The 56,782-nt window shown below is 63.1% G+C and carries 49 protein-coding genes, 2 tRNA genes and 1 other RNA gene (2 of these 52 only partly in view); 34 read left to right on the top strand and 18 right to left on the bottom strand.

The features are described 5' to 3' along the window. Positions 1–601 carry the 5' portion of a lytic transglycosylase domain-containing protein gene (locus ACJ7C5_RS05545; protein ID WP_094001973.1) on the bottom strand. The gene continues 599 nt to the left of window position 1, outside the view, so only the first 601 of its 1,200 coding nucleotides appear in the window; it begins with the start codon at positions 599–601; its stop codon lies beyond the left edge, outside the window. Beyond that, complete coding sequence (gene gloB, locus ACJ7C5_RS05540) at positions 598–1,362, bottom strand: hydroxyacylglutathione hydrolase (protein WP_049434290.1); 765 nt, start codon at positions 1,360–1,362, stop codon at positions 598–600. The genes ACJ7C5_RS05545 and gloB overlap by 4 nt, the downstream gene beginning before the upstream one ends. Positions 1,363–1,373: 11 nt before the next feature. Between gloB and ACJ7C5_RS05535 the strand changes: the two genes are divergently transcribed. Genes ACJ7C5_RS05535 through dnaQ form a run of 3 tightly spaced genes read left to right on the top strand, consistent with a single transcriptional unit; the run spans position 1,374 to position 3,220 of the window. Continuing rightward, complete coding sequence (locus ACJ7C5_RS05535; protein ID WP_295554488.1) at positions 1,374–2,018, top strand: methyltransferase domain-containing protein; 645 nt, start codon at positions 1,374–1,376, stop codon at positions 2,016–2,018. Positions 2,019–2,031: 13 nt separating this feature from the next. Then, positions 2,032–2,484 (top strand): ribonuclease HI, encoded by a 453-nt coding sequence (gene rnhA / locus ACJ7C5_RS05530; RefSeq protein WP_032129326.1) that lies wholly within the window; start codon positions 2,032–2,034, stop codon positions 2,482–2,484. 4 nt (positions 2,485–2,488) lie between these two features. Then, positions 2,489–3,220, top strand: coding sequence for a DNA polymerase III subunit epsilon (gene dnaQ, locus ACJ7C5_RS05525; protein ID WP_010483873.1), 732 nt, complete (start codon positions 2,489–2,491; stop codon positions 3,218–3,220). A 69-nt stretch (positions 3,221–3,289) separates the two neighbouring features. On the opposite strand, the gene ACJ7C5_RS05520 is transcribed toward dnaQ, so the two are convergent. Further along, on the bottom strand, positions 3,290–3,994 hold the full coding sequence (locus ACJ7C5_RS05520) for a PP2C family protein-serine/threonine phosphatase (protein ID WP_005408277.1): 705 nt from the start codon (positions 3,992–3,994) through the stop codon (positions 3,290–3,292). A gap of 163 nt (positions 3,995–4,157) precedes the next feature. Between ACJ7C5_RS05520 and ACJ7C5_RS05515 the strand changes: the two genes are divergently transcribed. Beyond that, positions 4,158–4,248, top strand: a tRNA-Ser gene (locus ACJ7C5_RS05515). 276 nt (positions 4,249–4,524) lie between these two features. Further along, complete coding sequence (locus ACJ7C5_RS05510; RefSeq protein ID WP_088024683.1) at positions 4,525–4,929, top strand: DUF6165 family protein; 405 nt, start codon at positions 4,525–4,527, stop codon at positions 4,927–4,929. An 18-nt stretch (positions 4,930–4,947) separates the two neighbouring features. Here ACJ7C5_RS05510 and ACJ7C5_RS05505 read toward each other — a convergent pair whose 3' ends face one another. Then, positions 4,948–5,994 carry a glycosyltransferase family 9 protein gene (locus ACJ7C5_RS05505; protein WP_049434295.1) on the bottom strand — a complete coding sequence of 349 codons (1,047 nt, stop codon included), beginning with the start codon at positions 5,992–5,994 and terminating at the stop codon, positions 4,948–4,950. Between the two features lie 20 nt (positions 5,995–6,014). On the opposite strand from ACJ7C5_RS05505, the gene ACJ7C5_RS05500 reads away from it, so the two are divergent. From ACJ7C5_RS05500 to ACJ7C5_RS05490, 3 genes are read left to right on the top strand one after another with little or no spacing between them, the layout of a single operon-like run. Then, positions 6,015–6,764, top strand: coding sequence for a 3-deoxy-D-manno-octulosonic acid kinase (locus tag ACJ7C5_RS05500; RefSeq protein WP_088024686.1), 750 nt, complete (start codon positions 6,015–6,017; stop codon positions 6,762–6,764). Further along, a complete protein-coding gene (locus tag ACJ7C5_RS05495) occupies positions 6,764–7,531 on the top strand; it encodes an MBL fold metallo-hydrolase (protein ID WP_097048655.1) in 768 nt (255 codons plus the stop codon). Before ACJ7C5_RS05500 ends, ACJ7C5_RS05495 begins: the two co-directional genes overlap by 1 nt. Continuing rightward, positions 7,528–7,917, top strand: coding sequence for a nuclear transport factor 2 family protein (locus ACJ7C5_RS05490; protein ID WP_412703289.1), 390 nt, complete (start codon positions 7,528–7,530; stop codon positions 7,915–7,917). The genes ACJ7C5_RS05495 and ACJ7C5_RS05490 overlap by 4 nt, the downstream gene beginning before the upstream one ends. A gap of 77 nt (positions 7,918–7,994) precedes the next feature. Here the strand turns inward: ACJ7C5_RS05490 and ffs are convergent. Then, positions 7,995–8,091: signal recognition particle sRNA small type (ffs, locus tag ACJ7C5_RS05485), an RNA gene on the bottom strand. A gap of 300 nt (positions 8,092–8,391) precedes the next feature. Between ffs and ACJ7C5_RS05480 the strand changes: the two genes are divergently transcribed. Together ACJ7C5_RS05480 and ACJ7C5_RS05475 are read left to right on the top strand one after the other, a co-directional pair. Then, positions 8,392–8,709 (top strand): DMT family transporter, encoded by a 318-nt coding sequence (locus tag ACJ7C5_RS05480; RefSeq protein ID WP_005415486.1) that lies wholly within the window; start codon positions 8,392–8,394, stop codon positions 8,707–8,709. Positions 8,710–9,068: 359 nt separating this feature from the next. Further along, positions 9,069–19,964, top strand: coding sequence for an autotransporter-associated beta strand repeat-containing protein (locus ACJ7C5_RS05475; protein WP_412703288.1), 10,896 nt, complete (start codon positions 9,069–9,071; stop codon positions 19,962–19,964). A 56-nt stretch (positions 19,965–20,020) separates the two neighbouring features. Here the strand turns inward: ACJ7C5_RS05475 and ACJ7C5_RS05470 are convergent, their stop codons facing one another. Together ACJ7C5_RS05470 and ACJ7C5_RS05465 are read right to left on the bottom strand one after the other, a co-directional pair. Further along, the gene (locus ACJ7C5_RS05470) at positions 20,021–20,464 is read right to left on the bottom strand and encodes a GNAT family N-acetyltransferase (protein ID WP_412703287.1); all 444 of its coding nucleotides are present in this window, start codon (positions 20,462–20,464) and stop codon (positions 20,021–20,023) included. Between the two features lie 75 nt (positions 20,465–20,539). Continuing rightward, the gene (locus ACJ7C5_RS05465) at positions 20,540–21,646 is read right to left on the bottom strand and encodes a DUF3667 domain-containing protein (RefSeq protein WP_412703286.1); all 1,107 of its coding nucleotides are present in this window, start codon (positions 21,644–21,646) and stop codon (positions 20,540–20,542) included. A gap of 650 nt (positions 21,647–22,296) precedes the next feature. Here ACJ7C5_RS05465 and ACJ7C5_RS05460 point away from each other — a divergent pair. From ACJ7C5_RS05460 to ACJ7C5_RS05450, 3 genes are all read left to right on the top strand, one after another. After that, on the top strand, positions 22,297–22,833 hold the full coding sequence (locus ACJ7C5_RS05460) for a hypothetical protein (RefSeq protein ID WP_412703285.1): 537 nt from the start codon (positions 22,297–22,299) through the stop codon (positions 22,831–22,833). A gap of 529 nt (positions 22,834–23,362) precedes the next feature. Continuing rightward, complete coding sequence (locus tag ACJ7C5_RS05455) at positions 23,363–23,662, top strand: hypothetical protein (protein WP_412703284.1); 300 nt, start codon at positions 23,363–23,365, stop codon at positions 23,660–23,662. Between the two features lie 242 nt (positions 23,663–23,904). Next, complete coding sequence (locus ACJ7C5_RS05450; RefSeq protein ID WP_412703283.1) at positions 23,905–25,242, top strand: hypothetical protein; 1,338 nt, start codon at positions 23,905–23,907, stop codon at positions 25,240–25,242. Between the two features lie 82 nt (positions 25,243–25,324). Here ACJ7C5_RS05450 and ACJ7C5_RS05445 read toward each other — a convergent pair whose 3' ends face one another. Then, a complete protein-coding gene (locus ACJ7C5_RS05445; RefSeq protein WP_412703282.1) occupies positions 25,325–26,722 on the bottom strand; it encodes a site-specific integrase in 1,398 nt (465 codons plus the stop codon). A 525-nt stretch (positions 26,723–27,247) separates the two neighbouring features. Here ACJ7C5_RS05445 and ACJ7C5_RS05440 point away from each other — a divergent pair. Further along, positions 27,248–27,637 carry an H-NS histone family protein gene (locus ACJ7C5_RS05440; protein WP_262205934.1) on the top strand — a complete coding sequence of 130 codons (390 nt, stop codon included), beginning with the start codon at positions 27,248–27,250 and terminating at the stop codon, positions 27,635–27,637. 46 nt (positions 27,638–27,683) lie between these two features. Here the strand turns inward: ACJ7C5_RS05440 and ACJ7C5_RS05435 are convergent, their stop codons facing one another. From ACJ7C5_RS05435 to ACJ7C5_RS05425, 3 genes are all read right to left on the bottom strand, one after another. Then, positions 27,684–27,893, bottom strand: a complete 210-nt coding sequence (locus ACJ7C5_RS05435; protein WP_134708996.1) for a hypothetical protein — start codon at positions 27,891–27,893, stop codon at positions 27,684–27,686. A gap of 263 nt (positions 27,894–28,156) precedes the next feature. Continuing rightward, complete coding sequence (locus ACJ7C5_RS05430) at positions 28,157–28,816, bottom strand: hypothetical protein (RefSeq protein ID WP_197622527.1); 660 nt, start codon at positions 28,814–28,816, stop codon at positions 28,157–28,159. 1,752 nt (positions 28,817–30,568) lie between these two features. Then, a complete protein-coding gene (locus tag ACJ7C5_RS05425) occupies positions 30,569–30,901 on the bottom strand; it encodes a helix-turn-helix domain-containing protein (protein ID WP_169448908.1) in 333 nt (110 codons plus the stop codon). A 117-nt stretch (positions 30,902–31,018) separates the two neighbouring features. On the opposite strand from ACJ7C5_RS05425, the gene ACJ7C5_RS05420 reads away from it, so the two are divergent. From ACJ7C5_RS05420 to ACJ7C5_RS05390, 7 genes are all read left to right on the top strand, one after another. Further along, complete coding sequence (locus ACJ7C5_RS05420) at positions 31,019–31,477, top strand: hypothetical protein (RefSeq protein WP_412703281.1); 459 nt, start codon at positions 31,019–31,021, stop codon at positions 31,475–31,477. A gap of 13 nt (positions 31,478–31,490) precedes the next feature. Then, complete coding sequence (locus tag ACJ7C5_RS05415) at positions 31,491–31,790, top strand: hypothetical protein (protein WP_169448906.1); 300 nt, start codon at positions 31,491–31,493, stop codon at positions 31,788–31,790. A 35-nt stretch (positions 31,791–31,825) separates the two neighbouring features. Beyond that, on the top strand, positions 31,826–32,362 hold the full coding sequence (locus ACJ7C5_RS05410; protein WP_412703280.1) for a hypothetical protein: 537 nt from the start codon (positions 31,826–31,828) through the stop codon (positions 32,360–32,362). Between the two features lie 126 nt (positions 32,363–32,488). Beyond that, the gene (locus ACJ7C5_RS05405; protein WP_412703279.1) at positions 32,489–33,628 is read left to right on the top strand and encodes an ABC-three component system protein; all 1,140 of its coding nucleotides are present in this window, start codon (positions 32,489–32,491) and stop codon (positions 33,626–33,628) included. A gap of 3 nt (positions 33,629–33,631) precedes the next feature. Next, positions 33,632–34,141, top strand: a complete 510-nt coding sequence (locus tag ACJ7C5_RS05400; RefSeq protein WP_412703278.1) for a three component ABC system middle component — start codon at positions 33,632–33,634, stop codon at positions 34,139–34,141. 77 nt (positions 34,142–34,218) lie between these two features. Continuing rightward, on the top strand, positions 34,219–36,090 hold the full coding sequence (locus tag ACJ7C5_RS05395) for a DUF3732 domain-containing protein (protein WP_412703277.1): 1,872 nt from the start codon (positions 34,219–34,221) through the stop codon (positions 36,088–36,090). Positions 36,091–36,300: 210 nt separating this feature from the next. Further along, positions 36,301–37,872: a MobA/MobL family protein gene (locus ACJ7C5_RS05390; protein WP_412703276.1), complete on the top strand. Its 1,572-nt coding sequence runs from the start codon at positions 36,301–36,303 to the stop codon at positions 37,870–37,872. Between the two features lie 495 nt (positions 37,873–38,367). On the opposite strand, the gene ACJ7C5_RS05385 is transcribed toward ACJ7C5_RS05390, so the two are convergent. Both ACJ7C5_RS05385 and ACJ7C5_RS05380 read right to left on the bottom strand, forming a co-directional pair. Next, a complete protein-coding gene (locus ACJ7C5_RS05385; protein ID WP_099533872.1) occupies positions 38,368–39,789 on the bottom strand; it encodes a DUF6538 domain-containing protein in 1,422 nt (473 codons plus the stop codon). Between the two features lie 82 nt (positions 39,790–39,871). Continuing rightward, positions 39,872–39,964: transfer RNA gene (locus tag ACJ7C5_RS05380), tRNA-Ser, on the bottom strand. 162 nt (positions 39,965–40,126) lie between these two features. On the opposite strand from ACJ7C5_RS05380, the gene dnaX reads away from it, so the two are divergent. The 4 genes from dnaX (at position 40,127) to ACJ7C5_RS05360 (ending at position 43,628) form a co-directional block, all read left to right on the top strand. Further along, positions 40,127–42,163 carry a DNA polymerase III subunit gamma/tau gene (gene dnaX / locus ACJ7C5_RS05375; protein ID WP_412703275.1) on the top strand — a complete coding sequence of 679 codons (2,037 nt, stop codon included), beginning with the start codon at positions 40,127–40,129 and terminating at the stop codon, positions 42,161–42,163. Between the two features lie 6 nt (positions 42,164–42,169). Beyond that, positions 42,170–42,490 (top strand): YbaB/EbfC family nucleoid-associated protein, encoded by a 321-nt coding sequence (locus tag ACJ7C5_RS05370; RefSeq protein ID WP_004154630.1) that lies wholly within the window; start codon positions 42,170–42,172, stop codon positions 42,488–42,490. Between the two features lie 111 nt (positions 42,491–42,601). Then, complete coding sequence (recR, locus tag ACJ7C5_RS05365; protein WP_154262515.1) at positions 42,602–43,201, top strand: recombination mediator RecR; 600 nt, start codon at positions 42,602–42,604, stop codon at positions 43,199–43,201. A 67-nt stretch (positions 43,202–43,268) separates the two neighbouring features. After that, positions 43,269–43,628, top strand: a complete 360-nt coding sequence (locus tag ACJ7C5_RS05360; protein ID WP_014036181.1) for a histidine triad nucleotide-binding protein — start codon at positions 43,269–43,271, stop codon at positions 43,626–43,628. A gap of 89 nt (positions 43,629–43,717) precedes the next feature. On the opposite strand, the gene ACJ7C5_RS05355 is transcribed toward ACJ7C5_RS05360, so the two are convergent. From ACJ7C5_RS05355 to ACJ7C5_RS05340, 4 genes are read right to left on the bottom strand one after another with little or no spacing between them, the layout of a single operon-like run. After that, positions 43,718–44,245, bottom strand: coding sequence for a Slp family lipoprotein (locus ACJ7C5_RS05355; RefSeq protein ID WP_412703274.1), 528 nt, complete (start codon positions 44,243–44,245; stop codon positions 43,718–43,720). Then, positions 44,242–46,191, bottom strand: a complete 1,950-nt coding sequence (locus tag ACJ7C5_RS05350; protein ID WP_412703273.1) for a transglutaminase TgpA family protein — start codon at positions 46,189–46,191, stop codon at positions 44,242–44,244. Before ACJ7C5_RS05350 ends, ACJ7C5_RS05355 begins: the two co-directional genes overlap by 4 nt. Further along, a complete protein-coding gene (locus tag ACJ7C5_RS05345; RefSeq protein WP_057501959.1) occupies positions 46,184–47,098 on the bottom strand; it encodes a DUF58 domain-containing protein in 915 nt (304 codons plus the stop codon). The genes ACJ7C5_RS05350 and ACJ7C5_RS05345 overlap by 8 nt, the downstream gene beginning before the upstream one ends. Positions 47,099–47,130: 32 nt before the next feature. Further along, positions 47,131–48,057, bottom strand: coding sequence for an AAA family ATPase (locus ACJ7C5_RS05340; protein ID WP_412703272.1), 927 nt, complete (start codon positions 48,055–48,057; stop codon positions 47,131–47,133). Positions 48,058–48,126: 69 nt separating this feature from the next. Here ACJ7C5_RS05340 and ACJ7C5_RS05335 point away from each other — a divergent pair, with 69 nt between their 5' ends. After that, positions 48,127–49,962 carry a glycosyltransferase family 39 protein gene (locus ACJ7C5_RS05335; protein ID WP_094001988.1) on the top strand — a complete coding sequence of 612 codons (1,836 nt, stop codon included), beginning with the start codon at positions 48,127–48,129 and terminating at the stop codon, positions 49,960–49,962. A 96-nt stretch (positions 49,963–50,058) separates the two neighbouring features. Here the strand turns inward: ACJ7C5_RS05335 and ACJ7C5_RS05330 are convergent, their stop codons facing one another. Next, positions 50,059–50,628, bottom strand: coding sequence for a Maf family protein (locus ACJ7C5_RS05330; RefSeq protein WP_412703271.1), 570 nt, complete (start codon positions 50,626–50,628; stop codon positions 50,059–50,061). Positions 50,629–50,741: 113 nt separating this feature from the next. Here ACJ7C5_RS05330 and ACJ7C5_RS05325 point away from each other — a divergent pair, with 113 nt between their 5' ends. The 8 genes from ACJ7C5_RS05325 to fabF form a co-directional block, all read left to right on the top strand. After that, a complete protein-coding gene (locus tag ACJ7C5_RS05325) occupies positions 50,742–51,251 on the top strand; it encodes a YceD family protein (RefSeq protein ID WP_088024741.1) in 510 nt (169 codons plus the stop codon). Between the two features lie 107 nt (positions 51,252–51,358). Then, positions 51,359–51,553, top strand: coding sequence for a 50S ribosomal protein L32 (gene rpmF / locus ACJ7C5_RS05320; protein ID WP_004154640.1), 195 nt, complete (start codon positions 51,359–51,361; stop codon positions 51,551–51,553). Positions 51,554–51,644: 91 nt separating this feature from the next. After that, complete coding sequence (locus tag ACJ7C5_RS05315; protein ID WP_014646186.1) at positions 51,645–52,622, top strand: beta-ketoacyl-ACP synthase III; 978 nt, start codon at positions 51,645–51,647, stop codon at positions 52,620–52,622. 77 nt (positions 52,623–52,699) lie between these two features. Beyond that, positions 52,700–53,482 carry a BUD32 family EKC/KEOPS complex subunit gene (locus ACJ7C5_RS05310; protein ID WP_088024743.1) on the top strand — a complete coding sequence of 261 codons (783 nt, stop codon included), beginning with the start codon at positions 52,700–52,702 and terminating at the stop codon, positions 53,480–53,482. A 160-nt stretch (positions 53,483–53,642) separates the two neighbouring features. Beyond that, positions 53,643–54,587 (top strand): ACP S-malonyltransferase, encoded by a 945-nt coding sequence (gene fabD / locus ACJ7C5_RS05305; protein WP_412703270.1) that lies wholly within the window; start codon positions 53,643–53,645, stop codon positions 54,585–54,587. Positions 54,588–54,669: 82 nt separating this feature from the next. Further along, positions 54,670–55,413 (top strand): 3-oxoacyl-ACP reductase FabG, encoded by a 744-nt coding sequence (gene fabG, locus ACJ7C5_RS05300; RefSeq protein WP_412703269.1) that lies wholly within the window; start codon positions 54,670–54,672, stop codon positions 55,411–55,413. Between the two features lie 152 nt (positions 55,414–55,565). Beyond that, positions 55,566–55,805, top strand: coding sequence for an acyl carrier protein (acpP, locus tag ACJ7C5_RS05295; RefSeq protein ID WP_005408313.1), 240 nt, complete (start codon positions 55,566–55,568; stop codon positions 55,803–55,805). Positions 55,806–55,948: 143 nt separating this feature from the next. Beyond that, positions 55,949–56,782, top strand: partial view of a beta-ketoacyl-ACP synthase II gene (gene fabF / locus ACJ7C5_RS05290; protein WP_412703268.1) — the 5' portion only. The gene runs 429 nt beyond the window's last position; the window shows 834 of its 1,263 coding nt (coding positions 1–834); its start codon is at positions 55,949–55,951; its stop codon lies off the right edge, out of view.

The raw sequence follows: 56,782 nt of genomic DNA, 5'->3' as shown, positions 1-56,782 counted from the left end.
CCCGGTACTCGCCGGCGTTGTAGGCCATGGTGGCCAGGCGCCAGTCGCCGCCGAACATGCCGTGCAGGGTCTTCAGGTAGCGCACCGCCGCCTGGGTGGAATCAACCGCTGACAGGCGGCCGTCGTAGCCGTTGGCCATCGGCACGCGGTGGTTGCGTGCGGTGGTGGCGATGAACTGCCACAGACCGGTCGGGCCACTGCCGTTGCGGGCATTGGGTCGATAGCCACTTTCCACGAACGGAATGAGCGCGAATTCGGTGGGCAGGTTGGCTTTGCGCAGCTCTTCGACCACGTAGCCGAACAGCACCAGCGCGTCGTCATCCTGGTTGGCCAGGCGTGAGGGGGCGTGGGCGAACTGCTTCTGCCAGCGTGGGCTGGTGGCCTCAGCATCGCAGCTGGGCTCGGCCAGGCCGTCGCGGAAGCTGGTGAAGATCTCCTGGCCGTTGCGTACCGAAGCGGCGGGCAGCGCTGAAGCGTCCAGCGGCAGGGCCGCAGCAGCGGTCAGGTTCTGGCTGATGCCGGCGCCCAGCGACTGCGCGCCTGCGGTTCCGGCCAACCCCAGGGCAAGGCCCAGGGCCAGCGGCAGACTTCGGCGCATCATGCGCGGAAGCCGTCTTTCCAGTGCCGGAGACCGGCCATCACGTCGACGTCGTCCACGACGTCACGGCCCAGGTGTGCCGACACCGACGCACGGATCGGTGCAGCGTGCACACGCAGGAAGGGATTGCAGTCGAATTCGTTGGCCAGGGTTACCGGCAGGGTGGAACGGTCATCGCGGCGCATGGCCAAAGCCTCCTCTTGGCGCTGCCACAAGGCAGCGTTGGCGGGGTCGACATGCCGCGCGAAGACGGCATTTGACACGGTGTACTCATGAGCGCAACAAAGCAGCAGTTGCGCGGGCAGGGCACCCAGCTTGCGCATCGATGCCAGCAGCTGGGACGGCGTACCTTCGAACAGGCGTCCACAGCCCAGGCTGAACAACGAATCTCCGCTGAAAAGATGTTCAGCAGTGTGAAACGCGATGTGGCTGCGGGTATGCCCGGGCACGGATAGTACGTGGAACGTCCGGCCCAGTGCCTGAACGCGTTCACCTTCGCCGACCCGCTCGGTTGCCGTGGGAATGCGTTCTTCGACCGGCGCGACAACCCGCACGCCGGGGAAACGTGCCTGCAATGCCGGCACGCCACCGATGTGATCGTCGTGGTGATGGGTAAGCAGGATCGTGTCCACGCGCAGGCCCTGATCGGCCAGTGCGAGCACCGGCGCGGCATCGCCGGGGTCGACGACCACGGCAGCACCCTCGTCGTCGATCAGCGTCCAGATGTAGTTATCCGCAAATGCGGGCAGGGCAGTCAGTCGCATAGAATTGGACCATGCCCGCGCTGCAGAGCACCCGTCAAGCGAGCCAGACCCCGTGGTTCGACAGTGAACCGGCGGAGGCCTTGCGCGTGCTGGAACGGCAATTGCTGCTGCCGCAGCTGTCGGTGCTGCCCGCACAGCCTTGGCTGTGGATCGCACCAAGTGCGGCCTGGCTGGACGATGCACAGCTGGGCGGACGCGGTCTGCGCCTGTTCCGGCAGGGGCAGGGCTATGCCGGCGACACCCGCTGTGCGCTGCCGTTGCCGCTGGCCAATGAAAGCGTCAATGCGATCGTGCTGCAGCATGTCACCGCGGCCGATGCCGACCGGCTGCTCGACGAGTGCGAGCGCGTACTGATGCCGGGCGGCCACCTGTGGCTGAGCAGCCTCAATCCGTTCAGCCCTTATCGCACGCGCTGGCGCCAGCATGGGCTGGTGGTGCGCACGCCGCAGCGGATCCGCCTGCTGCTCGGCCGTCATGGGCTGGAGTGCGACGATATGCGTTACCTGGGCCCGCTCTGGCGCGGGGAGGGCAGTCGCCGCCCTGCAGGCTGGGCGCCGCTGCGCGCGGCCTGCCTGTTCCATGCGGAAAAACGCACGCTGGCCCTGCCTGGGCCGAAACCGCTGCCGGTGCGCTGGCACGGCACCGTAGCTACCTGATTCTGGAGTTGTATTGAAAACCATCGAAATCCACACCGACGGTTCCTGCCTTGGCAATCCCGGCCCCGGCGGCTGGGCTGCGCTGCTGCGCTACAAGGGCCACGAGCGCGAACTGAGCGGTGGCGAGGCGCACACCACCAACAACCGGATGGAGCTGATGGCGGCCATTTCCGGGCTGGAGTCGCTGACCGAGCCGTGCAACATCGTGCTCTATACCGATTCGCAGTATGTGCGGCAGGGCCTGACCCAGTGGATGCCGGGCTGGATCCGCAAGAACTGGAAGACGGCTGGCGGCGATCCGGTGAAGAACCGCGAGCTGTGGGAGCGCCTGCAGGCGGCCACGCTGCGGCATCAGATCGACTGGCGGTGGGTGAAAGGCCACTCCGGCGATCCGGACAATGAGCGGGTGGATACCCTGGCCCGCAACGCGGCGATCCAGATCCGCGACGCCAGCCCGGTAAACTGAGCCCATGCGTCAGATCATCCTCGATACCGAAACCACCGGCCTGGAGTGGAAGAAGGGCAACCGCATCGTCGAAATCGGCTGCGTGGAGCTGTTCAAGCGCCGCCCGACCGGCAACAACTATCACCAGTACATCAAGCCGGACTGCGAGTTCGAACAGGGCGCGCAGGAAGTCACCGGCCTGACCCTGGAGTTCCTCGATGACAAGCCGGACTTCGCGCAGATCGCCGACGAGTTCCTGGCCTTCATCGATGGCGCCGAGCTGATCATCCACAACGCGGCGTTCGACCTCGGCTTCCTTGACAACGAGTTGTCGCTGCTGGGGCCGCAGTACGGGAAGATCACCGACCGCTGTACCGTGATCGATACCCTGGTGATGGCGCGCGAGCGCTTCCCGGGCCAGCGCAATTCGCTGGATGCGCTGTGCAAGCGGCTGGGTGTGGACAACTCGCACCGTGCACTGCATGGCGGCCTGCTCGATGCGCAGATCCTGGGCGATGTCTATATCGCGCTGACCTCGGGCCAGGAAGAAATCGGCTTCGGTCTGGGCGATGACGATGGCGGTGGTGCCGGTGCGGCGCTGCAGGCCTTCGACACCAGCAAGCTGCTGCCGCGCCCGCGCGTAGTGGCCACGCCGTCGGAGCTGGAAGCGCATGCCGCGCGACTGGAGCGGCTGCGCAAGAAGGCTGGCCACGCGCTGTGGGATGGCCCGAAGGTGGAAGAGCCCGCCAGCGCGTAATGCCTGGGATGGGGTAGTGCCGGCCGCTGGCCGGCAGCGCCGCATCCACGCATGGCGTGGATCTACCGGTTAGTGGCAGCGCACCAGGATCACGCTGATGTTGTCGCGGCCGCCGCCATCGAGCGCGGCCGCGACCAGCGTATCCACGCATTCCTGTGCGCTGGCATCCTCGAAGGCGAGGGTGCGGGCGATGCCACGGTCGTCCACTTCCTCGGTGAGGCCGTCACTGCACAGCAGCAGCTGCATGCCCGGGCGCAGCTCACCACTGGTGGTGGCCACGTTCAGATGCGCCGGATCGGTCACGCCCAGCGCCTGGGTGACCACGTTGCGATGCGGATGCGCACGCGCCTGTTCGGCGGTCAGGTTGCCCTGCGCGACCAGTTCCTGCACCACGCTGTGGTCCTGGCTGAGCTGGGCCAGTTGCCCGTCGCGCCACAGGTAGGCGCGGCTGTCGCCGACCCAGGCCACTTCATAGCGGTTGCCCTGTACGCGCGCAGCGACCACGGTGGTGCCCATCGGCAGTGTGTCGTTGCGACGGCGCGAGGCACGGATGATCTCTTCGTCGGCGGTGCGGATGGCCTGCGCCAGTGGTGCGCCGCGGCGGATCTCGCGCACGATGGTCTCGCGCGCCAGTGCGCTGGCCACTTCACCGCAGGCGTGCCCGCCCATGCCATCGGCCACCAGCCACAGGGCCAGCTCGCTGTCACCGTAGTAGGTGTCCTCGTTGAGCTCGCGGCGCATGCCGGGATGGGTGAGGTGTCCGAATTCGATCATGGGGCTGGGGCGGGGTGTTGCTGGGGAGACAGGCATCATCGGGTGGCTGCACGCATCCGGCAAGGCATGCGCTCAGGAAATTTTCACTTCGTTGGCCGGAATGACTTGTCGTCGGCCTCACTTCCTCGTATGATGCGCGTCCCCGGTCCGCCGGGGACCACCCGGAGAGGTGGCAGAGTGGTTGAATGTACCTGACTCGAAATCAGGCAGGCGTTTATAGCGCCTCGGGGGTTCGAATCCCCCCCTCTCCGCCAGATAAAGAAAAAGGGCTGCCGAAAGGCGGCCCTTTTTCTTTATCTGGCGCGGGACGCGCCACGCTCTGCGCGTCGCCCCACACGTTGCCGCGCAACCTGTGGGCCCCTCCCTTTGCCGGCCTCTCCCCGTCCCTGTCGGGGCAGGTGCATCAGTAGATCCACGCCATGCGTGGATGCTGTCCTGCCGAGCTGAACCATCCACGCATGGCGTGGATCTACCCATTCCACCGCGAGCTGCGGGTTAAACTGCCTGCATCACCTGCTGGAGCTTTCCCGATGACCGCTGAAATCCTCGTCCCCGTTTCTTTCGGCGAGCTGCTGGACAAGATCTCGATCCTGCAGATCAAGTCCGAGCGCATCAGCGACGAGGGCAAGCTGGCGAACGTTCGCAAGGAGCTGTCGGCGCTGGAGCAGACCTGGATGGCACACCCGGCGGCGGTGAAGGACGTCGCCAAGCTGCGTGCCGAGCTGAAGGCGGTCAACGAGCAGCTGTGGGACATCGAGGACGACATCCGCCTGAAAGAGAAGGCGCAGACGTTCGACCAGGGGTTCATCGACCTGGCGCGCAGCGTCTACCTGCGCAACGACGAACGCGCGCGCATCAAGAAGGCGATCAACCTGGCGCTGGGTTCGGCATACGTGGAAGAGAAGTCGTACCAGGATTACGCGCAGCGCGCGTAATCCCGGGCAGCCTGCCGCTCACCCCAGGTGGTCGGCGACGTAGCGTTCGAACGCAGCGATACCGTCTTCGACGGTGATCAGTTCCATCACATCATCGAACTCGATCTTGGTGCCCCACTTCAGATCGGCGGCCTGCTTGGCCAGGTACTTGCGCGCAGCGTCGTCGTAGCGGTCCACGCAGTAGCGGCGGTCCGAGTACGGGCCGCTGCGGTTCGGGTTGCTGGCCGCATGCAGGCCCAATACCTTGGCGCCCATCGCGTTGGCGATGTGCATCGGGCCCGAGTCCGGGGTCATCACCAGGTTGGCGCGGGCGAGCAGGGCGGGCAACTGCTTGAGCGTGTCCTTGCCGACCAGGTCCAGCGCCGGTGTGTGCAGCTGTGCCTGGATGGCATCGGCCATGCTGCGCTCCAGTTCGCTGCGGCCTCCGCACAGCACCACCTGCCAACCGCGCTGTGCGGCGTGGTTGGCCACGGCGGCGTAGCGGTCTGCATACCAGTTGCGGCGCACGTGGCTGGAACAGGGCGAGATCATCAGCACCGGGCGGCCATCGTCCTGCCACTGAGCGGCGGCCCACTCATATGCGGATTGCGGCACCGCCAGGTCCCAGCTGACCTCGGTCTGGCGCAGGCCAAGGGGTTCACAGAAACTGCCGATGGCATCCAGCACATGGATGCCGGGGCGGTCGGGGATGCGTTCGTTGATGAAGAGGCCATGCAGGTCCTTGGAGCGGCTGCGGTCGTAGCCGATGCGACGCTCTGCGGGAATGAAGGCCGACAGCAGGTTGGCGCGGAACGCCACCTGCATCTGCAGCAGCGCTTCGAAGCGCCCCGGCGGCAGCTGCCTGCGCAGTTCCTTGACCCCGGCCATGCCGCTCTTCTTGTCGTAGGCATGGAAGGTGACGCCGGGCAGGCCGTCGAGCAGCTTGTGGCCGGCCTTGTCGATGATCCAGTGGATCGGCGTGTCCGGACGCGCAGCCTGCAGGGTGCGCACCAGGGGCACCACGTGGGTGACATCGCCGAGTGCGGACAGGCGCAGGAGGCACAAGGAGGAGGACGCTGATGCCATGTGTTGTTAGACTCAATGAAATGGTCGCATTCGACGCCAATGAAGCGCTGACGCCATGCCGCGAGGGTCGCGGCATCGGGGCCATTCTGTTCGACCGCGAGCGCCTGCGGCAAGCCGAGATCGGCCTGTTCTCGCCCCAGCACTGGGGCAGCAGGGCCCGGCCGGTAGGGGACGGTGGTCGTGGCAGCGCCTGGTTCATCGATGCGCCGTTCGGCGCCAGCGTACTGCGCCACTACCTGCGCGGCGGCATGGCGGCCAGGATCAGCCACGACCAGTACCTCTGGCGCGGCGCGGACCGGACCCGCAGTTTCGCCGAATTCCGGCTGATGCGCGCCCTGCGCGAGAAGAAGTTGCCGGTGCCCCGGCCACTGGCGGCGTTCTACATGCGCGAGGGCCTGCGCTACCGGGCCGCGATCCTGATGGAGCGGATCGAGGGTGTCCGTTCGCTGGCCGACCGCGCGCTGGTCGCCGGCCGGGGTGCACCGTGGGAGGAGACCGGGCGGCTGATCGCCCGCTTTCACCGTGCCGGCCTGGACCATGCTGACCTCAACGCGCACAACATCCTGTTCGACGGCAACGGTCATGGCTGGCTGATCGACTTCGACCGCGGGGTTATCCGCATTCCGGCGACCGCCTGGCGCGAACGCAACCTCAAGCGGCTGCTGCGCTCGTTGATCAAGCTGCGCGGCGAGCGCAGCGTGGAAGACGTGCAGAAGGACTACGCGCGGCTGCGCCGCGCCTATGACATGGCCTGGAACCGGGGCACCTGATGGACTGGTCGTTGCGTTTCCTCGGCGTCGGCAATGCGTCGGCGGTCGAGCTGGGGTCGCCGATGTCGGTGATCGAACGGGACGGGCGACCGTGGCTGACCATCGACTGCGGCGGTGAAGGCCTGACCGCGTTCAAGGCGCACTACGGGCACATGCCGCAGGCGTTGTTCGTCACCCATGTGCACCTGGACCACGTGGCGGGCTTCGAGCGGCTGTTCGTCGATACCTTCTTCAATGCGCACCGACGCGGCAAGGTACGCCTGTACGTGCCCGCCACGGTGGTGCCGCTGCTGCACAAGCGCATCGGTGATTATCCGAATGTGCTGGCCGAGGGCGGTGCCAACTTCTGGGATGCGTTCCAGCTGGTCGTGGTGGGCGAGGCGTTCTGGCACGAGGGCGTGCGCCTGGAAGTGTTCCCGGTGCGCCACCACTGGCCGGAGACGGCCTATGGCCTGCGCCTGCAGGGCGCGCTGACCTGGAGCGGCGATACCCGGCCGGTTCCGGAGATGCTGGCCCGCTTCGCCAATGACAACGAACTGATCGCGCACGACTGCGGCCTGCACGGCAACCCGTCGCATACCGGCGTGGACGACCTGGAGCGCGAGTACAGCGCGGAGCTGCAGGCGCGGATGATGCTCTACCACTATGCAAGCGTGGCCGATGGCCACGCGCTGGCTGCGCGGGGGCACCGCGTGGCGCAGCCGGGGCAGTGCGTGCCGCTGGCCAATCCCACTGCGCCGCACGTGCTGGCCCAGGACCCGCCGTGAGCGGTGCCGGCCAGCCCGCCGACGCGGCGCTTGCTGCCGAACTGGAGGCGCTGGAACGCGCGCTGCATGCGCCGCAGGTGCGGGGTGATCGCGAGTCCCTTGCGGCTCTGCTGGACGAGGATTTCAGCGAGATCGGCAGTTCCGGGCAATGCTACGGCCGTGATGCGGCGTTGCAGGAGATCCCGTTGGAGCGCGCGCAGGTGCTGATCGAATCGGAACAGTACGCGGTGTGGCTGTTGGACAAGGATCTGGCCCAGGTGCGCTACCGCAGCCGCTATCACCTCGATGGCCAGGCGCAACGCTGGGTGCTGCGCAGCTCGCTGTGGCGCCGGCATGGGCAACGGTGGCGCGTGGTGTTCCATCAGGGCACGCCGGAAGCGCGGTAGTGCCGGGCCATGCCTGGTGAAGGGCGCCAACCAAGGTTGGCAGCTACCAGAGCGGGGGCGTGGCCAAAAAGGCGATGGCCCCGCCGGCTGACCTCGGCGCCCGCGTCGATCGATACCGTTGCTGCCTTCCGGCCCTGGCGGGATTTTCGACCTAGCGTCGCGAGGGGCCGACGGGGCCACCATAGAGACGTTGGCCGCCCAGTAGGCGGCCGGTTCACGGATCAGGGGAAGCAGCGCGCGATGCGCCGGAGACCACAGCCGGACTGCACATCGGCTGGCCGATGGCAGACGGCAACTATAGCGCAGGCAGGTACATCGACGCCAGCTTCGTGCACTGAATCGGCTGTAACCCGTTCCCGGCCACGGCGGCCGGGGCGCACCCCCGTTGCTAGAATGCCGGCCTGGAGGAACGGCCTCCCCCGCATCGGGAACCAATGACCAGGACGGCCTGGCCCTACCAAGAGGAGGGCCGTCATGGCCTGGATCTATCTGTTGTTCGCCGGCCTGCTGGAAATCGTCTGGGCCGTGTCCATGAAGCAGTCCGAAGGCTTCACAAGGCTCACCCCCACCGTGGTCACCATCATCGGCATGATCGCCAGCTTCTGGTTGCTGGCGGTGGCCATGCGCAGCCTGCCGCTGGGCACCGCCTACACGATCTGGACCGGCATCGGCGCGGTCGGCGCGTTCGTGGTCGGCATCGTGTTCCTTGGTGAGCAGGTCAGCCCGATGCGGATCGGTGCGGCGGTGCTGATCGTTTCCGGCCTGGTGCTGATGAAACTCTCGAGCAGCTGAATGCATTTAGTTGGGCGGAGAAAGGAATCTCCGTCTGTTGCAGGTATATGCATTTTCGGCAAAACCATTTTGTCCGCCCGTTTTATTTGACGTGCGTCATGAAAATAACGAGCGTGATTCACATGCCGCTGGCGCCATCGGCCGCACAGTGCCGCCATTCGTCAGGCGAAACCGGGGAGTTTTCGCCTTGACGGACACGTTGGCCTGCCTGTTCCAGGTGCGGTCGCGTGAAGATGTGAAGATTTTCAGAAGTTAATGAAGCCAGGCCTTGTTCTCGTTTCGGGAGCCGGGGTGGGCCGCATTGTCTTCAAAAAAAACCTGCCCGCAGTGCCATCCGGTCTTTTCATGGAGATTTACCGATGAACCGCATTTACCGTCTGGTTTTCAATCGCGCCCTCGGCGTAATGCAGGTTGCATCGGAGGTCGCCCAGAATCCCGGCGGAAGCGCGGTTGCCGCGAAGCGGCCACCGCGATTGCGGGCGCATCAACTGGCAGTCGCACTGGCGGCCACCCTGGCCAGCGGTTCGGCCTTCGCAGCGTGCACTGGCACCACGACCGTCAACTGCGACAGCACCACCAACATCACCAACTACGTCAACCCAACCAGCGGCCTGACGTTGAATATCGCCAATGGCGCGGTGATCAGCGTGCCTCTGCTGTTGGGCGGCAATGCGGTGACGTTGAGTGGCAGCAACACCACGGTCAACAACGCCGGCACGATCGATCCGTTCCTGACCGGTGGTCTCAGCCTGGCCGCGGCCGGCCTGGTGGTCGGCAACAACACCGTCGGTGGCAGTGCGATCACGGTCAACAACCAGACCGGCGGCCAGATCAAGGGCATCTTCAACATCGGCACTTTGCTGGGCTTCGGCGGCCAGGCAATAGCCGCGCAGAATGCCGCAGGTGGGACCACCACGCTGGTCAATGATGGTTCGATTGGAATGTCGCTGCTGGGAATAGGGCAGCTTGCGGATGCGACGTCGGTGGTGACCTATGGCGGGGCACAGGCCACCGTGACCAACCGTGGCAGCATCACCGGCCGTGTCGGCCTCGGCGCTTCAGCGGGCAATGCATTCACCAATGCGGGCACGATCACGGGCAGTGTGCATCTGGGCGATTCCACCGGCGGCAATACCTTCGCTGCCGTGGCAGGGTCCAGTGTCGTTACCGGCGGCGGCGGTGCAGCCGCAGGCCTGCTCGCCGGCGTAACCGGGGTCAGGGTCGCGGCCGCAGGCACGGTCGACGCAGGCACCGGCACTGGAGCCGCCAACAACACACTGGTGCTGCAGAACAGTGCTACGGGCCCGGGCTCGGGCACCGGCGGTGCAGTGACCACGCTGGGCTGGAACCAGTACCTCAACTTCCAGAAGCTCACCGTCAACAGTGGCACCTGGAACCTGCAGGGCGCATGGGGCGGAACCGGGTCGACGACGCTCAATGATGGCCTGGTCAATTTCAACAATGCCGGCTCCTTCGGCGCAGGGTTGTTCACCGCCAACGGCGGTGCCATTGCGTCCTCCACCGCAGGTCTGAACCTGGTCAACCCCTTCAGCCTCGGTGGCAATCTGTCCCTGTCCGGCTCCAATGCGTTCGGACTGGGCGGCGTGCTTTCCGGGACCGGCGGGCTCACGGTCAACAACACCGGCATCGTCACCCTTGGCGGAGCAAATCTGTTTTCCGGCGGCGTCAACCTCAATGCAGGCGGTCTGGTGCTTGGCAATGCCAGCGCGCTCGGCAGCGGCAATCTGACCGTCGGCGGCACGGCATCGCTGGATACCTCGGCCAACTTCAATCTTGGCAACAACCTCGTCATCAACGGTGGCGGCACGCTCAACCTGCTGGGCAGCAATGGGCTGGGCCTGAATGGTTCGATCTCCGGCGCAGGCAATCTGATCAAGGCAGGTGCCGGCACATTGACCTTGAATGGTGCCAACACGCTTGCAGGCACGTTCTCCATTACCGGTGGTGCGCTGGCACTGGGCGCTGGTGGCAGCCTGTCGCCGACAAGTGCGATCTCGCTGAGCGCAGGTACCAACCTCGACCTCTCGGTTGCGGCCAGCCAGACCATCGGCTCTCTCGCCGGATCCGGTGCGCTCAACCTCGGCCAGCGCAGCCTCACATTGGGTGGCCTGAACACCAGCACCAGCTTCTCCGGCGTCATCGGTGGTGTCGGCGGCGCGCTGGTCAAGGTCGGTACGGGTACCCAGACCTTGTCTGGTTCCAATACCTTCACCGGTGGCGTCGCGCTCAACGGCGGCGGCCTGCTGCTGGGCAATGCAGGCGCGCTGGGTACTGGAGCACTCAGTGTTGGCGGCAACGTGTCTCTCGATGGCACCGGGGCACTCGCTCTCGCCAACGCGGTCAATCTGGGCGCGGGCAGCATCCTCAATCTGTCCGGGAACCAGGCGTTGACCTTCAATGGCGTGATCGGTGGCACCGGCAGCCTGGTCAAGAACGGCGCGGCCACCCTGACCCTCAACAACGCCAACACGTTTGGTGGAGGGCTGTCGCTCGCGGCTGGAGGCCTGGTGCTCGGCAATGGCGGTGCGCTGGGAACCGGCGCATTGAATGTAGGTGGTGCGGTGACGCTTGATGCCAGCTCGGCACTGACCGTGGGCAACGGCATCAACCTGGGGTTGGGTGGTTCGCTCAACGTGCTGGGCTCCAACGCGCTGACGCTGGGCGGCGTGATCGGTGGCAGCGGCAGCCTGGTCAAGAACGGCGCCTCCACGCTGACGCTGGGTGGGGCCAACGCGTTCACCGGCGGTCTGAACGTGAACGCAGGAAAGGTGGCACTGGCCAGTGGCGGCAGTCTGGCGGCCACCGGGGCGGTGAGCCTGGCGGGGGCTGGCGCCGAACTGGATATCTCGCTCGGTGGCAACCAGACCATCGGTGCGCTGTCCGGTGTGGCGGGCAGCACTCTTTCGTTGGGCAGCAGCATGCTCACCTTCGGTGATGCCACCAACCAGACCTTCGCCGGCGTGATCGGTGGCACCGGTGGCCTGATCAAGCAGGGCGCCGGCGTGCAGACGCTGACTGGCGCCAACACCTTCAGCGGTGGGGTGAATCTTGCGGCAGGTGGCCTGCTGCTGGGCAACGCCGGCGCGCTGGGAAGCGGTGCGCTGACGGTCAGTGGTAATGGTCTGCTGGACACCACCGCAGCCATGAGCCTGGGCAATGCGATCAACCTCGGGGCAGCGCTGACCCTGCCGGGCAGCCAGAACCTCACCCTGGGCGGCAACATCACTGGCACCGGCAGCCTGACCAAGAACGGTGCCTCGCAGCTGACCTTGAACGGCACCAATGCCTTCAGCGGTGGCCTGAGCCTCAACGCCGGCAGCCTGCTGCTGGGCAACAGCGGTGCACTTGGCACCGGCGTATTGAGCGTGGGCGGCAATGCAACACTCGATGGCAGCACGGCATTGAACCTGATCAACAATGTCACTCTGGGCAGTGGGGCTGTGCTGTCGCTGCCGGGTTCGCAGGCGATCACCCTCGGTGGGGTGGTCTCCGGAGCCGGTGGCCTGGTCAAGAACGGTGCCAGCACGCTCACGCTCAACGGCGCCAACAACTTCGCCGGTGGGCTGACGCTCAACGGCGGTGGCCTGATGCTGGGCAACGCCGGAGCGCTGGGCACTGGCCAGTTGGGTGTGGGCGCAAACGCCACCCTCGATAGTTCGGTGGCATTGAATCTGTCTAACGCCATCGACCTGGATGCTGGTGCGCAGCTGAGCCTGACCAGCAACCAGAACGTCGCGCTGGGCGGACTGGTCTCGGGCACGGGCGGCTTGATCAAGACCGGTACCGGCGTGCTGTCGTTGAACAACAGCAACACCTTCAGCGGTGGTCTTGCATTGAATGCCGGCGGCCTGTCGGTGGGCGCCAACGGTGCGCTCGGTACCGGGGCACTGAACATTGGCGGTAGTGTTTCTCTGGATGCGAGTGCGCCGGTTTCGCTGGTCAATGCAGTGAACCTGGGCGCCAATACGCTGACCCTGCCGGGCAGCAACAACCTCACCCTGACCGGTGTGGTGGGAGGAACCGGTGGCCTGGTCAAGAACGGCGCCTCGACGCTGACCCTGTCCGGTGCCAATACCTTCCTGGGCGGTGCCACGGTCAATGCCGGCACGCTGGCGCTCGGCGCGGGTGGCAGTCTTGCCGCCACCGGTGCGGTGGATCTCGCCGGTGCCGGCGCGACGCTGGACATCTCCGCGGCCGGTGCCGGGCAGACCATCGGTGCATTGAACGGCATCGCCGGCAGCCATGTGGCGCTGGGCACGCAGACGCTGACTTTCGGCGGCGCCGGCAACGGCAGCTTTGCCGGTCTCATCGATGGCAGTGGTGGATTGATCAAGGCTGGCGCAGGCGTGCAGACGCTATCCGGTGCCAATACCTTCAGTGGCGGCGTCGCGCTCAATGCCGGCGGCCTGATCCTCGGCAATGCAGGGGCGTTGGGTACGGGGGCGCTGGGTATTGGCGGCAACGTCAGCCTGGACACGACGGCTGCGCTGGATCTGGCCAATGCGGTGAACTTCGGCGCGGGTTCGCAGCTGACGCTGGGCGGCAGCAATGACCTCACCCTGGCTGGCGTGCTGGCCGGCAACGGCAGCCTGGTCAAGAACGGTACGGGCCTGCTGACCCTCAACAACACCAATACCTTCGGTGGTGGCCTGACCTTGAACGGTGGTGGCCTGGTGGTCGGCGCCAATGATGCGCTCGGTACCGGCTCGCTGGCGGTGAATGCCAGTACCACGCTGGATGCGGGGGCTGGAGTGGCACTGGGCAATGCGGTCACGCTGGGCTCGGGTGTCGCACTGACATTGCCGGGCAGCAATGCGCTGACGCTGTCGGGTGTGATCGGTGGCAACGGCAGCCTGATCAAGAACGGTGCCACCACGCTGACGCTGTCCGGTGCCAACACCTATACCGGCGGTACCACCATCAACGCCGGTACGCTGGCACTGGGAACAGGTGGCAGCCTTGCCGCGGCGGGTGATGTCACGCTGGGCGCAGGCGCTGGCTTCGATATCTCCGGTGCCAGTGGCAGCCAGACCATCGGCGCACTCAGTGGCGTGGGCGGAAGCACGCTGACGCTGGGCGGAAATTCACTGACGTTCGGAACCGCCAGCAACGCCGCGTTCGATGGCGTGATCAGTGGTGGCGGCGGCCTGGTGAAAGTGGGCGCGGGCGTGCAGACGTTGTCCGGTGCCAACACGTTTGGTGGCGGCGTGACGCTCAACGCAGGCGGGCTGGTGCTCGGCAATGACGCGGCGCTGGGTACGGGTGCGTTGACCGTCGGCGGTGCCGCCACGCTGGACACCACCGGCCTGGCAACGCTGGCCAACAACATCGCCCTCAATGCCGGGCTGACCGTGCTCGGCAGCAATGCGCTGACACTCAACGGCGTCCTTTCCGGGGCTGGCAGCCTGACCAAGAATGGCGTCGCGACGCTGACCTTGAACGGGATCAACACCTACACCGGTGGCACCAACATCAACGCCGGCACGCTGGCGCTGGGTGCCGGGGCCAGCCTGGCGGCAAGCGGTACCGTGAACCTCGCCACCGGTGCCACGCTGGATCTGTCTGCCGGCAGCGGCACGCAGGTGTTCGGCACCCTGGTCGGCAACGGTACGGTGAACCTTGGTGCCAACTCGATCGAAGTCGGCGGTGCCACCAATGGCACGTTCAGTGGCTCGATCGCAGGCACGGGTGGCCTGACCAAGGTCGGTTCGGGCATCGAAACGCTGACCGGCACCAATACCTATACCGGCGGCACCTTCATCAACGCCGGCACGCTGGCGATTGGTCCGGGTGGCAGCCTGGCTGCGGACGGGGCGGTAACGCTCACTGCGGCGGGAACCGGCTTCGACATCTCGGCGTCCGGCGCCAGCCAGACGATTGGTTCGCTGGCCGGCGTGAGCGGCTCCACGGTCAGCCTGGGCGCGCAGTCGCTGATCCTCGGCGGCATCGGCAACAGCGTGTTCGACGGTGCGATTTCCGGCACCGGCGGCCTGGTCAAGAATGGCGCCGGCATCCTCACGCTGGGTGGCGCCAATCTGTTCAGTGGTGGCGTTGCACTCAACGGCGGTGGCCTGATTGTCGGCAACAACGCTGCGCTCGGCACCGGCGCGCTGACGGTGGGCGGCAACGCAACGCTGGATGCAACGACAGGCGTCAGCCTGGCCAACAACATCGGGCTTGCAGCGGGCGTCAACCTCGACCTGCTCGGCAGCCAGGCGCTGACACTGGGCGGTGTGATTTCGGGTACCGGTGGCCTGATCAAGAACGGTGCGGCTACCGTGACCCTGAACGGTGCGAATACCTACACCGAAGGCACCACCATCAACAGCGGCACGCTGGCCATCGGTGCTGGTGGCAGCCTGGCGTCGACCGGTGCGGTGAACTTGGCAGGTGCCGGTACCCTCGATATCTCTGCGGGCAACCAGACCATCGGTTCGCTGGCCGGCGTGGCCGGCAGCACGGTGGCACTCGGTGGCAGCACGCTGAGCCTGGGCGGCACGGTGGACAGCACCTTCAACGGCGCGATCAGCGGCAACGGTGGCCTGATCAAGAACGGCGCCGGCGTGCAGACGCTCAATGGCGCGAGCACCTTCAGTGGTGGCGTAACGCTCAATGCCGGTGGCCTGGTGGTCGGCAACAATGCTGCGCTGGGCACCGGTGCGGTCACGGTGGGTGGCAATGCCACGCTCGATTCGAACACCGCGGTGACGCTGGCCAACAACTTCATCCTCAACAACGGGTTGACTGTACTCGGCAGCAACAACCTCACCCTCAACGGCAGCCTGAGTGGCACCGGCAGCTTGACCAAGGAGGGCGCCGCAACGCTGACCTTGAACGGCATCAACACCTACACCGGTGGCACCAACATCAACGCCGGTACGTTGGCATTGGGGGCGGGCGCGAGCCTGCACGCCAGCGGCGTCGTCAACCTGGCTTCGGGGGCGACCTTCGACCTGTCGGCGGGCAGCGGCACGCAGCAGTTCGGCACCCTGATCGGCAACGGCACGGTGAACCTGGGGGCCAACACGCTGACGATCGGAGACGCCAGCAATGGCACGTTCAGTGGCTCGGTGGCCGGCTCCGGCGGCCTGATCAAGGAAGGTTCCGGGACCCAGACGCTGACCGGCACCAACACCTTCACCGGGGGTACCACCATCAACGCCGGCACGCTGGCCATCGGTGCAGGCGGCAGCCTGGCGGCAACCGGCGCAGTGAACCTGGCCAATGCCGGTACCGCCTTCGACATCAGCGCGGGCGGCGCGCAGACGATCGGCTCACTGGCGGGCGTGGCCGGCTCGGCCGTGGCGCTGGGCACCGGCACGCTCACCCTCGGTGGCGTCGGCAATACGACGTTCGCCGGGACCATCGGTGGCACCGGTGGTCTGGTGAAGAACGGCGCGGGGATCCAGGGCCTGACCGGCAGCAATACCTTCAGCGGTGGCGTGACACTCAATGCCGGTGGCCTTGCCCTGGGCGACAACGCTGCACTGGGAACCGGCACGCTGACCGTGGGTGGCGACGCCAGTCTGGACGGCACCAGCGCGCTGACGCTGGCCAACACCGTGCAGTTGAGCAGCGGCACGCTGACCCTGGCGGGCAGCAACGCGCTGACCTTGAACGGCCCGATCAGCGGCGCTGGCGGCCTGCTGAAGGATGGCGCAGCAACGGTCACCTTGGGCGGTGCCAGCACCTATACCGGCACCACCACCATCAACAGCGGCACATTGGCGGTGGCGGCCGGTGGCAGCCTGTCCGCTGCCAGCACGGTCAACCTGACCGGTGCCAGTACGCTGGATATCAGCGCAGGCGGCAGCCAGAGCATCGGCGGCCTGGCCGGTGTGACCGGATCCAGCGTGGTGCTGGGCGGTGCGACCCTGACCACCGGCGGCAGCAATGGCAACACCGTCTTCGGCGGCGTGCTCAGTGGCACCGGCGGCCTGGTGCAGAGCGGTACCGGCACGCTGACACTGAGCGGCGACAACGTCTACACCGGCGGCACCACCATCAACGGTGGCAGCACGCTGCAGATCGGCAACGGCGGCAGCACCGGTTCGGTGCTGGGCGACATCACCAACAATGGCAGCCTGGTCTACAACCTGGGCACGACGGCAACCGTGGGAGGCGTGGTCAGCGGCAGCGGTGGTCTGACCCAGGCCGGCAGCGGCACGCTGGTGCTGACCGGCAACAACACCTATACCGGCGGCACCACCATCAATGCCGGCGGTACGCTGCAGATCGGCAATGGCGGTGCGACCGGTGCGATCGTTGGCGACATCACCAACAATGGCGCGCTGGTATCCAACGTGGCCGGCAACACCACGCTGGGTGGCGCCATCAGCGGCGCTGGTGGCCTGACCCAGGCCGGTGCCGGCACGCTGACCCTGACCGGCAACAACACCTATACCGGCGGCACCACCATCAATACCGGTGGCACGCTGCAGGTCGGCAATGGCGGCGCGACTGGCGCCATCACCGGCAACGTCGCCAACAACGGCAGCCTGGTGTTCAACGTAGGCGGCAACACCACGGTTGGTGGTGCGATCAGCGGCAGCGGTGGTCTGACCCAGGCCGGTGGCGGCGTGCTGACCCTGGTCGGCAACAACACCTACACCGGCGGCACCACCATCAATACCGGCGGCACGCTGCAGGTGGGCAACGGCGGTGCGACCGGCGCCATCGCTGGCGACATCACCAACAATGGTGCGTTGATTTCCAACGTGGCCGGCAACACCGCGCTGGGCGGCACCATCAGCGGCAGTGGCGGGCTGACCCAAGCCGGCAGCGGTACGCTGCTGCTGACTGGCACCAACACCTACACCGGCGGTACCACCATCAATGCCGGTGGCACGTTGCAGCTGGGCAATGGCGGTGCGACCGGTTCGATCGTCGGTGACATCACCAACAACGGTTCGCTGGTGTCCAACGTGGCCGGTAATACTACGCTGGGCGGCACCATCAGCGGCAGCGGCGGCCTGACCCAGGCTGGCAGCGGCACACTGACCGTGACCGGCAACAATACCTATACCGGCCCGACCACCATCAACGCCGGTGGCACCCTGCAGGTCGGCAATGGCGGCGCGACCGGTGCGATTGGCGGCAGCGTCACCAACAACGGCAGCCTGGTCTTCAACGTGGGTGGCAACACCACTGTCGGCGGCGCCATCGGCGGCAGCGGTGGCCTGACCCAGGCCGGCAGCGGCACGCTGATCCTGGGCGGCAACAACACCTATACCGGCGGCACCACCATCAACACCGGCGGCACGCTGCAGGTTGGCAACGGCGGCGCGAGCGGATCGATTGCCGGCAATGTCAGCAACAACGGCAGCCTGGTGTTCAACGTAGGAGGCAACACTACCGTCGCCGGCACAATCAGTGGCAGCGGTGGCCTGACCCAGGCCGGCAACGGCACCATCACGCTGACCGGCAACAACACCTACACCGGCGGCACCACCATCAATGCCGGTGGCACCGTGCAGGTCGGCAACGGCGGGGCCAGCGGCTCGATCACCGGCAACATCACCAACAACGGTGGCCTGGTGATCAACACCGGTGGCACCACCACGCTGGGCGGCACCATCAGCGGTGGCGGCAGCATCGTGCAGGCCGGTCCGGGTGGTCTGAACCTCGGTGGCAACAGCGGTGGTTTCAGCGGTACCGGCCAGGTCACCGGCGGCGGCCTGAATGTCACCGGCAACATCGGCGGCCAGTGGACCATCGGCAGCGGTACCACGCTGTCCGGCACCGGCACCATTGGGGGTACCGGCGGTGGCGTGACGGTATCCAGTGGCGGCGTGCTGTCGCCGGGTAATGGCCCAGGCAATGGCAGCGGTGCGGGCAATGGCACCGGCACGATCACGGTGGGAGGCAACCTGACCTTGTCGCCGGGCAGCACGCTGGGCATCGATCTGGGTGCCACTGGCAGCGACACGGTGCAGGTGGGCGGCAGTGCCAGCGTGGGTGGCAGCACCGTGCAGGTGAACACCATTTCGCCGAGCACCAGCTACCAGCAGGGCCAGCAGTACACCGTGGTCAATGCTGGCGGTGGCGTAAGCGGGCAGTTCGCCTCGGCGACCACGCCGTCGGCCTTCCTGACCATCACCCCGGTCTATACCGCGAACACGGCCAACCTGCAGATTGACGTGGCGCAGACCGCGGCGTTCACCACGGTGGCCAACACGCGCAACCAGTACAACACTGCCGCAGCGCTGGACAGCCTGCCGCAGAGTGGTCCGGCGCTGGGCCTGTACAACACGGTGCTGATGTATGACGCCGGCACCGCGCGCGGCGCCTTCGACCAGCTTTCCGGTGAAGTGCATGCGGCCAGCCGTGCGGTGCTGCTGTATGACAACTACCTGGAAGAAGGCATCCGCCAGCGTCTGGGCAGCGAGCTTCCGACCGTGCGTGGCGAGCATGCCTCGGCCTGGCTGGCCGGCAGTGGCAAGGTCTTCCGCCAGGACGGTGACGGCAATGGCGATGACATCCGCTCCAACCGCAATGCGCTGATGGCGGGCGTGGACTGGCAGCTGGGTGAACACGTGGTGCTGGGTGCAGCGGCCGGCAACGAACGGCTGGATACGCGCCTGTACGATCGCAGTTCGCGCGCCCGCCTGCGCGGCAACACGTTCGGCCTGTATGCACAGGGACAGTGGAACAACGGTTTTGCGGTGGGTGGCAGCGTATCGCGCGGTGACTACCGTACGCGTACCACGCGTGAGGTGCCGCTGCTGGGCCAGACCCTCTACAGCCGCCAGGACTCGGATGTGACCATCGCGCAGGTGGAGGGCAGCTGGACCTGGACCCATGGCAGGACCCAGCTGCAGCCGTACGTGCAGTTCACCAAGCACTGGGTAGACACTGATCGCGCGGTGGAGCAGGGCGGCACTGCTGCGCTGGAGCTGGAAGGCGGCAAGGACACGCTCAATGTCAGCACCGTGGGCGTGCGTGGGCGCTGGGACGTGGGCAGCGGCGAGCGCTTCCCGGCACAGCTGACGGTCGGCCTCGGCTGGCAGCACGCCTCGGGCGACACCGATGTGGCCAGCCGCAACCGCTTCGCGGTGGGCGGCAATGCCTTCGACGTCTACAGCGCGGTGATGGCACGCAATGCGCTGGTCAGTCAGGTGGGTGTGGCGGTCGGCCTGGGTCGCAGCAGCCAGCTGTCGATGTTCGTGCAGGGCCAGCATGGTGATGGCCGCCGCGATGTGGGTGGGCAGATCAACCTGCGGGTAGGCTTCTAAGGGGAGCGGGCCAACGGTAGATCCACGCGCTGCGTGGATCTACCCACTGCGGGAGGCTATAGCACCCGTTCCATGTCCACAGCGTCGATCCCGGCGCCGTGGCCATCGGGCACGATCCGCGTCACCTGGAAGCCCAGACCGGCATAGAAGCCCTGGGTGTGCTGGCTGGTACTGAGCGCGATGCGCTTGATCGAAGGATCCGCTTCGGCCTGGCGCAGGCGTGCCAGCGCCAGTTCGCGCCCCAGCCCCTGCCGGTGCAGCGCGCGCTGCACCATGCCCCAACAGAAACCGGCACTGCAGTCGCCGCGTCGCGACAGGCCGCCACAGGCCACGATGCTGCCATCGCGCTCGATGACCTGGAATGCACAGTCCATGGCCTGCTCACGCAGGAAGCGTTCAAAGTCGCTGCGTTCTTCGGGCGCGAAGTAGGTGGGTACGTTGCTGTCGAAAATCGACAGGCAGGCGCTGGCATCGGTGGGGCGATAGAGGCGGAGGTTCATGGGCCCACGATAGACGATCGTCAGTAGATCCACGCCATGCGTGGATTCATGGGCCGGACGCCGTGCGTGTATCCCTCAGGCCGAGATTCCCGCCAGCACCGCATACATCACCACGAAGCTCACCAGGAACAGGTAGACGCCGCCGATGGCAAGGTAGCGCAACACGGTCAGCGCCATGTTGCCGCCATACACGCGTTGCTGCATCCACAGCAGGTAGACCGGGACCGCCAGCCACAGCAGTGCATACAGCCATTGGCTGACGGCGGCGAATGCGGGTGATGCGAGCGCGCTGCTGATGCCGGCGATGAGGAAGGTTGCCAGCAGCACCATCATCAGCCAGCAGTGGCTGTACAACGCCACGACCAGATGTTCCAGATACCCCATCGGCCGTGGCACGTAGGCGATGCGCAGTACCAGCGCGAACACCGGCATCAGGAAGAACAGGGCACCGGGCAATGCGGTCAGGATCGCCTGCATGTACAGATCGGTCTTGCCACCCATGCGCTGGATGTTGGCGTTGCCGTTGTGCAGGCGCTTGTTGAGCCAGTTGTTGGCGAACCGGGGCCAGCCTGCCACCACGATGGGGTTGGTGTCAGCGTCCCAAGGTTTACCGTTGACGGTGTGGTTGAAGAAGGTGCCGGGCTCGGTTGCGGTGGCGTCTTTGCTGGTACCGGTAAGCTCGGCTTTGCGCTGTGCGGCTGCCGCATTCACCGCCGCTCTGGCCATGGCGAAGCCGGCGTTGCCGGTGGCGGGAGAGCTGGCCTGTTGTTGATCGATCATCATCAGCTGTTTCACGCGTGCGGCCTCGACCTGTTCAACGGTGATGGACTTGGCATACAGCGAATCGCCGCCGCCCATGCGGATGTCGTCGACGTGCACGAACAGCTTGCCGATGAAGAACGTAAACAGGGTGAGGATGACGAACAGCCGCAAAGGCTGCACGTATCCGACCCGGCGGCCCTTGAGGTAGTTCTGCGTGATGCGGCCGGGCACCCAGAGATCTCGCAGCGTGCGGAAGATGCGCCCATCCAGATGCCAGAACGATTCGAACACTTCTTCGATGGCATGGCCCACATGCTTGAGCGGATTGTGCGCCGATTGCCCGCAGCGATGGCAGTAGTGGCCGTGCAGGGCGGTATCGCAGTTTTCGCAGGCAGCGTGAGCGCTGTCGATCGAGCTCATGGGCAATGGGCTTGGCGTCGGTTGAAGGCACCTACGATAGCGAATTTTCAGGATCCGTTCAGTTTTGTTTTGGGGTGCCCAGAGCGTGCGGAAGGCGACCAGAAGCATCCACGCATGGCGTGGATCTACTGATGAATCTGGAGGAACAAGCCCCTCTGTTGAGGGGCTGCCCCGACAGGGGCGGGGAGAGGCCGGCAAGGGGAGGGGCCCGAACGTTGCGCAGCAACGTTTGGGGCGAAGCGCGCGCAGCGCACTTCGCGTCCCGCGCCAGATAACTGAAAAAGGCCGCCCCTGGGGGCAGCCTTTTTCAGTTATCTGGCGGAGAGAGGGGGAAACAGTACCTTGACCGTCCCCCGAGCTCCGGAAGCGTCCACAAACCGGATTTGTGTCCTGTGGTGTGTCCCGGAGCATAGCTGCAGTGCAGCCTCTATACCACAGCATGCGAGCTACCATTGCGGCCGTAGGCCACTAGGTCGGCTCAGCAGAGCTGGGCTAAAGTCTCTTACCCGCAAGCCGATAGCTCAAAGCGTGGGCCTAAAAAGCCTGTCTCTGACTTGCCTGAGATCTTTTTGCTGTGGCACCGGATGGAGCAGATTTGGCGCCGAAGCTAGTAATGGAATATCGCATTTACGACCAAGGAGAGAAGTAGAGTGGAAAGTGGAAACGAGTCTGGATCTGAGCGTGCAACCAAAGCTGGGTCGGCGCCGATTGCGACTGGTGCTGAGAGTGATTCTAAACTAGTAAAAGAGCTCGGGAGCGAGTTTGAATCTGAGTCCGACAGCAGCTCTAACGGTCTTGGAATGAATGATTTGCAAAAGGAGACTGCTGTCGTTGAATCTGCAGATCCTCCCAAGGGTATTGGTGCGACGGCTAAGAAAATTGTTCGTGGATTCCGTGAGTGGGCTGACAGGCGCGAAATTAAAATTAACAATTTTCTGAACAAAATTGATTCGCGAATACTTGGTGGTTTCGCGGGTCTATTTTTGATCCTTAACGCGCTCGCTCTTTTGTTTTGGAATCGATTCGATGCATCTAAAAACATCTCTTTAGAAAATGCGTTTTCGCTCGGTCTAATTTTGTTCTTCTGCGCGGTGGGGCTGCAGCCAAAGTTCAATTCCAGAATTTGGACATTGCTAGGAACGGTGGCTGGACTTGCGCTTTGGATTGGGTCTTTGTTTGTGACTTGACTGTATGTTGGGGGCAATTTGGATGAACTTGGCGCGGGCCAATAGACATTGCGGTTATTACGCATCCGATCCAGCCGCCTGCCAAAACTGCAATTGCCAGCAGGGCCGTCGCAGCAAACCTTGAGGCGGATTTTTCTTCTCTTTCGTTTTCGTTATTCATTCTATCTCCCAAGTTTTTACTTTTTATCTGGAATTTGCAATTAGTCAAGCGCGAATGGATGGCGATTTATCATTCTTTATGCGACCCGATTGGAATTCCGTTGTGAAAGACGGTTTAGTGCTTTGTCTACGGGAATTCGCGCAGCCTGCGCATTTGGCTGCAGGGGGGAAGGACCAATACGGGGGAAGTACCGCTCGTCGGAATGCCTTGTTGGGCTGCACTCTTCACGGACTAGGAAATGCGACAATCGTCACGTTTTCTCGCTATCCCAATTTAGGCCTCTTCGGAGAGCGGGGGATGGCAGGGGACTGCAGCCTATGCAGGGGGCACGAGGCTGTAGGGACTGATGCCCCATCCAAGGAGAAGGAAATGAAGAAGATTTTGCTCACCCTGGCCGCTGGTGTCGCTCTGGCATCCTCTTTTGCAGTTTCGGCTCAGAGCCATTCGGTGAAGGGGCACTATCGTTCGGACGGTACCTACGTCCAGCCTCACCACCGTAGCAATGCGAATTCCACCAAGCTGGACAACTACAGCACCCAAGGAAATTACAATCCCTACAACGGCAAGTCCGGGACTGTAGATCCTTACAAGCCGACGCAGAGCAATCCATACGGTAGCCCCTACAACCAGCCGAGGACGCAACAGCGTCGATCTGGCTACGGCTACTGAAGTCTAGGGCCCCGCAGATGCGGGGCTTCTTTTTTCATGGCCTCTCGCCAGCAAATGCGGCCAGTTGTACGCTTCATCTTGCGGTGCATGTCTAACATGGCGCCTCCACCAGTCCTGTAGCTGCGTTAGCTGTAGGACTGAACTGGAACGCATTCACCATGAACCTATGAGAGGCAGAAGGGATGGGAGAAACATCGAGCACCGCGTCTTCGGACGGTGAGCTTGTAGCAGTCAGTAGTAGGATGTTCGAGAACATCAGAGATCAGCTTGTCGCTGGTGAATTTCGAGTAGAACTATTTGATTGCAAGGCGGTGCAATGCGTCGAGAACGAACCCTTGGTCTTCGAGGGGATTGGCGTCGTCAGCCAGACGAAGGATGGAAGCATTGGGTTCACGCTCCTGTGCCAGAAGGTTGACGCTCGCTTCGATCCATTCGTAGAGCTTTTCAGCGAATTGGAGCCCGGCAAATTGGTTGAAGACAGGAGTCGCTATAACATTTCGGGGCACGACTCGCTTGGAATACGGTGGCGGTGTGAGCGTCAGATGTTGGGCGTAGACCAAGGGCAAGAGTTAAGGCTCACTTCAAATCTCACAAACCTGGTTGCGGAGCAGAAGTCATCGCGAAAGGAGCTGGAGAAGGAATACCAAGGCTGGTACTTTTCAGGTGATCTGAAGATGCCGACTCGACCGAATTCGAAGAAGTGGGAGCATGAGCGTGACCCGACTTCCTGGAAGGGAACGGTCGATCATCATGGAAATTCAGAACTCTCGTTCCATGCGCCCCAAGAGGGCTTCAAGCAACGGTCTGAGGACTTCCTGCGTGGTGTAGCGATGCTGTGTGGGCGTCCACTGTCGCCGATGTGCGCGTATCGTTTCTTTGGCGACCGGCAGGTAGTAGAGATCTTCGGGCGGCGACGCGACCCTCATCGCAACGTGATGGTCCCTTTTGTTCCACGTGCGTGGCCATATGCCCCATCTTGGAACGAGTTTTTGGAGGCGTGGATTTCCGTCGAGCGTCAAGTAGGCGACCGTAGAGTGCAGACATTCATCTTCCATCACTTTGCCCGCATCTGCTACGCCCAGCAAGAAGGTATCGAGAACGGAGCGCAGGTTCTTTCCTCTTCTATTGAGGGCATGCTCTCAAGGTTGTTTATGACGAACGATGATAAGGATCTGGAGTTCGCTCGGCTTATCGAAGTGACGCTTGATTCGGCTTCAAGCGCTGGTCTTGATCTGGATGAGAGGATTGTAAGGCTCTTGACGAAGAGTAAGGAGAGCGCAGAACGACCAGGTATAAAGAGCGTTTTCCAGAGCCTGATTCGTCGCGAGCTTCTGAATCCAAAGCTCTTCGAGGCGTGGACCAAGATTCGTCACAAGGCTGCGCATGGAGAGTTGCTTGGAACCACGGACCAAGAGCATCAGAAAATGTACGACCGATTTTTTATATGCATAGAGACCTTCAAGAGATTGGTGTTTGATGTCGTTGGCTATGCCGGGACCACTGTTGACTATCAGAAGGCAGGGTGGCCAGTGATCGAGAAAAAGGTAGCAACCTTTACTGGTGATGGATCAGAATCATGACGTTCCGCTTTCCGGTTGGCCCCTCTCAAGGTCGCCGCAACATCTGCGGCGAGCTCACTGCGAATCACCCGTGGGGTCGCCATCATGGATAGAACCTCTTCTTGTCCTTCAAGCAGCGCTTGAACTGCCCCTTGGCATAGACAGGAAGCACTACCGCAGGCCTGTATTTGTCCAAGGTTTCTATCTGCTTCCTGCGCATCACGGCGGGCTTCTTGTGGAAGTACGCCTCGTGAAGCACGGGCACGCGCTTGCTGACAGAGTGGCCGGTGATCAGAGCAATGTCTTCGTCAGGGACATTCTGGTGGTGGAGTTCTGTGGCGATTGTGTGGCGGAAGGCATGGAAACCAACACCTCTAGGGAAACCAAGGTTCTTCATGTAACGGCTGAACTGGCTAAGCGCTGCCAGGCTGTAGCGAGCATTAGTCTCGCCGGTCTTACGGTTCACACCAGCGGATAGGTGTGGGAAGAGGCGAGGGTGGCCGCACTCTCTGATGTCATCAATGAAGTCCACGAAGCCTGCGTCTAGCAGTGGTTTCGGGATAGGGATGGTCCGGATAGATGCCTTGCCTTTTAGGCTCTGCCGACTCCTGAGCCGGGTCCGGTGCGCCAAGTCAGGATCCACGGTCTTCTGGATGCGGATGCACCAGACATCGCTCTCCTGGACGATGTCGGCGACCTTCAGCTGAGCGACTTCGTTGATGCGGGCACCTGTATACAGACCGATCATTGGAAGCCACCATCGATGCGGATACTTGCTCGCCCAGGGAATGAACGCCTTGGGGTCGAAGATGCGGCGGAGGTCGTCTTCATCAAAGAGGCGCTCAGGCTTGTTGGGATCGGTGACCAGGTCCTTCTTGATCTCGGCATACGCGGCCATGGGAGACGCTTCAATGGCTTTCGTCTTGACCAGCTGATTGAAGAAGGAGACCAAGAAGCGTCGATGACGTTCGAGCGTTGCAGGGGCAAGCTGAGGAACATCTAGCTCCTTGCCGCAGGCAATGGCTTCGTCATAGCTGATCCCTCGATAGGCGGGGTCAGAGAAGAGGCCTGGGGGTGACCAGCGCATGAGATCCCAGAGTCGGTAGATGTGAGGGTGGTCAATGCGAGAGACGGGGATGTCGCCGCAAGTCATCTGGAGAAGGCGCAGGGTTCGGGCTGTGGAGTCGATGGTCTCCTGGGCGAGGCAGCGGCGTTCCCGGTCTCCCAGGTAGTCCTTGATCTCTACGGACAGAAGGCGGGCAGGGTGACCTGCAGAGAGTGGCTCAAGGTAGCGCGTGCCTGCGGCATTGATGCGAGAGCGTCGAGAGCGCTCCATTGCAGCGTTGAGGATCTCTTGCGCGTGGATGGCTGCTTCGCGTCCGGTGATGACCAGCTCATCAATCCGGAAGCGTCCGATCTTGATGCCCTTAAGGTGCAGCGTGTCCTCGGCGTCTGGATTGAATGGGAAGTCTTGAAGGAAGTTCTTTACTGTTTTTGGCACTGCACTGTCTCCGTGGATGATGGGAGCAGTGCTAAGGCCCGGCTTTGATTCGTCAAACGAGATCTAGAGTGTTGGCGCGTTGCTTAGGCATTCGCCGAAACGTTGGAATTAGCGCGAAAACGTTTAGAGGAAATTAGTGAGATGTGCGTTGCGAGGCGCTGTGGCGCAAGGGTTTGCCTTGGGTGACCGCTTCTATCTTGCAGTCATTTTTGTACTGTACGATTTTGAGTGTGCTTACGCCTAAGCGTGCTTTCTTACAGAATAGGCATGCAGGATCTTTTCGAATTTGCGATGGGCATCACTATCCTCCATTCTCTTTGTTGGATCGCCTCGTCTAGGTTCTATGGCAAGTGGCAACCCCGGTTAGGTTGAGTGGAGGGGACTGCGCCCCTTTCGGGCCCGGACCGGTTGTCTAGGGGGAAAAGACCGTATAGCTTGTTTCCGGTGGAAGGGTGGTCGCGCTTAGCGTCCAGAGCTTCCTAGCTACCTTCTCTCCTTTTGCCATCAATTTCAGGTTCTTTAAGAATGACCAAGCCGTCACTCGATTCCATTGCCTCCGCCAAAGCCAAGCTTGCTGAAGAGCTGCGCAAGCTTGAGGAACAGGAAGTTCAGCTTCTCCAGGAACAAGCCGCTGATGCCTTCGCAGAAGTCGCCAACCTCGTGTCCCAATACGGCAAGAGCTTCTCTGCGAAGCAGCGCGCCGAGATCGTCAGCATGCTGGCGACGGATGTCCCTAAGAGGGCGGGAACTGTGAAGAAGGAAGTCGCACCCAAGTATTGGCTCCCACACACGGGCGAAACCTGGAGCGGCCGAGGCAGAACTCCTCGTGCGTTCGCTGCCTGGGAAGGGACTTCCGCTTATACAACTTGGAAGGCTTCCCATCCCAACGAAAAGTTCCCGGCGTTTCCGGGTTGAGAAGACAGAAGCCCCGCATAGCGGGGCTTCTGAGTTTGTTGCTAACTCACTTCGGCTTCTTGGTGCCGTAGGGAGCCTGGTTGGTAGGCTTCAGCGAGATCCCCGCCTTGCTCGCCTGGCCGTAGATTGCCTCGGGCGAGCGCCCCATTTTCAGGCCAATGACCCGGGTAGGGGTGTTCCCTGACGCAAGCTCTTTGAGTTGCTTGACCTGCGTAGGGGTCCAGGGCTGACCGGAGTTGGAAGGCTTCTTGGTCATTGCGTTTTCCTCAGCCGATGTCGGCTAGTTGGCTGCTGCCCCAGTCATGTGTGAGGGGCGCGGCCGCGTTACAATTGAGCCCTGGGCAGGGGAAACTCTGCTCAGGGCACTTGAGGGTGCCCGCCACGACCTCCGATCAGTCTGGCCTGAGAAACGAGGCTGATCGGGGGTCTTCTTTTTCACGACATCCGCCGGGCGAGCTGGCGACGAATGCCGATCACTGTTGTCTTAAGCATGGTTCCTCCTTGGCGTCTGCTTGAGCATCATTTCCCTACGCTTTTAGGTTTGCTCTTCCGTGACTTCACCTTCGTAGGTGCCGATTCAGTTGGGGCATCGGTAGGTGGTGGCGGAGGGAGGCTCGGCGGATCCTCTTTTGCCGTCGTCTTAGCCCAGTAAGCGCGAAGTGCATCCATCTCACTGAGTCCGCCCACCTCGGACAGTCGATCCCAGAAGCGGCTGTAGAGCACGTCTTGGATCTTTCCATTTGATCTCATCCATTCAACGGCCGAATTTGGATTCGTCAGCAGAACGTAGTGGAAATCACCTGCCGGTCCGGCTTTTGCCACGATTAGCTGCAACTCCTGCAGCCGCTTCATGCGCCGTCGCCAGGTGTCTACTGCCCTCGGTCCGGTGAAGCCCGCCTCTGCGGCGAACGTGATCGGATTGTCGATTACAAGAACCGGGTGATCCGGCGCTCGCGCCCAAAGGCAAAAAAGAACATGCCCAGGCGGCTGGCCTTTAGACTGTTCGTCTGCGGCCTGCATGGCAATCGGCAGCGTCCTCGGCACAGTTGAAAAGCCATTGTTCTTCTTGCGATTCCAAATCCAGGCGTCATCCACTCCGGCGAAGTGGATTTGCCGTTGATGCTCAGCGCGCTCCGACATATTTACGCGCCGTGCCACTGCCTGCTTCATCGTGGACATCGAGCAATTCCCTATCAACTGGTGGACAATTTGCGTCTTCAGGCTCCGAAGAGCAAGGGAACTAGACGCGCGCAACTGAGCGTTTTAGATAGCTGAAAGCTACGCCAGAGCCACCGTGGATGCAACAAGCAGCGATTCCTGAATGGTTGAGGTGCGCGTTTCCGCGCATTCTGTTAAAAAATACCCATTGATATCAGGTGTTTGGGTCGGTAGCCGTGTGCTCCCCGTCATCCCGTCCTTCCGTGCTCACCGTGCTCGCCGTGCTCCCGGGGTTCTCCAAGGGGGGTAAGTGGTCAGTCCTCTCTTTCTCTCGGTTCGGACCTAGGCCTTAAGTCGCCTCCGCCTGCTCTAGATGCAAGTGGATTGGCGGAGCTCCTGCTGGCACTACCAGCTGCAGTCGCTGCTAGATAAGCACGCGGCGCGTCGTATGGCCTTGGCCTAGCTTCCTCTCACCCGCGATGCCCGGACAGGGGGGAAAGTTGAGTCCCTCCACAGCACAGTAGGCCCCTTCGCCTGTGCGCGTGCTAATAGGCGTGTTTTCTTACTTCAATGGGATTTAGGCACTGCGAACGACTTCACAATCCTCTAGTGCTAGCGAAGCTTGGTGAAGATGCGTCGCAACACCTGCTCGCGGTCACGAGCCTGACGACCGCTTCTTATTGGTCTGTATTGCGGACAAATCCAACATGATGAACCGAGTTCACATCTGCGGTGAAGCGCCCCGAAGCAGATTCGCGAGCACGGTCGAAGAGCAAAAGGTAGTGGCCAACCAGGTCATGAATGCTCTCTAGCCGATACCTTTGCACTATAGCGTCGGCGTGGCTCTGGTGAATCGAGATGCGGAAGCTGCTGTTTTCGGCGCCAAAGTTTGAGTAGTAGCTACTGCCAAGGGGCCAAAAGCTAAAAGAGCGCACTATTCCCCAGAATCCAAGCCAACGCTCCGTATGTAGATCGACTCGGGCGTCGTCAAACCGTACAAAGGCGTCATGGGCCGGCACCTCCGTCTGAGCAGGATCTGGGAGCCGTATCCGAACTGGACTTGTTTTGAAGCTTGGCCAGTGAACCAATTGTTCAAGTAGCCGTTGCGGCCCGCGAGATATAGTCGTCGACCGGCGTGTTCGGGAGGCCGAGCCTCTGCCAGCTCTGCTGCCTTCGTCAGCATCTTCGCCTTCTTCAGAATTCACCTCCGACGATTCGACTGGTGTCTGAATTCTGACAATCAGTGTCTGATTGCGTTCCACCCATTGAGCGACAGTCGCATCACTCTCATTTGTTTCCCATGGATCTGCGTTGCGCTGGATGAGGCTGCAGTTGGCCGCATGCGGACGACAATAGAAGTGCGCAATTCTCCCCTTCCTTCCAGGACTTGGGTCAGTCTTTCGGCGAAAGTGCGCGGTAGATTCACAGCCCAAACACTTTAAGTGGCCCTTCAAGGGCTCACGCTGGGCCTCCGTGAGCAGTGAAATCTCTAAAGCGGTGTATTCGTGATTGGTTCTTCGATCCAGAGCTTCTTGCATCCTTCAAGTCCCCTGTGACTCGTTCCCGATGCTTCTAGATTAACTCCTGCTTCGTCAACCGCGCCAGACCTATGCTTGTTCTGATCAGTGTTCCGGCTGAAAGCACTAATGGATCCGCTTCGCATCTGGTCTTTAAAGAGAGTACCACTGTCATTCGCTTGAAAAATCGCGGACGCTGGTTTTTTCTGCAAGGTGATCCCCGGCAACATTCCGGCTCAAGACATGCGATGAAAGGCTACGGCGCAGCAAGCTGCTTTAGCAGTGCCAGTGCTTCTTTCTGCTTCCTAGCATCAAGCTGCGATAGCACCAGGATGGCTTCAGCCATTGTGTCGGAGGCAGCAAGAAAGTAAGCCGCTGGAAGATCCAGCAGTTCCGCAAGTCTCTCGATGGTCGCCAGATCGGGCTTGTGCATGCCTCGTTCGTAACGGCTGATGCGGGGAGCCACCGTGTTCGGGTCGTCCACGCCCAAAAGCAATTCCCCAAGCTGTGCCTGCGTCCACCCCTTGGCCACACGGGCGGCGCGAAGGCGTTGACCAAGAGCAGTAGGCGTAGGTTGAGGGGCTGGCATCCGAGAACAACAAAGACGTTGACTCCCAGAAGTGTGCCCATCTAAGCTTAGCCGGTCATTTGCGTTCAACGCAAATATTGCCGGGGAGCTAGTCGTATGGATATGAGGTGCTTTGCGTTGCTGAGTCTTCTCACCATTGCCTCTTCTGCCGAGGCGGCGCCCAGCCTGTCGTGCCAACTGCAGAGCGGCCAGTTCAAGGCGGGTGGGGGAGGGAAGCCGAAGGTCTCGGAGTTCATCTGGGCGACGGGTCATGGCTCTGCGATCCCCACCGGTCCCGTGCGAACCAGGATCGGTCGCATCGACCCTGTGGAAGGCCGGGACTACAAGCGCGCTATCAAGCTGGACGGCAAGCCCGTTCTTTTGCCTCCGGACGCACATAGCGTCATCGGCTTCGGCAAGGTCTACGACTTCGGGGGAACCGTTGCCTTGGCTTACCTCGGCGAGCGTGAGGAGGACTCTTCTGCGCGGCCTAGCCAGATCGTGATCGTCATCAACAAAGCTGGGTCAGTGATCGATAGCGAAGTCCTGCCTGGCACTGCAACCAATCCGGGCAGTCACTGCCTACTTATCGACTGATCAAGGAACTGAGATGAAGAGGATCTGGATGCTTTCGGTTGCTGCGCTGTTGGCGGCTTGTTCTGGTGGGCCCGGCAATGGCGATGTTGAGAAGGCCTTGACCGTGTATTTCAAGGAAGCGACGGGAACGACAATGAGGTTTGAAGGCCTCAAGGTGGGAGAGTGCGTGCGTGGGGACAGTCCTGGCTATGCCTGCAGTGTCACTGGAACCGCCCGCTACCAGATCGGCACTCGTATTGAGCAACAGCAGCTTGTCGGCACTTTCGTCATCGACAAGGTTGGCGGCACTTGGACTGTCGTAGACCGTCGCTGATCCCGGTCCTTCCCAACCAAAGCTAGGAAGCTCGTATGTGGACCTTGTTCAAGGTAATCCGCTGGATCATCACTGGTCTCGCGCTTTGGTGGTTGTGTGGTGTGGTGTTCGAAGACGGCACGACGGCTGAAGGTGCAGTGTTCGGATTGATGCTGTTCGGGCAGCTGGTTTTCTGGCCCCTTGCGCTGCTTTGGGGCTTGCCGTGGCTGTTCCGGCGCCGAGTGCCCAAACTGAAGAAGCATAGGCCTGAAGAGTTCGAGCCCACGGTATCCCACGACCACATTGCCTTGGATCTCGGCAGGGACGCCATTTGGGTCCGAGATCCCGTGAAGGGCGAGCGCTACCTGCGGCGGTCTGAAGTGCTCGCCATCCGCACTGGGGAATACAACTACAAAGGAGTGGTCACCCATCGCCTGGAAGTCCAGGTGCGGGACGTTGTTCACCCGCTCTGGCTGGTTCCTTTCGTGCGCCATTCTGATCGTTGGCTTAAGAGCACAGTAGTCAATGAATCAGAGCGCGATGAGTGGTTCGCTAGGATGAAGGCATGGATCAATGCACCTGTAGCTTACTGACGTAGACGTGCGACCTGCCAGCTCGCTTTCGTGATTCGTCGCGCGAACGCTCTGGCTGCCGAGCTTGACGGGTTAAGTGGATGTGAAGTATGAATGAGGCTCAGCAGGCGGGGCTGGGCAACGGACATGTCAACCAAGGCGACAAAACACAGCGCTCCCGGGCCATACCTCGGATACGGCTTGCAGACTGTGCGGCTATGCGCACGGCTTTTGAATGAACCTCCGGATTCAACCGTTTTTGTTGAGCACGATGACGATGTATCGGTGCTTTATAGCGACGGGACAAAGCTGCTTGAGCAGACGAAGCGAGTCAAAAGCAATCCTTTGTCAGATTGGTCTGTGGACCTATGGAAGACTGTCCATAATTGGCTTGAGGATCACGCTCCGTTTGATGTCGTATCCAAGCTATGCCTCTACATAACGCCAGACCATGAGCCGGGCGAATTTGCAAGGGCGTTAGCAAAGGCCAGCAGCGCGCAAGATGTTGCGGAATTGGTCGCGCGCATCAATAGCCAGCTCACCTCGGCGAAAAAGAAGTCGAAGGTCTATCCCTTTGTCAGCAGGTTTCTTTCGGCCGAGCCCGATGAACAGCTCTCGCTGGCGACCCGCTTTGAGATTGTTCGCGATGGAGATCCATTTGCCTCCATCCGCCTGCGCTATGAAGCCGCAGTATCCCCACTTCTGCTTGAACGAATCATCTCGTTCGCATTGGGGGCGGCCAAGGTGAAATCTGATCGCTTGCTGGAGATGGGAAAGCCTGGCGCAATCAATGCTGGCGAGTTCAAGGATACTGTCAGGCGCTTTGTCCAAGAAATTAATCTTCCGGCTTATTTCGATTTTGATTCTCCTCCCATAGATCCGGTCGAAATTGATATGGAGTTTGTCTCCAGGCCAACCTTCGTGCGGCAGCTGGAGTTGATCGAGGCTAGTAAGCAGCAACAGCTACAAGCCATCAATGACTACTTGAGAGCCATTTCCAGCAAGACTAGGTGGGGCGAGGAGGGGATACTGCTTCCGGGGTCATTGGACGAATGGGAGAGCGGGCTTCTGCAGCGGCATTCGGCCATATGCGACAGTCTTGAAGTGCTTCACTCAAGTCTCAATGATGTAAGTCGCGGTAAGGCCGTGTATGCCGAATGTAGGAAGCTAGAGCTATCTCTACAAGGGAAAAGCGTGCCGGGGCACTTTACTCACGGCTGTTTTAACGAGCTCTCGGGAACAATGAAGCTCGGTTGGCATCCGGCCTACCTATCACTATTGGAATAAATCGTGGTCGTTGCTATTGGATCCAATAAAGCTCCTGCCCGTTTGTCGGGTCTGGATCTGATATATAACCCGTCGTTCGGGTCGTATCTTATATGGCGTGCCGCGTCCGGATATTTTTCGGAGTCCGGCCGAGGGCTTCCGATTGCCCTCGCATTTTTGGTGCTTCCGATAGCGCTCCACGGAGAATCCAAGAGCGCGCTGATAGGGACAAATATGCCTTCAGGGCTAACTTTGTTCGCGGCAAAGCTCGGCGCCAAACAAGAGAGTCTGCTTGCTATTCATGAGCGAGCGATTGCGCTTCGCAGCCTTTCGCTTGCCTCATTGACTACCGGCACAATGGCGAAATTCATCATTGTGGACCCGGGGACCGCAACGGTCTTGTCCTTAGATTCAGAAATTCCATCGCCGAGTTCGAGTATGCGAAAGCTAGGTTTGGCGTGTGAGAAGCTGGGGGTTTGGTTTGGGCGCCTTCCCGTCGATCAAGTTGCGTCAATTCTCAGGGTGGCCTTCTAATGTATTTCCAAATCTTGAAGCTGGTTCTTTGGCCGCGAAATGGTGGTTAAATCAGGGAAGTAGTATTCGAGCCTGGTATGGTCAATGTAATAACCGGTGCTTCCAAAACTGGTAAGTCAGCTGTCATTCCAATAATTGACTATTGTTTGGCATCCAAGACGTGTGCAGTTCCCGTTGGTGTTATTAGAGACGAGTGTTCATGGTTTGGAATTCTTGTTGAGACGGTGGAGGGGCAGAAGCTATTTGCGCGAAAGGAGCCGGGTGAGCAAGCGCAGACCGGTGAGATGTTTGTTATTGAGTCTGGCGAGGTCGAAGTGCCTCAGAGCTTGGATGAGGGCAACACCACGGCTAGTGCTGTGCGTGGACTTCTTGATCGACTTGCTGGTCTTACACAGTTGGACTTCGAACCCGACACTGAGTATGGCTACAAGCTTCGACCGTCCTTTAGGGATCTAACATCTCTAGTCTTCCAGCCTCAGAACATCGTTGCAAATCCGAATGTTCTTTTTTACAAGGCCGACTCTAATGAGCACCGGGAGAAGCTCAAAACTGTCCTTCCGTATGTGTTGAATGCTGTCACGTCCAAGACCATTGCGCTGAGGCATGAGGCAGATAGGCTGGGCCGGAGGCTTAAGAAGCTTGAATCCGAGCTTAGAGAGGCGAGCTCTATATCTGAGAGGCGAGTTTCGGAGGGTCGGCGCTGGCTAACCCAAGGTCGAGAACTTGGCCTGTCGGTTCGGCAGGGTCAGCCAGCTGGGTGGCCAGAGATCTTGGAAGAGCTTCAGGAAATTGCAGGCGTCAACCACATCGGCCGGTCTGCGTCAGTTGAGGGGATTGAGGCGACTCTTAATGTGCTTTCTGAGCTCCGTGCCAGAGAGCAGGATTTGGCCGCTAAAGCGTCGGGACATCGGCAGCGGTTGATGGAGTTGAAGCGGTTGCGAGAGGGGAGCGATGACTACGCTGGCGCTCTTCGTATACAACGTGAGCGTATTTCTTTATCGACTTGGATGCGTGATGAGGTGGAGAGAAGAAACGATGCTTCTCTGCTATTCCCATCCGAAACTGCGAAATCACTTGATTTGCTATCGAATGCATTATTGGAGGTGGAGGCAAAACTCCAGGCGCATCCTCTCGCTACTACCTCTCTAGATGCAGAGTATCAGCGGCAGCGAGTGCTGACTGAGAATGTGCTGTCTGAGATAGCCATCGTGCGGCAGGAGATTCGCGCATACGAAGCAAGCTCTGAGGCCGCTAGGCAGGAAATTACTCTGACCTCCACAATTGATAGGTTCTTAGGGGGTCTGCAGCAGCTGCTCAGTCAGTACGAGGCGTCGGACTCGTCTCCAGAGCTTGAAGGCGAAATCTCTGACTTGCGCAAGAGGCTGAGTGAGATCAATGGCAATATCAATGGGGCTGCCCTTCAACGGCGACTGGACAGCATTCTTGACGAGATTCAGCAGATCACCGGAACGATCATTCCGTCACTCAATGCAGAGTGGGGTGACAGCCCGGTGCGACTGGATACGAAGGAGCTCACAGTAAGGGTGTCTCGCAATGGGCGGATGGATTACCTTTGGGAGATCGGCAGTGGGGCCAACTGGCTTGCGTATCACGTTGCGGTGACTCTGGCGCTCCAGATCTATTTCCTCAAGCATCCCCCGAGCCCGGTGCCGGGTCTTATTATTTACGATCAGCCGAGTCAGGTTTATTTCCCGGCAGTGGTGATCGATAAGGTTACGGGTGAGAAAGACAAGAGACTGGTGGATCAGGAGGATATTCAGGCAGTTCGAAGCATCTTCGATGAAATTGGGAAGCGTGTGGTGGCCGCCAAGGGTGCGTTGCAAGTGATCGTCCTGGATCACGCTAATCAGGAAGTCTGGGGCGAGCTAGAGGGCGTATGCCTTGTGGAGGAGTGGCGGGGGAAGAAGCTCGTTCCGTTGGATTGGTAATCCGCAACCACGATCTACGCGCTCGCTCGCTTGCTGGCGGAACTTTTTTGTTGCGAACCTAAAGCGACAGAGCAAGAGCGCACTTAGGCATTGCCCTGCGGGCAATGCGTGCGCAAGAGGCTGTGCCCCCTTGACCCCCTAAAAAAGCGCTTGCCAAAGCCTAAATCGTAGGCATAAAGGCAAGTGCGGGGGCCCGAACAAGGAGCATCAATGGCCATCTATCACACCAGAGTAAAGACCTTCAGCCGTGCCCAGGGGCACGCATCCACCGCTGCAGCGGCCTATCGTGCAGGCCTGCTGATCCTCGATGAGCGAACGGGGCTTCGGCACGACTACCGAAGGCGCGGTGGGGTCGTTGAGACCCGTTGCCTCGCTCCCGACGACGCTCCCGATTGGGCTTTCGATCCTCGGCAGCTTTGGCCTGCAGCCGAGGCTTCAGAGCGGCGCAAAGACGCTACCGTTGCCCGTGAGTTCGAAGTGGCGCTGCCGCACGAACTGAGCAACGAGCAGCGTTCAGACCTCGCAGCTGAAATATCGCGCTGCCTTGTCCAGCGCTACCGATTCGCCGTCCAATCCAGTATCCACGAGCCGCAAACGGCAGATGGCCTTAACTATCACGTGCACATCCTTGCTACGACCAGGCGTATGGACGCAGACGGGTTGAAGGACAAGACCAGGGAGCTGGATGGTGGTCCTTCTGGCCGAGGCGAAGTGGAATGGATCCGCGCGATGGTAGGGGAAGCCATCAATGCTCACCTAGCCGCAGCCGGTGTCTCGACCCGTGTGGACCACCGAAGCCTGAAAGAGCAGGCGGCTGAAGCCGCAGAGCAAGGAGATGAGCTCACAGCAGCGGAGCTTTCCCGTGCTCCAGGACTTCACATGGGCAAAGACGCCACTGCCTTGCACCGCCGAGGTACGGATACAGATCTGAAGCAGGGCAATGACGGAATCGCTCGCGATAACAATGCTGCTTGGGATCGTGCCGTCGCTGACCTGGCAGAGCAGGGCAAGTTGATGGAACCCGCATCCGATCAAGCCATCTTGGTCGGCCCGGGCGCGGCTCCTTCGCATCCTGCCATCCAAACAATGCTGTCTTCCGACGTGGTGAGCCCTGTGGTTGAAGCGGTGGAGGGAAGTCTGCCAGTTGAAGCGATTGCCGATGACGAGGCGCGGCAGCCACAGGCCACCGCATCCAAGCAGGCGTTGAAGGCTGTGTTAGAAATTTGGGGCGAGGCGTGGATTGAGGCGCTGCGAGATCGGCTTAGATTTACGCGCAGGTTGCTCCGCAGCAGTGCTGCTCTGATATCCACTCACGTCGCAGCGCCCAGGCTCCGTGGCGACTTGGAAGAGCTGCTCGTGCGACTGAAGAAGTTGAAGCGGGACGCTCTACGCTTCAAGCGTAGGCTGAAAGCTGAAGATCGAGCCCACCACTTATTGGCCCAAGCAGAATTTGCCTTGGAGAACTTCGAAAGCCAGAACCCAAGGCCGGGCCTCTTGAATCGGTCGGATTGGTCGCGGCGTCGGGCGCGCCGGGTTCGGGCCTTCGAACTTGGGCGCCTGGAGTATCAACGCGCTCACGAGGCCACTGGCCCCGCCGCTCAGAAGGACTACAACAGCCAGACAGATGAGTCCCTCTCACAGCTGGAGAATTGGAGTGAAGTGTTGCTGCGTAGATATCCAGTGTTGGGGGATGCGCCCACTGACGCTCCTGCAGCGACCATTCCTGCTGATGGCTTGCTAGCAATGAAGCAGGCAAAGGAACGCGGAGTGCGGTTGCATTGATAGGCAAGCGAAGGCCCCGGTGAGCCGGGGCCTCAGCCAACCTCCAGTTTCGAAAACTCAGTGGTAGGTAGGTCCGCGAGTGGGCTTTGACACTGCGCCACGGCGCTCTGAAATCATGTCGCTGAGCTGCACCTGGTCGCGTTCTACCACGGCCTCTCTGACCCTAACAGCAGGTTTCAGTGTGTGGTCGTCAGCAGGAGGCTTTGGGTGCATGCATCGGTTGATCAATTCGTCGGCGATTTCGAGGGCATGGATGATGTCCTCGATCCGCTCTTGCGTGTCTCGTGTCCGGTCTTGGGCAATCAAAGGGCACAGCACTCGACTAGCGATAGCTAGCTTTCTTTCTAAGGGCATATGAAGCTCCTAACGTGGGGGAGCTTTCATAAAACCAACATTTGCGTTGATCGCAATAGTTGTGGCGATTGTCAGTGCCAATGTTGGCCCGTTAGAGATACTCCTAGACGTTCCATGTAATTTTCCTGGCGCGGAGATCCGCTATCCCAGCAACTCCTTCAGTGCAGCGAGCTCAAGATTGAAGCTCAGGGATGACAGACCCGCTGTTTTGAATTCGGGAGTGACCAGCCCATTGAGCTTTTCTGCCGGGGTGAATTCGCGGCTATAAACGGGATGGTGCTCATCATCAAGCTCGTGGCCGACGATCTGGGCGCGCATTTCTGAGGCGACACCGAATCCCTGCATTTGCTGAATGACCGTCTTACGCAGGGAATGGAAACCGCGCTTGGCCTTGGGCCACGCTTTCCCATGCTCGGCGAGGTGGCGGGTAAAGGCCTTGGAGATCCAGTTCCCCGCGCCATTAACGGCATTGACTTTCGCTTGAGGGAAGAGACGGCTTGAAGTGGGCAGGCTGGCAACATAGTCGCCGAAGCCCAGGGCAATCAGGTCGGCGTGGATCGGGACAGTCCGGATGCTGGCCTCGCTCTTGAGGCGCTGGTGCTCGCCGTCGTCATTAATATGGATGTAGGCCACCCCTCCCTCCGTTTGCACATCGCTCACCAGCAGCTGCCCAACTTCAGAGGCACGGGCGCCCGTATACAGGCCCAACAACGCTGCCCAGCGCGCGGCAGGTGACAAGGTGGCAAAGGCCGATGGAGCAAAGAGGAGGCTGATCTGCTTGAGGTCGAAGGCCTTGAAGCCCAGCTTGCGCCGCTTACGCTTGGCGCTATTGCCGTATGAGACATGGCTTCGGGCCGGATTACTGTCTGTGTAGTAGCCAGCGGCAATCAACCAGTCGAAGAAGCCACCCAAATAAGACTGCTTGTTCACTCGGGTCGGGGTTGAGATGCCAGCATCGGCGAGTGACTGATAGAAATTCGACAGGTCGATCCGGTTGATGCTCGGCAAGGGATAGTCAGGGCCAGTCGTGCGCACGAACCCGTCAATCGCCGACTTCTTGATGCTGTAGGTCTTGGGGATGGTGTCGGGAGCAATGGCTTTGAGCCAAAGATCACGCGCTTCCATCAGCGACAGGACCTTGCTGGGCTGGGGCTTGGAGGGAACTGCCGGGGCGGCTGCCGCGCCGAAGAACGCAGGGTTGACCCGACCGATGCTCTCGATAGCGCGAGTCAGCGCCTCGGTGTCTTCGCCTGGCTCCGCCTGGATACGCAGGGCGCCATTGGCGTCTCGTTCCAGGGTGTAGTCCTGGAGCCGTTGTCCCCGAAGCTCCCGGAGCCATTGCTCTGCCGTCTTCTCGCCCATGCCGTTCTTCCTGATGGCGCTGAAGACCTCAGCATAGCGGGCGGCCAGTACCAGGGCGCAAGCCTGGGCGCTGCGCATTTCGCGCGTTCGAAGGCTTCGCTTGAGAATTCGGCAACCCAGAAGGGGCTGGAGGTCGACGGGCACGCGCTGACGGAACGAAAACCCCGCTGGCGTCTTGATCAAGTGATGGGGAACTCTCATCGGAATGTGTCCCGATTTGTGTCCTGCCCCTTGCTAGGCCCAGAAAAGCAAAACCCCTGATTTCTCAGGGGTTTGCAGAGTCTGGCGGAGAGAGGGGGATTCGAACCCCCGAAGCGCGGTTTAGACGCTTACACACTTTCCAGGCGTGCTCCTTCAACCACTCGGACACCTCTCCGGATCCCTGCCATCGGCAAACGCCTCAGCAGGGGCGCAGATTCTAGCGGGCTGCGCGGCACTTCACAAGCACCCCGGTCAGGAACCTGCGAAGGACGTGCCGGAGGCGAGGGGGCTGGACAGGCATGGCACAATGGAACATCCGATGGAAAACGGTGGCCTGATGTCCTATCTCGTCCTTGCCCGCAAGTGGCGTCCGAAGCGTTTTGCCGAGCTGGTGGGCCAGGAACACGTGGTCCGTGCGCTCAGCAATGCGTTGGACAGCGGCCGGGTCCACCATGCGTTCCTGTTCACCGGCACCCGCGGCGTGGGCAAGACCACCATCGCGCGCATCTTCGCCAAGTCGCTCAACTGCGAGCAGGGCACCAGCGCCGACCCGTGCGGCCAGTGCGCGGCCTGCCTGGACATCGACGCCGGGCGCTACATCGACCTGCTGGAAATCGACGCCGCGTCCAACACCGGTGTGGATGACGTGCGCGAGGTGATCGAGAACGCGCAGTACATGCCCTCGCGTGGCAAGTACAAGGTCTACCTGATCGACGAAGTGCACATGCTGTCCAAGGCGGCGTTCAACGCGCTGCTGAAGACGCTGGAAGAGCCGCCGGAGCACGTCAAGTTCCTGCTGGCCACCACCGACCCGCAGAAGTTGCCGGTCACCGTGCTCAGCCGATGCCTGCAGTTCAACCTCAAGCGCCTGGATGAGGATCAGATCCAGGGCCAGATGACCCGCATCCTGGCGGCAGAAGAGATCGAGGCTGACGGCAGCGCCATCGTGCAGCTGGCCAAGGCCGCCGACGGCAGCCTGCGTGACGGCCTGTCGCTGCTGGACCAGGCGATCGCCTACGCCGGCGGTGCGCTGCGCGAGGACGTGGTGCGCACCATGCTGGGCACGGTCGACCGCACCCAGGTGGCAGCGATGCTCGATGCGCTGGCCGACGGCGATGGTCCGCGCCTGTTGCAGGTGGTGGCTGCGCTGGCCGAATTCTCGCCGGACTGGAGCGGCGTGCTGGAAGCGCTGGCCGAAGGCCTGCATCGCATCCAGGTGCAGCAGCTGGTACCGGGTGCCGCAGCGGCTGCCGAAGGCCTGGATGCGACGCTGTTCGCCGAACGCCTGCGTCCGGAAGTGGTGCAGCTCTGGTACCAGATGGCCTTGAACGGCCGCCGTGACCTGCCATTGGCGCCGAGCCCGCGCGCGGGCTTTGAAATGGCCGTGCTGCGGATGCTGGCGTTCCGTCCGGCCGCGGCGGTCCCGCCGGTGCCGAAGTCGGTGGAGGGTGCAGGCAATGCGCCGGGCGGCAATGCAGCCGGTGGCGGCAGCGCTGCGGGTACCCACGAAGCGACGCCGGCGGCTGCGGCCGCTGCGGCAACCCCGGCCGTGGCGGCACAAGTGGCCGCTCCGGTGCAGGCCGCGCCGCGCGAACCTGAACCCGAACCTGAGCCGGCCCCGCAACCCGAGCCTGATCCGACGCCGGAGCCCGAGCCGGTTCCGGTGGAAGAGCCCGTGTCGCCGCCGCCGGTGAAGGCCGAGGCAGCGGCACCGCCGTCCGTTGAAGCAGAAGCGGGCGACGACCTGCCGCCATGGGCCACCGACGAAGCAGAGGCGCGAGACGAGGCGCTGGCAGTCGAGATGGCTGGGCCGGACGCCGCCATGGTGGCGCCCTGGCATGAACCGCCGGCTCCCGTCGCGGCTCCCAGCGAGCCTGCGCCGTCCGAGCGCCCGTTCCGCGCCGAAGGCATTGCCATCGCGCCGGCTGAGCCCGCGCCAGTGCAGGAGACCGCGCCGCTGGAAGGTGTCAGCGATCTGGCCAGCGCCGAGGACTGGCTGGATCTGGTTGCCAACAGCGGCCTGAGCGGCCCGTCGCGGCAGCTGGCGGCCAACGCTGCCTTCATCAGTTGCCAGCACGGGACCTTGAAACTGGGCCTTTCGCCCGGATTTGAATACCTGCGCTCGGAGCGCGCGCTGGCCGCCCTGGGCGAGATGCTGCAGAAGGCCCTCGGCCAGGCGCCGAAGATCGTGGTCGAGACCGTGGAAACCGAACACGTTCCGGCCGAGACCCTGCACCAGCGTGCCGATCGCCAGCGTGGCGAGCGGCAGCAGGTGGCAGAGGCTGTTTTCATGGACGATCCGGAAGTGCAGGTGCTGATCCAACAGCACGGCGCCCGGGTTGTTTCCGATTCCATCCGTTCTTTTGACGAGTAAGACACTATGCGCGGCAACATCGCCCAACTGATGCAGCAGGCCCAGAAGATGCAGGAAAACCTGCAGAAGGCCCAGGAAGAAATCGCCAAGATCGAAGTGACCGGCAGCGCCGGTGGCGGCATGGTCAGCGTGACCCTGACCGGCGCCAAGGAATGCCGCAAGGTGCGCATCGACCCGTCGCTGGCCAGCGACCCGGAGATGCTGGAAGACCTGATTGCCGCCGCCTTCAACGACGCCTCGAACAAGATCGATGCCGAGTCGAAGTCGAAGATGGGTTCGGCCACCGCCGGCATGCAGCTGCCGCCGGGCATGAAGCTGCCGTTCTGATGTTCGGCGGGGCGCCTGTTGCCGCAGGCGCCCGCTGCAACCCTCAGTCGAGCATGGCTCGACTCTACACGTAGCTGTCGAGCCTGCTCGACGCCATGAAAGCATGCCGCCGTGTCCGCACCCCTGCTTGAACAATTGATCGACGCACTGCGGGTGCTGCCTGGCGTCGGCCAGAAGACCGCACAGCGCATGGCCTACCACCTGCTCGAGCGCGAGCGCGAAGGTGGCCAGCGCCTGGCCGAAACCCTGGCGCTGGCGGTGGAGCGCATCGGCCACTGCGCGCAGTGCCGCGATTTCAGCGAAACCGAGCTGTGCCCGACCTGCGCCAACAGCAGCCGCGAGCGCAGCCAGCTGTGCGTGGTCGAATCGCCGGCCGACCGCCTGGCCATCGAGAACGCCACCGGCTTCCGCGGCGTCTACTTCGTGCTGCAGGGCCGCCTGTCGCCGCTCGATGGCATCGGCCCGCGTGAACTGGGCCTGGAGCAGCTGGAGCAGCGCCTGGCCGAAGGTGAGGTGCAGGAGCTGATCATCGCCACCAGTGCCACTGTGGAGGGCGAGGCTACCGCGCATTACCTGGCGCAGCTGGCGCGCGCACGCAAGGTGCAGCCCAGCCGCCTGGCGCAGGGCCTGCCGCTGGGCGGCGAACTGGAGTACGTTGACCGCGGCACGCTGTCGCACGCGTTCGGGACGCGCAGCGAATTCCGCGATTGAGCGAAGGCCGGGCATGGCCTGGCGCGGGCGGCCTACAATGCGGACGACATTCCCGCCGAGGCCGACCATGAGCAACGAAACCCTCTTCAGCAAGATCATCCGTCGCGAGATCCCGGCCACCATCGTCTACGAGGATGACGAGGTGCTGGGCTTCAAGGACATCGCACCGCAGGCGCCGGTGCACGTGCTGTTCATTCCGAAGAACGAGATCATTCCGACCCTGGATGACCTGCAGCCGTCGCAGGCGCACCTGATCGGCAAGCTGGCGCTGGCTGCCGCCGAGTACGCGCGCCGCGAGGGCTTTGCTCAGGATGGCTACCGCATCGTGATGAACTGCCGCGAGCATGCCGGGCAGACCGTGTTCCATATCCACATGCACCTGCTGGCCGGTGCGCCGCTGGGACACTTCGGTACCCCGGGGCGTTGAGCGCCGGGCATCCATCCACGGTGTGGATCCATTGAACAAAAAAAGGCCGCCCGAGGGCGGCCTTTTCCGTCATGCCTGTGTGGCAATGATCACCACCAGCCCCAACGGCCGTAGCCGCCCCAGTACGGGCCGTACGGACCCGGGCCCCACGGACCATAGGGGTAGGGCACCACGTCGACCTGGCGCTGTTCCGGCCACAGGTAGATCACATCGGCCGACAGCTTCGGCAGGCGGTAGTCGTAATCACCGATGCGGGTGTTCTGGTAGCCGTCGATCTTGCCGATGAAGGTCACGTCGCGGCCGGCCTCGAACAAGGCCGGGTCGTAGAAGCCGGCACGGCAGGCGATGAAGCGGCCGTCGCTGGCGTCGGATGAAGTGGTATTCGGGCGGCCACTGCCATTGAGCGGGCGCGAGATGATCTGGAAGCAGGTCTCGCCCTGGCCGGGCTTGGTTTCGATGATGCGACCGCCCCAACGGACCGGCGTACCGACCTGCTGGGTGGCGACCGAGTCGCGCGGGGAGACCAGGCTGAACTGTCCCTGCAGCGGCTTGGGGGCCGTGGCGCAGGCCGACAGGGCCAGCGTGGCCACAGCGGTGAGGAGGAACTTGGTGTTCATGGGGAGGCTCCGGAAGTCGGGCGATGCCTGCGCAGGTCCCGCAATAATGAAGCGAGGTCGGTGCAAGTTCCAGCGTAACGCGCATCAGCGAAACGCTGGCTGAGCGTGAGCAGGGCCGGATCGGGATGCTGGGCGTGCACCCGGTGTGCCCAGTCCCCTGCGGTTTCATGGGGATGCCGGGCCCACCCGAGGCGGGCATAACGCCGGCCCAGCCCATGCCAGGCACGCAGCAGCGGATCACGTTCGCGCTCGCCGCGGGCCAACAGCCAGGCCATCCACGCCAGCGCCAGCAACGCGGCGATCACAAAGCCGGCGACCAGCTGTCCGGGCCCGAGGTCGTCCAGCCCGAACGGCTTGAGCAGTTGTTGCTGGCGACGCGCGTCGAAGGACAGCACCAGGTCGTTCCAGCCGCGGCGCAGCCAGTCGCCCATCTGCCCCAGCTGCAGCCAGCGCTGCTGCAGGGGTGTGCCCGTGCCGGCCTGCAGGCGGTCATCCAGTGTGTCCAGGATGCGCTCCGGTGCCACGGCCGCGGTGGGGTCGACCCGTACCCAGCCGCGCTGCGGCAGCCACACCTCGGCCCAGGCGTGGGCGTCCATCCGCCGCACCACCCAGTAGTCGCCCAGGCGGTTGCGGGTGCCGCCGGCAAAGCCGGTCACCACGCGTGCCGGAATGCCGGCGTTGCGCATCAGCACCACGAAGGCCGAGCTGAAGTGTTCACAGAAGCCGGCCTTGTAGCCGAACAGGAACTCGTCAACCGGATCGCGCCCCGCCGGCGGCGTTTCCAGCGTGTAGGAGAAATCGGTGGTGATCCATTGCAGCGCGCGGCGGACGATGGCCTCGTCATCGCCGCCGGCATCCTGCCGCCATTGCTGGGCCAGGGTTGCCGTACGTGGATTGAAGCCGGCGGGCAGCTGCAGCGTGGCGCGGCGCAGGTAGGGCGACAGCGCGCTGTCGAAGCGCTGCGGTGGCGCCGAATGCAGTCGCCAACGGCTGAGCGAGGCCAGCGAGCGTTCACTGCTCAGGCTCATGTCCGCGTCCAGCGTGCTGCCTGCCGGGGCACGGCTGGGCAGGTCCAGCGCCACCAGCTGGCGGCGGTCGGTGGGCTCGTAGTCGATCTGGTAGTCCCAGCCCTGCGCACCGGCGTCGACCACTGCGGCGGGTCGTCGCGCGCTGGCCCGGTCGCGCGTCCAGCGCCGGCCATCGAAGGCGGTCAGCACGGGCCCGCGCCAGTAGCGCTGTGCCGGCTCGGGCACAGCACCGAAGAACTGCACGCGCAGCGCCGGGGTGTCATCAGCCATCAGGTCCAGCCATTGGCCGGGTTCCATGCTGTCGGACAGCCCCGGCGTGCCGACGGCGCGCTCGGGAACACCCCACAGCGGCGTTGCCAGGCGCGGGAACAGCCAGAAGCAGGCCAGCGCCAGCGGCAGGCCGATCGCCAGCAGGCGGCCGACCCCACGCAGCTGCCCGCGCATCGGCAGGCGGCCGGCGTGGCCTTCATCCTGGGCCAGGCGTTGCAGGGCGAGCAGTGCGCTGACTCCGGCCAGGGCAGCCAGCGCCGTGGTCAGCGGCCCCTGGTCAAGCAGGAATGCCGCAAACGGCGAGAACAGCGCGAAGCCGAGCAGGCTGCGCGCATCGCGCAGGCTGCGCAGCTCGCTGGACTTGATCGCCAGCATCGCCGCCAGCAGGGCGCAGCCGGTATCGCGTCCTGGGCGCACCATGCCCATCTGCCAGACGATGGCGGCAAGCATGGCCAGTACCAGCAACAGGCGCACCGGCATTGGCAACAGCGTTCGCCACGACAGGGCGGCGGTGATGATCGCCGCCAGCGCGATCACGCCCGCCAGCAGTGGCGGCAGCTGCAGCAGCAATGGCAACAGCGCCAGCGCCGCGCTGGCCAGGGTCCAGGTGCGGGTAGTGCGGTCGAGCAGGAGAGGGGACTCAGTCATGCGGCATCAACGCCAGCGCGCGCAGGCAGAGGTGATGGTGGCTGGCACCCTGGCCGGGGCCGAAGGGAGGATGCGCCGGCAGTAGCAAGGTGTAGCGGCGGCCTTCGCGCTCGGCCATGTCCACCCAGCGCGCCAACCGCGCGATGCGTGCTTCATGGCCCAGTGGCGCCAGCGTGCGCCAGTCCAGGATGACTTCGATGCCGATCGGCTTTTCGTACTCGCGCACCAGCAGGCTGTCGCGGCGCGCCGAGTGCTTCCACGAAATGCTGCGGGGGGCATCACCTGCGCGGTACGGCCGCAGCTGGTGCAGTTCCTCACCGCTGGCGTGGGCGCGGGTATGCAGCGGATCGTTGCCGCTCTCCGGTAGCGCAGGGCTCAGTGTTTCGGCCAGTGGATAGACCAGCAGCGGTTGTTCCGGCCAGACCCACGACCATGCGCGCACCAGCCCCAGCGGCTGTGTAGTGGACAGGCGGATGCGTGGCAGTTCCAGCCAGCCGCGGCGCTCGCTGGGCACCTCCAGCTCTACTTCGCCACGGCCGTGTGCAGGCAACGAGGTCCAGGCCTCGCTGCCGCCCAGCTGCAGGTGCAGGCCGTGACGTGCGCGGGGATCGCGCAGAGACAGGTCCACACGCAGCCGCAGCGGTTGCCCGGCTGGAACCGGCTCGGCGGAGATGGCGTCGATCTGCACGCCGGACAGTTGCAGGTGCGCGGCGATGGCACTGGCGATCGCTGCGGCCGCCAGCAGCAGGGCCAGCAGCAGCGCCGGGTTGTTGTTGTAGTTCAACGCGCCCAGCAACATTGCTGCCAGCAGGGTGGCGACGAACAGGCCGAAGCGGGTGGGCAGTACGTAGATGCGGTGGCGGTCCAGCCGCTGCGGCAGCGCTTCGGGCCTGCGCGGGCGAGCCATCAGCTGCAGTCGTGCCCAGCGTGTGGCCACGCTCAGTCGACCGCAACGGTCTGCAGGATCGCGCGCGCCAGTGCCGGCCCCGAGCTGGATTCGGCCTCGGCCACCAGGCGATGGCCCGCCACCGCCACGAACAGGGTCTGCACATCCTCGGGCACTACATGGCCGCGCCCCAACAGCAGCGCATGCGCCTTGGCCGCGCGTAGCAGGGCCAGACCCGCACGCGGCGACAGGCCCACGCGCACGCCGGCGTGCTGGCGGCTGCGGGTCAGCAGCGCCTGCACGTAGTCGATCAGCGCGTCGCTGGCATGCACCTGGCTCACCGCGTCGCGCAGCGCACGCACCTGGGTGTCATCCAGTTTCGGTACGGCACGCGCGATCAGGTCGCGGCGATCGGTGCCGCGCAGCAGCTCGCGTTCGGCCTGCGCGCTGGGGTAGCCCATCGCCAGCCGCAGCAGAAAGCGATCCAGCTGCGAATCCGGCAGTGGGAACGTGCCGGACAGATCCACCGGGTTCTGCGTAGCGATCACGAAGAAGGGATCGGGCAGGGCGTGGGTCTGTCCATCCAGGGTGACCTGCTGTTCGGCCATCGCCTCCAGCAGTGCGCTCTGTGTGCGCGGCGGTGCACGGTTGATCTCGTCGGCCAGCAGCACATGGGTGAACACCGGGCCCGGGTGAAACTGGAACTGGCGGCTGCCGGCGTCGTACACCGAGACACCGAGTACATCGGCGGGCAGCAGGTCGGAGGTGAACTGCACGCGCTGGAAGCTGAGGCCGAGGCTGCTGGCCAGTGCATGCGCCAGTGTGGTCTTGCCCAGGCCGGGCAGATCTTCGATCAGCAGATGGCCGCCGGAAAGCAGGGCGACAAAAGCCAGCCTGACTTCCGGCACCTTGCCCAGTACCAGTGCATTTACCTGATCCTGTGCCTCCCGCAGGGCCTGACGCAGTTGATCGGTTAGCATGCTGGGATTGGGGGACGAGGCTGTCATGATCGTCTCAGATCTGGAATCCACTCGATTATCCATAGAGCAATGCAAGGCGAACAGCGCGCACGAACGATATTTCTCTGGTTGTGGACGCTGGTCACAGCGGCCAAGCTGGTGGTGGCTGCGCGCCTGCCGCTGTTCGTCGATGAGGCGTTCTATTGGCAGGAAGGCCAGCACCTGGCGGCCGCGTATTCGGATCTGCCCGGGCTGACGGCATGGCTGGCACGGCTGGGCGTGGAGATTGGCGGCCATCATGTACTCGCCCTGCGCCTGCCGTTCCTGGCCATCGGCGCGTTGCTGCCGTTGCTGGTGGTGCGCACCGCAACGCGCTGGTTCGGCAATGTGGCGGGTTGGCAGGCGGGCAGCCTTACGCTGCTGATGCCGTTGTCGGCAACGCTGGGCCTGCTGGCAGTGCCGGATGTGCCGATGGCGCTGGCGGCGGCGATCTGTCTGCATGCAGGTGCGCGGCTGTTGCACAACGTCGACGCATCGTCGGCGATGAAGCTTGCGCTGGGCCTGGCGATCGGTGCGCTCAGCCACTATCGCTTCATCGGTGTCATCGGCGTCGGCTTCATTGCGCTGCTGGCGCTGCCGCAGGGGCGGCGCATGCTGGGTGACCCGCGCGTGTGGGTTGCACTGGCGGTGGGCGTGCTGGCATGGCTGCCGCTGCTGGCATGGAATGCAGACAACCACGATGCCGGGCTGAAATTCCAGGTGGTCGAGCGCCATCCCTGGACATTCGAGTGGGGTGGGCTGTGGTTCCTGGTGATCCAGCCGATGCTGGTCACTCCGATCCTGTGCATGGCGATGTGGAAGGTGGCGCTGGCCGGTACCCGCAGCGGCGGTGGCGCGCGCGTGCAGTGGCGCTACTTCGGGCTGGTGGGGGGCGTATCCACGCTGGGCATCTTCCTGCTGGGCTTCTTCACCGACGTCGAGCGCATCAGTTTCCACTGGCCGCTGCCGGGCTACCTGGCGCTGCTGGTGGCCGTACCGGTGGTACTCAACGGGTGGCCGCGCTGGCTGCGCCGCACCGGCTGGTGGCTGGCCGGCGCAGGCATGGTGCTCGCGTTCGGCTACTACCTGATGGCGTCCACGCCTTCGTTGCGTGAAGAGTTGGCCGGCAGCAAGTACTACCCGCGCAATTTCGCCGGCTGGCAACCACTGGCGGTCGCGGTCCACGAAGAGCTGCGGCAGATGCCGGAAGGGACGCGCGTGCTGGCCGGCAACTTCAAGGTCGGTGCCGAACTGGGTTTCCAGCTGGGCAATGGTGATATCGAGGTGTTGCCGCATCCGCTCAACGACAAGCATGGGCGCACCGCACAGCTGGCACAGTGGGGCCTGCTGCATGAGGGTGAGCGCTCGGCACCGATGCTGCTGGTGCTGTCACCCAGTGACCAGCGCTACCGCGATCTGCTGGCGCGCTATCACGCCATCTGCGAACAAGTGGGACCGTTGCCGGCGCCGCGGGTGGTCAGCAGTGACCATGGTTTCCAGCGCTTCCTGCTGTTCCAGCTGCCGGTGCAGCGCGCGCAGGGGCCGTGCGTGACGCCGGCGATGGCCTGGCTGGATGCGCCGTCCAACGGTGAAACGGTTTCCGGAACGCTCGCCATCAAGGGCTGGGCGTTCAAGGACGGTGTCGGCCTGGCACGGGTTGAAGTGCTGGTCGATGGCCGCTCGATCGGTGATGCGCGCTATGGACGCGCCTTCGATGTGCGCCAGACCTGGCCGGACAGCACCGATCCGCAGCATCCCGCCGTTGGCTTCGATGCCTCATTGGACACGACGACGCTGGTACCTGGGCGGCATTGGCTGGGCCTGCGCCTGTACGGCCGCGATGGCAGCGTGGAGGCGTGGCAGGAGCAGCCGTTCGAGGTTCGTTGACTCCTGCTTTTGTAGAGTCGAGCCATGCTCGACTGCTTTTTCCGGGTTGCCTGCCATCTACAGCAGAAGCAGTCGAGCATGGCTCGACGCTACAGTTCAGGGCACCGCGAACCCCGCCCGGCGCAGCAGTCCGCACACTGCGATCAACGGCAGGCCGATCAGTGCGGTCGGGTCGCGGTTGTCGATCGCCTCGAACAGGCTGATGCCCAGACCCTCGCACTTGAAGCTGCCGGCGCAGTCCAGCGGCTGTTCGGCGGCGACGTAACGGGCGATCTCATCCTGTTCCAATGCGCGGAACCGAACTTCGGTCAGGTCGAGGGTCGCGAACGAATCTCCATCATGGCTGAGACAGACGGCGGTATGGAAGCGAACGGTCTGCCCGGACATCGCTGCCAGCTGTGCGCAGGCGGCCTCGACCGTGTCGGGCTTGCCCAGCGGCAGGCCGTTCAGGTCCGCCACCTGATCCGAGCCGATCACCCAGGCGCCCGGATGCCGGGCGGCCACCTCGGCGGCCTTGGCGGCGGCCAGGCGCGTGGCCAGGGCAAGCGGGGCCTCGCCGTTCAACGGGGTTTCATCCACGTCCGGGCGGGCGCAGTCGAAAGGCAGGCCCAGCCGTTGCAGCAGTTCGCGCCGGTAGCGGGAGGTGGAGGCCAGGACCAGTGGCATGCGAGAATTCCGGGGCAGGGCGCGGCAGTCTGGCCCGTGCGCGGCGCCAGCAGCAAGTCCTGTATGGCGGGCATTTGACAGCTGCCGCCCCGATCCTTAGTATTCAGCGGCTTATGTCCGCGAACGTGCCCGAAACGCTGGATGCCTGGCGGATGGTTGTAGCGCGAAGGCGCTTCGACGGTCAGGTCTCCCTGGCTGAATTGACCCGCCTGCAGGGCTTGGTCGCCGATACCGAAGGTGAGTGCAATTACTCGCTTGAATTCGGTCGCGACGACGTCTTGCGGGTATCCTATGTGGAACTGACCATCGATACCGCGTTGCCGTTGACCTGTCAGCGCAGCATGCAGCGATTCCTGTTGCCGGTGAAGATGACCCAGAGGCTTGGCCTGATCCGCGACGAGGACGAGGAATCGTCCCTGCCGGAGGAGTACGAGGCGTTGCTGGTGCCGGAAGACGGCCAGCTGCGTCCACTGGACCTGGTCGAGGACGAGTTGGTGCTGGCAGTGCCGGTTGTACCGCTGTCGCCCGATGGCGAAGCAGTCGACAAGGACTGGGCGCCGAGCGAAGAAGAAACGAAGAAGGCCAACCCGTTTGCGGCGTTGGCAGCACTGAAGAAACAATAGCAGCCGGATTGTCGTCGGCGGCTGCGGCGAAAGCGAAAGTGTGCTGGGCGCTGGCGTCCTGCGCGACGATACGACGAAGCAAATCGAACCGAGTTTGGAGCAATCCCATGGCTGTGCAGAAATCCCGTGTCACCCCGTCCCGCCGCGGCATGCGTCGTGCCCACGACGCCCTGAGCGCCAAGCAGCTGTCGACCGACCCGACCACCGGCGAAGTGCACCTGCGTCACCACATCACTGCCGACGGTTTCTACCGCGGCAAGAAGGTCATCCAGACCAAGACCTCGGCCGTCGAAGAAGATTGATGTGCCGGGAAGGCCGCTGCCTCCGGGCAGCGGCCTTTGCCTTCTTTCCCGGGCGTGCCGGTGATCGGCGGCCCGCGCAACAGGAAACATGATGAGCAAGCGGATCTATTCGAGGATCGCGGGCACCGGTAGCTATTTGCCGGAAAAAGTCCTGACCAACGCCGACCTGGAAAAAATGGTCGAAACCTCGGATGAGTGGATCCAGTCGCGCACCGGAATTCGTGAACGGCACATCGCGGCCGAAGGCGAAACCACCAGCGACCTTGGCTACAACGCCGCCCTGCGCGCGCTTGAAGCCGCAGGCATCGATGCCTCGCAGCTCGACATGATCGTGGTCGGCACGACCACCCCTGATCTCATTTTCCCGTCCACCGCGTGCCTGATCCAGGCCAAGCTCGGTGTGGCCGGGTGCCCCGCCTTCGACGTCAACGCAGCCTGTTCCGGCTTCGTGTTCGCGCTGGGCGTGGCCGACAAATTCATCCGCTCCGGCGACTGCAAGCACGTGCTGGTGATCGGCACTGAAACGTTGACCCGCATGGTCGACTGGAACGATCGCACCACCTGCGTGCTGTTCGGCGATGGCGCCGGCGCTGTCGTGCTCAAGGCCGACGAAGACACCGGCATCCTCAGCACCCACCTGCATGCCGACGGCAGCAAGAAGGAGCTGCTGTGGAACCCGGTCGGCGTCTCGACCGGCTTCAAGGACGGCGCCAATGGTGGTGGCACCATCAACATGAAGGGTAACGACGTGTTCAAGTACGCCGTCAAGGCGCTGGACTCGGTCGTGGACGAGACCCTGGCTGCCAACGGCCTGGACAAGTCCGACCTGGATTGGCTGATTCCGCATCAGGCCAACCTGCGCATCATTGAAGCCACCGCCAAGCGCCTGGAGATGTCGATGGACCAGGTGGTGGTGACGGTCGACAAGCATGGCAACACCTCGTCCGGTTCGGTGCCGCTGGCGCTGGATGCCGCCGTGCGCTCGGGCAAGGTCGAGCGCGGCCAGCTGCTGCTGCTGGAGGCCTTCGGTGGCGGCTTCACGTGGGGTTCGGCCCTGTTGCGCTATTGATAGCGCAAGTTACGACAACGTGAAGCTTGTCGTTACGGCCCCTCTGGGGCCGTAACGCGTTTTAAGGAGGACCTGTCATGGTTGAGCCCATCGTCATTGAAGGGCAACGTGCCTGGCTGAAGCAGTACGGCAAGGGAAGCCGAGCACTGGCCCTGGGCCTGCTCAATTTTGTTGCCCGCCGTTTCCATCTCGATGCCCTGCGCCCGCCACCGCACCGCGGCGGTGATGCAGCGCGCGAAACCGAAGCCCGTCGCCTGGGGGAACTGCAGGCGCAGGGCGTGAACGTTCCCGACGTGCTGGGCACCGGCCATGCCGCGCTGGTGATCGGCGACAACGGCAATTCGTTCAATACCTGCCTGCGGCAGGCCGATGAGGCCGGTCGCGACCGGCTGGTGATGGCGGCGATGCAGGCCATCGCCGAGGCGCATGGACGCGGTGCCTATTTCGGCCAGCCGCTGCCGCGCAACCTCACCTGGGATGGGCACCAGGTGGGCTTCATCGACTTCGAGGAAGATCCGCTGGAAGTGATGGATCTGTCCGAAGCACAGGCCCGCGACTGGCTGATGTTCGGCTACGGCGTGGCCAAGTACTACGCCGACCGCCCGGAGCAGCTGCAGGCGATGATGGCCGAGGCGATGGGCGATGCCCAGGCGCCGGTGCGCGAGCACGTGCACGCAGTCAGTGGCCGCCTGCGCAGCCTGGCCCGGGTATGCATGAAGCTGGGCCGCTCAGCGCGCGCGCTGGCTCATTCCATCTTCATTGCCCACGGCGCCAGCACCGCTGGCGTACTGATGCTGGTGGGCCTGTGCGTGGATTTCCTCGCCGACGGCGATCTGGACGTCCTGCAGCTGTTCTGCTGATGGCTGATAGGGGCCAGATCCCTTTTCCTGCGGAAAAGGGATCTGGCCCCGTTGCGCTTGCCCGACCGCCCACCATACGCGTGCATACGCGCACGTACAGACGACACGGCATGTTCCCCCTTATCATGGCCCGCTTCGATTGCAACAAGCGGATGACCGCGTGACCGTATCCACCCTCGCTTTTGTCTTCCCCGGCCAGGGCTCGCAGTCTGTGGGCATGGTGGCCGAGCTGGCCGAACTGCACCCGCAGGTGCGTGACGCCTTCACCGAGGCATCCGATGGTGCCGGCGTCGACCTGTGGGCGCTGTCCCAGGGCGGCCCGGAGGAAATGCTCAACCGTACTGAATACACCCAGCCGGCCCTGCTGGCCGCAAGCATCGGCGTGTGGCGCGCCTGGAACGCCGTGGGCGGTCCGCGTCCGTCGGTTCTGGCCGGTCACAGTCTGGGCGAGTACACCGCGCTGGTTGCCGCTGGCGCGTTGAGCCTGCATGACGGTGCGCACCTGGTGCGCCTGCGCGGCCAGCTGATGCAGGAAGCCGCTCCGGCTGGCGTCGGCGCCATGGCTGCGGTGCTTGGCGCCGAGGATCAGCTGGTGCTGGACGTCTGCGCCGAAGCCGCAGGCAGCCAGGTGGTGGTGCCTGCCAACTTCAACTCGCCCGGCCAGATCGTGATCGGTGGCGATGCCGATGCAGTCGACCGCGCGCTGGCGCTGCTGGCCGAGAAGGGCGTGCGCAAGGCGGTCAAACTGGCTGTCAGCGTGCCCTCGCATACCCCGCTGATGCGCGAAGCCGCCAACCGTCTGGCCGAGGTGATGGCCGGCCTGAACTGGCACGCGCCGCAGCTGCCGGTGGTGCAGAACGTCGATGCCCAGGTCCATGACGGTATCGACGCGATCCGCACCGCACTGGTGCAGCAGTTGTACCAGCCGGTGCAGTGGACCGGTTGCGTGCAGGCGCTGGCCGCCCGTGGCATCACCCAGATCGCCGAGTGCGGCCCGGGCAAGGTGCTGACTGGCCTGGTCAAGCGCATCGACAAGGCCATCGATGGCCGTTCACTGGCCACGCCGGGCGACTTCGAAGGCGCCCGCGAGGCATGGTCGGCCTGATACCCCCTGTTCCTGCCGACCGTACCGGTGGCCGCTGCACGCGGCACGGGTGCGGCGGCCGCCCCAGCCTGAGGAAAACATCATGAGCAAGCCCCTGCAGGGTGAAATCGCACTGGTCACCGGCGCCAGCCGTGGCATTGGTGCCGCCATCGCCGATCTGCTGGCCGCCCAGGGCGCCACCGTGATCGGCACCGCCACCACCGAATCCGGTGCCGCTGCGATCGGTGAGCGCCTGGCCGCCCACGGTGGCCACGGCCGCGCACTGAACGTCACCGACGCTGCCGCGCTGGATGCCGTGCTGGCGGACATCGCCAAGGAATTCGGCCCGATCTCGATCCTGGTCAACAACGCCGGCATCACCCGCGACAACCTGCTGATGCGCATGAAGGACGAGGACTGGGCGTCGATCATCGACACCAATCTGACCAGCGTGTTCCGCACCAGCAAGGCGGTCATGCGCGGCATGATGAAGGCGCGCAAGGGCCGCATCATCAACATCGCATCGGTGGTGGGCGTGACCGGCAATGCCGGCCAGGCCAACTACGCGGCCGCCAAGGCCGGCATCATCGGCTTCAGCAAGTCGCTGGCCAAGGAAATCGGTTCGCGCGGTGTCACCGTCAATGTGGTCGCTCCCGGCTTCATCGACACCGACATGACCAAGGCGTTGCCGGAAGAAGCGCGTACCGCGCTGATCAACGACATCGCCCTCGAACGCCTGGGTTCGCCGGAAGACATCGCCCATGCGGTGGCCTTCCTGGCCAGCCCGGCTGCCGGTTACATCACCGGCGAAACCCTCCATGTGAACGGCGGCATGTACATGCCGTAAGCAAGGGGCGCAGGGATTGCGCCGCAAGTGGTTGATCTGCGGAGGTTTTTGCTGCGATGCAAGGCCGCGCCGGTTTCCACTACACTATCCCACGGCCATCGCCTTTGATGGCGACCACTTTTGAACCACAACTCCATCTGGAGCGAGATCCCATGAGCACCATCGAAGAACGCGTCAAGAAAATCGTCGTCGAACAGCTTGGCGTCAAGGAAGAAGAAGTCACCAACAGCGCATCGTTCGTCGATGACCTGGGCGCTGACTCGCTGGACACCGTCGAGCTGGTGATGGCCCTGGAAGAAGAATTCGAGTGCGAGATCCCGGACGAAGAAGCCGAGAAGATCAGCACCGTGCAGGCCGCCATCGACTACGTCAAGGCCCACGTCAAGGCCTGATGTCAGACGGCAGTGCGCGTGCGGGTTGATCCTCGCCGCGCACCGCACCCCATGGGGCCGCTGTTGCGGCCCCGTGTGTTTGGGCATCACATCGAAGCAAACCGAGTTACCCGTAGAAACCATCCGGGTCAGGAGAAACAGCAATGAAGCGTCGCGTCGTCGTAACCGGCCTGGGTATCGTCTCGCCGTTGGGCAATGATCTGGCCAGCAGCTGGGAAGGCATCACCCATGGTCGTTCGGGCATCGGTCCGCTGACCAACGTTTCTGATGCCTATCTGGATCGGTTCACCACCAAGATTGCAGGTGAGGTCAAAGGATTCGACATCACCGCCGACAACGAACTGTTCGGCAAATTCAGGGTCAGCGGCAAGGATGCCAAGAAGATGGACCCGTTCATCCATTACGGCCTCGGTGCCTCGTTCATGGCCCTGCATGATTCGGGCCTGGAGATCACCGAAGCCAATGCCGATCGCATGGGCGCCATCGTTGGCGCCGGCATCGGCGGCCTGCTCGGCATTGAAGAGCAGACCATCGAGTTCCACGAGGGCAAGAAGATCTCGCCCTTCTACGTGCCCAAGACCATCATCAACATGCTGCCGGGCCAGCTGAGCATCATCACCGGCCTGAAGGGCCCGTCGTTCTCGGCGGTGTCGGCGTGCGCGACCTCGAACCATTCGATCGGTACCGCGATGCGCATGATCCAGTACGGCGATGCCGACGTGATGGTGGTCGGTGGTGCCGAGCGCGGTTCCTCGCCTACCGCGGTGGGCGGTTTCTGCGCGATGAAGGCCATGAGCACCCGCAATGACGCTCCGGAACAGGCCTCGCGCCCGTGGGACAAGGACCGTGACGGCTTCGTGCTGGGCGACGGTGCCGGCATCCTGATCCTGGAAGAGTACGAGCGCGCCAAGGCGCGCGGCGCGAAGATCTACTGCGAACTGGCCGGTTTCGGCGCCAGCTCCGACGCGTACCACATG

The organism is Nocardiopsis yanglingensis, from assembly GCF_045809185.1.
Lineage (GTDB): Bacteria > Pseudomonadota > Gammaproteobacteria > Xanthomonadales > Xanthomonadaceae > Stenotrophomonas > Stenotrophomonas yanglingensis.
The sequence above is the reverse complement of the archived record's forward strand: the minus strand, read 5'-3'. Positions and strand labels throughout refer to the sequence as shown.

Bases quoted from the DNA above. Each gene is read 5' to 3' on its own strand.
- ACJ7C5_RS05510 (WP_088024683.1), top strand. From the start codon at position 4,525: ATGACCGCTGAAATCCTCGTCCCCGTTTCTTTCGGCGAGCTGCTGGAC.
- ACJ7C5_RS05500 (WP_088024686.1), top strand. From the start codon at position 6,015: ATGGTCGCATTCGACGCCAATGAAGCGCTGACGCCATGCCGCGAGGGT.
- ACJ7C5_RS05475 (WP_412703288.1), top strand. From the start codon at position 9,069: ATGAACCGCATTTACCGTCTGGTTTTCAATCGCGCCCTCGGCGTAATG.
- ACJ7C5_RS05430 (WP_197622527.1), bottom strand. From the start codon at position 28,816: ATGTCCACGATGAAGCAGGCAGTGGCACGGCGCGTAAATATGTCGGAG.
- dnaX (WP_412703275.1), top strand. From the start codon at position 40,127: ATGTCCTATCTCGTCCTTGCCCGCAAGTGGCGTCCGAAGCGTTTTGCC.
- ACJ7C5_RS05385 (WP_099533872.1), bottom strand. From the start codon at position 39,789: ATGAGAGTTCCCCATCACTTGATCAAGACGCCAGCGGGGTTTTCGTTC.
- ACJ7C5_RS05440 (WP_262205934.1), top strand. From the start codon at position 27,248: ATGACCAAGCCGTCACTCGATTCCATTGCCTCCGCCAAAGCCAAGCTT.
- ACJ7C5_RS05520 (WP_005408277.1), bottom strand. From the start codon at position 3,994: ATGATCGAATTCGGACACCTCACCCATCCCGGCATGCGCCGCGAGCTC.
- ACJ7C5_RS05480 (WP_005415486.1), top strand. From the start codon at position 8,392: ATGGCCTGGATCTATCTGTTGTTCGCCGGCCTGCTGGAAATCGTCTGG.
- ACJ7C5_RS05360 (WP_014036181.1), top strand. From the start codon at position 43,269: ATGAGCAACGAAACCCTCTTCAGCAAGATCATCCGTCGCGAGATCCCG.
- ACJ7C5_RS05330 (WP_412703271.1), bottom strand. From the start codon at position 50,628: ATGCCACTGGTCCTGGCCTCCACCTCCCGCTACCGGCGCGAACTGCTG.
- ACJ7C5_RS05315 (WP_014646186.1), top strand. From the start codon at position 51,645: ATGAGCAAGCGGATCTATTCGAGGATCGCGGGCACCGGTAGCTATTTG.
- ACJ7C5_RS05335 (WP_094001988.1), top strand. From the start codon at position 48,127: ATGCAAGGCGAACAGCGCGCACGAACGATATTTCTCTGGTTGTGGACG.
- dnaQ (WP_010483873.1), top strand. From the start codon at position 2,489: ATGCGTCAGATCATCCTCGATACCGAAACCACCGGCCTGGAGTGGAAG.
- ACJ7C5_RS05310 (WP_088024743.1), top strand. From the start codon at position 52,700: ATGGTTGAGCCCATCGTCATTGAAGGGCAACGTGCCTGGCTGAAGCAG.
- gloB (WP_049434290.1), bottom strand. From the start codon at position 1,362: ATGCGACTGACTGCCCTGCCCGCATTTGCGGATAACTACATCTGGACG.
- ACJ7C5_RS05395 (WP_412703277.1), top strand. From the start codon at position 34,219: ATGGTCAATGTAATAACCGGTGCTTCCAAAACTGGTAAGTCAGCTGTC.
- ACJ7C5_RS05370 (WP_004154630.1), top strand. From the start codon at position 42,170: ATGCGCGGCAACATCGCCCAACTGATGCAGCAGGCCCAGAAGATGCAG.
- rpmF (WP_004154640.1), top strand. From the start codon at position 51,359: ATGGCTGTGCAGAAATCCCGTGTCACCCCGTCCCGCCGCGGCATGCGT.
- ACJ7C5_RS05435 (WP_134708996.1), bottom strand. From the start codon at position 27,893: ATGACCAAGAAGCCTTCCAACTCCGGTCAGCCCTGGACCCCTACGCAG.
- ACJ7C5_RS05405 (WP_412703279.1), top strand. From the start codon at position 32,489: ATGTCAACCAAGGCGACAAAACACAGCGCTCCCGGGCCATACCTCGGA.
- ACJ7C5_RS05350 (WP_412703273.1), bottom strand. From the start codon at position 46,191: ATGACTGAGTCCCCTCTCCTGCTCGACCGCACTACCCGCACCTGGACC.
- ACJ7C5_RS05505 (WP_049434295.1), bottom strand. From the start codon at position 5,994: ATGGCATCAGCGTCCTCCTCCTTGTGCCTCCTGCGCCTGTCCGCACTC.
- ACJ7C5_RS05355 (WP_412703274.1), bottom strand. From the start codon at position 44,245: ATGAACACCAAGTTCCTCCTCACCGCTGTGGCCACGCTGGCCCTGTCG.
- ACJ7C5_RS05390 (WP_412703276.1), top strand. From the start codon at position 36,301: ATGGCCATCTATCACACCAGAGTAAAGACCTTCAGCCGTGCCCAGGGG.
- ACJ7C5_RS05450 (WP_412703283.1), top strand. From the start codon at position 23,905: ATGTTCGAGAACATCAGAGATCAGCTTGTCGCTGGTGAATTTCGAGTA.
- ACJ7C5_RS05345 (WP_057501959.1), bottom strand. From the start codon at position 47,098: ATGGCTCGCCCGCGCAGGCCCGAAGCGCTGCCGCAGCGGCTGGACCGC.
- fabG (WP_412703269.1), top strand. From the start codon at position 54,670: ATGAGCAAGCCCCTGCAGGGTGAAATCGCACTGGTCACCGGCGCCAGC.
- ACJ7C5_RS05495 (WP_097048655.1), top strand. From the start codon at position 6,764: ATGGACTGGTCGTTGCGTTTCCTCGGCGTCGGCAATGCGTCGGCGGTC.
- acpP (WP_005408313.1), top strand. From the start codon at position 55,566: ATGAGCACCATCGAAGAACGCGTCAAGAAAATCGTCGTCGAACAGCTT.
- ACJ7C5_RS05465 (WP_412703286.1), bottom strand. From the start codon at position 21,646: ATGAGCTCGATCGACAGCGCTCACGCTGCCTGCGAAAACTGCGATACC.
- ACJ7C5_RS05410 (WP_412703280.1), top strand. From the start codon at position 31,826: ATGTGGACCTTGTTCAAGGTAATCCGCTGGATCATCACTGGTCTCGCG.
- ACJ7C5_RS05415 (WP_169448906.1), top strand. From the start codon at position 31,491: ATGAAGAGGATCTGGATGCTTTCGGTTGCTGCGCTGTTGGCGGCTTGT.
- ACJ7C5_RS05325 (WP_088024741.1), top strand. From the start codon at position 50,742: ATGTCCGCGAACGTGCCCGAAACGCTGGATGCCTGGCGGATGGTTGTA.
- ACJ7C5_RS05425 (WP_169448908.1), bottom strand. From the start codon at position 30,901: ATGCCAGCCCCTCAACCTACGCCTACTGCTCTTGGTCAACGCCTTCGC.
- ACJ7C5_RS05470 (WP_412703287.1), bottom strand. From the start codon at position 20,464: ATGAACCTCCGCCTCTATCGCCCCACCGATGCCAGCGCCTGCCTGTCG.
- ACJ7C5_RS05535 (WP_295554488.1), top strand. From the start codon at position 1,374: ATGCCCGCGCTGCAGAGCACCCGTCAAGCGAGCCAGACCCCGTGGTTC.
- ACJ7C5_RS05340 (WP_412703272.1), bottom strand. From the start codon at position 48,057: ATGCTAACCGATCAACTGCGTCAGGCCCTGCGGGAGGCACAGGATCAG.
- ACJ7C5_RS05455 (WP_412703284.1), top strand. From the start codon at position 23,363: ATGAAGAAGATTTTGCTCACCCTGGCCGCTGGTGTCGCTCTGGCATCC.